Source organism: Pantoea sp. AG702 (assembly GCF_003182295.1).
GTDB lineage: Bacteria > Pseudomonadota > Gammaproteobacteria > Enterobacterales > Enterobacteriaceae > Pantoea > Pantoea ananatis.
The window spans coordinates 57,348-115,018 of sequence record NZ_QGTU01000007.1 but is presented as its reverse complement, the minus strand read 5'-3'; the positions used below and the strand labels follow the sequence as shown (position 1 = coordinate 115,018).

Here is a 57,671-nt window from a genome sequence, read left to right as displayed (position 1 = left end):
AATTTCATCATCAGTAAAACGGTAATCGCCCGCGTCATGATTGAGTTCTTCACGCAGCGCCAGCAGTAACTCACAGTCTTCATATTCATGCCGACTAATCACGCCAAGGCCATAGATCAGCTTGAGCCTGACGGAGAGCTCACCTAACGGACCGTCACCCAGCAGCAAGGGCTCTACGGCGTATTTCACCGCGTAGTCATCTTTACGGAATACCTGCAGCACCAGCACATTGACGGCTTCAGCTAACAACTCGACAGCGGCGAACAAAAAGCTTCTCACCGAGCGTCCAGCGTTCAGGCGTTCAAGCACCCGGTTTTCAAAAGCCTGCTTTTCTTCCATTCTTGCCTGCATCAGTGTAGTGCTGCTGTCGGGGGCCCGTTTATTGCCCCCGATCTGGGTCGCTAACATGGGGCTATTATGCCATGGCGTGCCAGGCACTCACGGCCTCTTTTATTATTTCACTCTCAGCATCCAGTCCTGAAACCTGCGCTAAGGTTGCCTGCGGACCTTTTTCCGCCAGCAGCGCGGCTAACTCCTGCGCCTGGGGATCCTGATCGCTATGATAATGCATTGCAGCAGCAATGCCCTGAACCAGGTTGGCATGCGGCAGGCCATATTCCAGCGTGCCGAGTGTCGGTTTAATCAGGCGGTCGCCTGCGCTCAGCTTGCGGATTGGCTGACGACCTACGCGTTCAACGTCATCTTTCAGATAGGGATTTTCAAAGCGGCTAATAATTTTTTGAATATAAGCAGCATGCTTGTCTGCTTCGAAGCCGTAGCGTCTAATTAGTACCGCGCCACTTTCTTCCATCGCACCCTGGACGACCGCGCGAATATTCTCATCGAGAATGGCATCGCGAATAGTCTGGTGCCCCGCCTGTTGCCCCAGATAGGCCGTAATTGCGTGGCCGGTATTCAGGGTGAAAAGTTTACGTTCCACAAAGGCCATCAGGTTATCGGTCAGTTCCATGCCCGGAATGGTGGGCAATTCGCCTTTAAACTGGGTTTTGTCCACAATCCATTCGCTGAAGGTTTCCACCGTGACTTCCAGCGGATCCTGACTGCCTGCTTCAGAAGGGGGAACAATACGGTCTACTGCTGAATCCACAAAGCCAACGTGTTGTTCGAGCCAGACATGATATTCAGAAGGCAGCGCCTGTAGCACGTGCTGCTTAAGCTGGCTGGTTCCACGCACCATATTTTCACAGGCGATAATATTTAACGGCCGAACATTGCCGTTATCACTGCGTTTGGCCAGACCTTTTGCCACGCTGGCAGCGATGCGCTCAAGGATTTGCGGACCAACGGCAGTGGTAACGAGATCGACATCCGCGATCAGTCCAGTAATGTCGTCGCTGGTGCTGTTCACGGCGCTAACGCCCTTAACCACTTCAACTTTGGCCTGTTCACCTACCACATGCACGGGATATTCATGAAGTGCATTAAGGGCATCCAGCACTGCCTGATTCACATCTGCAAAAATCAGCTCAATACCGGCATCTGCCAGCAGTTTGCCGATAAAACCACGACCGATGTTGCCTGCTCCAAAATGTAACGCTTTCATAAAATTGACCCATATCAAATAACGATGGGGCGGGCATGTCCGCCCCCAAAAAATGGGACGGGCACAACCGCCCCAGGGAAATGTCGGACCCGATTATGCTACAGCGGGTTTGCCTGATAACAGATCCAGAACATCCTGTACACTTTCTGTACGTGCCAGTTGTTCAATGACCTGCTCATCATCGAGCGCGTTCGTCAGGCTGGTAATCACCTGAATGTGCTCGTTATTGCGGGCAGCTATACCAATCACCAAACGTGCCACTTCATCAGGTTCCTCGCCAAACTGAACGCCGGCAGGGTACTGGCAGAAAACCACACCCGTTTTCAGTACACGGTCTTTCGCTTCAACGGTACCGTGCGGCACAGCAATCGACTCGCCAAGATAGGTTGGCGTCAGCTTTTCGCGCGCCAGCATGGCATCAATGTATTCGGGTTCTACGTAGCCGCCTTTGACTAACTGCTCACCGGCAAAGCGAATCGCCTGCTCTTTATTGCTGGCACTCAGCCCCAGGAAAACGTTGCTCTGGCCGAGTTTAAACAGGTTGGCATGGCTGTCATCGTAGCTGTCACCCAGCGTCTTCTGTACGGCTTCGCGGTTAGCTTCACTGCGATTAGCCGCCACCAGGCGCTCGGTCAGCGTGCTATAAAGTGCACTATCCAGGAAGTTATTTAAGGAAATGTGCTGGGCATGAGGCGCCTGACGGATGGCTCGTTCAGTAAGATCGCGATGGGTAATCACCAGATCAACGTCACCCGGTAAGGCATTAATCGCGCTGTTGGTGACCGACACGTTACTCAGACCTGCATCATGGACCTTCTTACGCAGGACACCAGCGCCCATGGCGCTTGAGCCCATACCTGCATCGCAGGCCACAATGATTTTACGCACATGGTCCAGATCTACGCTCATCGCGTCGCTCGCAACCGGCGCACCTGTCAGACTCTGACCTTTTGACTGCGCTTTCATATCACGCATACGCTGCGTCGCCGCTTCGATATCGTCATCTTCTTTCACTTTGCTGGTCTTCAACAAAATGGCAGAAATCACAAACGACACCGCAAATGCAGCAAAGATGGCGGCGATATTGGCAAAGTAAGCTCCTTTTGGCGTCATGGCTAATACGGCCAGGATAGAACCTGGTGAAGCAGGCGATACCAGACCACCGTGCAGTACGGTCAGCGTAAAGACACCGGTCATTCCGCCAAGGATGACGGCCAGCAGCAGGCGTGGTGCCATCAGCACGTAAGGGAAGTAGATCTCGTGAATGCCGCCCAGGAAGTGGATGATCGCCGCGCCCCCAGCAGACTGTTTAGCACTGCCGCGACCAAAAAACATATAGGCCATCAGCACGCCCATCCCCGGACCCGGGTTAGCTTCGATCAGGAAGAAAATTGATTTCCCTGCTTCACTTGCCTGCTGAATACCCAGAGGTGAGAAAATCCCGTGGTTAATCGCGTTGTTCAGGAACAGGATTTTTGCAGGTTCAACGAAGATTGACGTCAATGGCAGCAGGTTGTTCTGCACCATCAGGTTAACGCCCGTGGCAAGAATGTGTGAAAGACCTTCAACCAGCGGACCAATCGCCATAAAAGCCAGCATGGCCAACAGCATACCGATAATACCGGCAGAGAAGTTGTTCACCAGCATCTCAAAGCCGCTTTTGATTTTACCGTCAACCATACGGTCAAAGGATTTGATCGCCCAGCCGCCAAGTGGGCCCGCAATCATTGAGCCGAGGAACATCGGCATATCAGCACCGACAATTACCCCCATCGTAGTGATTGCGCCAACCACCCCACCGCGATCGCCACCGACCAGGCGTCCACCGGTATAACCGATCAGGAGTGGCAGCAGGTAAGTGATCATTGGGGCGACCAGTTTCGCCAGCGTTTCGTTAGGGATCCATCCTGTTGGAATAAACAGCGCGGTGATAATACCCCAGGCGATAAATGCGCCAATGTTAGGCATCACCATATTACTCAAAAAGCGACCAAAGCTTTGTACTTTGACCTTTACTGATGAGGACATAAGCCCACCCCTTGTTGAGACGCGCTGCAACAGGAGCGCGCGTTTGTTTTTGTTTAGCCACTACGGCGATTAGCCGTCAGTATTACTGTATGCAGGCGGACTTTATCACGCGAATAGTGGACTGCGTAGTGCACGAGGCTTAGTGTGATTTAGGTCACATTTATGTCGGGGGGATGGGGGGTTATTAAGTGACTTTTATCACAGAAATGAGCCATTACGGCGATAAGACGACGGATTTTTAGCCATCGAAATCGATTTATAGTGATTGCGATCACATTTATGGCGTTGAGCTTTGTTTGATAAATGAGACTAAGATCACAATTTAATTTAATGAAAAACGGGCCGGATCACATTTTGATCAGGCCCGTTTGAATGCGGAATCATGATTTCACGTGGCTCAGGTTAGGCGGTGAATGATCCGTCCCCTGCACGCCGATTATTGCAAATTACCCTGTACTGCATTTTTAGCCTGGCTCAGCGCTTGCACATTAGCTGATAAGCTCGTCATTAAGTCATTATATTGCGTCGCCTGTTCCTGAGTTGGGAACTGAACGCCACCGTTATTGAAACTGACGCGTGTTCCCTGAGCCTGCAAAAACTCACCTGTCTTTACAGCATCCTGGCTAAGTGCCTGCAGTTTGGGTAGCAATGGGATCAACTGGCCAGCAGGCTGCGTCACCACTTTGTCATACGCGGTATCGAAGACTTTTTTCAGGTCGTCGTTTTGCTTAAGCGCGCTTTTACTTTTATCTGCCTGCATTTTTGCGGTTTCCAGTTGCTGGGTAGCCACCGTCAACGCGCTGTTGGCCTGGGCCAGTGAGTCGTGGCGGCTCAGATAGTCCTGCGGCACATGAATAGCAGAAAGTTCATCCACCACCGGACGCATCCCCTGATCCACAGCTTTGTTCGCCTGCTGCGAGAAGCCATAAAGAATGGCGTAATCACCGGTGAAAGGACCAAAACTTTGTTTCTGATTTTCACTCAGGCTGGGTAGATGTTCACCGCTACGCATAACGGTATTTTGCAGAAAATCGATAAACGCTTTGCGCTGTTCGCCCTCTTTATCACCACATGCGGTAAGTTGCAGCACAAGAAGCACGCCAGTCAGCAAAATGCCGCTGCGTGCCAGGATACGGGAAATGCCTGAAGCCATGGGTTCAACTCCTGTCGGTAAAACTGGCTGATGTCCGGATAAGCAGTGGCCTAAAGAATAGAACAAAGGATAACGGCCACACAATGCGAAAGCGCGATGTAAGGCCATAACCTGTAAGAAAGTTTGCCTTAAGCGTGTTTAAGATGATGTTACAGGCTTATGGTGTCAGAAAAGAAGGCCAGCGCATCCGCGACTCAGGCTTTTTTGCACCGATAACGAGCCCGCGCGAAGGGAAGCTAACGGATCCGTAAGTATAGGTCATAAATAATTAATTCCATCTTATGTTTCGAGCGACACAGATGTTCCATCTGAATCGTTAACGTTAAACGTCCATTAACGAGTTGCCCTAAAATTGTTCGTCTGCATTAAAGTGGTGCAAACGCCTGCATGAACGCAATCACTGGCACGAATCGCACAAATTATCGTGTTCACTATAATTAAAATGTCATGTTGTCCTTCGATGATAAAGCTGACTCCCTTTTTAGCGCTTCCGGCGCCACCTACGTCAGGGCTGGCAAGTGTTTTTTTATTTTGGCAGCAAGAAAGGCGTGATGGCTGACAGCACTCTCCAGCCAGTATGTGTTCAAAAAATGAAAGTCTGGCGCATATTTTGCAATCAACTCACAGAGCCGGTGCGGTTATCCTGGCCAGTTCATCACCTGATTGCCGGCCATAAAGAAAACGCGACCAGCGCTGTTGACAGACGCTGTGGTAACAAAACCAATCGCTTCAAAAGGTTAAGTTGCTTAACCATTTTTCAGAATTGTAAAGTTAAAAAAAATGTCTAATTTGCGCTGCAAATTGTCAGGTATCTATCCATACTTAGTCTCCCGGCATTTGTGGCATTGTGTTGACATGTTTAACAGCAATGCAGGTCAGGCTGTGTCCCATAAGGGTTTTCTTACAATAAAAACAAACTCTTAAGGGATGCAGCTTGCTTAATCCGGTTTCTGAGCCTGATTTCAGGTTCTTGTACCTTCTTTCACGTGATTCATAGTGAGTTTTAAGGAGTTCTCTATGGAGTTAAAAGACCCAATGTTTGAATTGCTCAGCAGCCTTGAGCAGATTGTTTTGACACGTGATAACAGCCCTGTAGCGCTGCAAACTCAGCGTCAGCCAGCCGTGCCAGAGCCACAGCGTTTACGCGAAATGGCAGGAATGCAGGTAGATGAGTTTGCCAGGATTATGGGCGTTAGCGTTTCTTCGGTTAAAAGCTGGGAAGCCCAGCGTACGCGTCCTTCCGCAACTGCACAAAAATTGATGAAATTACTTCACGCCAATCCTTACCTTGGGCGTCAGTTACTCGATTAAGTCACTAAGTCGTATCCCGGCTTTTGTTGGCGCCGGTCACGTGAGTGACCGGCCGTTCAATACCTCTCCCTGTTGACAGGCTTCGTTAAACCCGTTTCCAGTCCGTCCTGTCGGTCAGCTAAACTTTGGCAAGATGTTAAGCACATTGCCAAACCAGCAGATGATGACGATAACACCAAATAAAATGACCACAGCCGGAATAACCTTTCCGCCCCAGACAGTGAATGTTTTATCGGGAAAGCGTTTTCTCGATTTTAATGCCAGCAGGGCAGGGACGATAACTGCCCAGATTGTTGCGCACAATCCTGCGCCACCGATACCGTAAATAAAACCATTCGGGAAGAGCAAATATAAGATGCCGGGAGGTAGAAAGGTTAACAGCACTGTTTTAAATCGTCCAAAGTGGGAATTATCGATTTTAAACAGATCCGCCAGATAGTCGAACAACCCCAACGTGACCCCAAAGAAAGAGCTGGCCACGGCGAGATTAGAAAAAACCAGTAAGAAAAATTCAATGACGCCGCCAGGATGCGTTCCCATAAAAGACTTCACCAGCGCGTCAACATTTCCGCCCGAAGAAATGATTTCTTTGAATTTTTCACGCGGGATATTCCCCATGGTGCAATACAGCCAAAAAAGATAGATAAACAGCGCCAGCAGTGAACCAAGAACAATGCTTTTAACCAGCTTATCTTTTCGTTTTCCATAACAAATAATCAGACTGGGGATATTACCGTGAAAGCCAAAAGAGGCAAGGCAAACCGGAACGGCCATAAATATATAGGGAAAATAACGATTGCTTTCACTGATACCGCTAACATCGCTGAGGATTGAAAAATCAACTTTGAAAAATAAAGAGCCAAAAACAATGACGAAGGCTAAGATTTTAATACCCAAAAAGAGCGAGGTGATTCTGCTGGCTGCCAGAGAGCTAATCCATAACACGCTGGCAACGAAAACCGCTGTACCGATGCCGATAACACGTGAAGGTATCGTCGTGCTGGAATGCATGGACAGGGTTTCGCTAATAATCGCGCCGTTAGCGGAGATATAAGCGTAAGTCAGTATATACAACACAAAAGCAACGGTAATACCGCTTATTACATTCCATCTTTTGCCCAGCAGATCTTTGGTCAATGTATTGAAGCTTGAGCCTGTTGGATAGTTCAGGTTAGCTTCCAGTAACAGCAGACCGGAATGAAGCATGGAAAACCAGGCGATGATCAAAATGAAAGCGCCCCAGAAGAACCACGCGCCCGCAAGATCGACAGGGAGTGCAAACATCCCCCCACCGATTACGGTTCCAGCGATAACCATCACGCCCCAAAAGGCGGAGTGTTTCTGATCTGTATTTTCTTCCATGGTGTCCTCTCAACAATATTCTTCGCTTTTATCGTTGTTATAATTTTTATGCCTGACAGGCAGGGTAATGGAGCAGCCGTGGCCAAAACAGCTGCTCACTGTACAGGTATGACTATGAAATCTCTTTAAGTTTTGCGGTGAAATGGCGCAAAACCTTAGGCTCATAGGTAAAGGCTAAGCCTTTTATGTTGCTCGCATTCTCTTTCACATGCTCAAAAGCTTCGATGATGAAGTCCATATGCGTTTGTGTGTAGGTGGCTCTGGGAACGGTTAACCGCAACAGTTCGGCCGGACAGGGCAGTTGTTCTCCTGATTTAGGATCGCGGCCCAGCAAAAACGAGCCGATCTCCACTGCCCGGATACCGGCCACTTTATATAACTCGCAGGCGAGGGCCTGAGCCGGGAACTGATGCGCCGGAATGTGCGGCAATAATTTTCCGGCATCCACAAAGGCAGCATGGCCACCGGCTTGCTGGCAGGTCACACCAATCGATTCAAGGCCATCAACCAGGTATTGAATTTGACTGATACGATAAGCCAGCCAGTCTTGATTCATGCCGTCATAAAGGCCTACCGCCAGGCGTTCCATTGCGCCGCCTTCTAACCCACCATAGGTGGGGAATCCTTCCTGAACAACGCAAAGTGTTCTGCAGTCGGTGTACACATCAAAGAAGCTGTCATCTTTGAAAGACAACAAGCCACCCATGGGGACCATCGCATCTTTTTTTGCCGACATGGCCAGCATGTCAGCATATTTATAGCTTTCCCGGGTAATCGCTTCGATTGTCCAGTTTTTGTACGCTTTTTCCCGCTGCTGAATAAAGTACGCGTTTTCAGCAAAGCGGGCTGAATCCATGACCACCGGAATGTCATATTTTTTTGCAATCTGGTACATGGCTTTTAAGTTTGCCAGTGACACGGGCTGCCCGCCGGCGGAATTGCAGGTAATAGTGGCAACAATATAGGGCACATTCTCCGCGCCGACATCCTGGATGCCTTTCTCCAGGCGCTCAAGATCAAAGTCGCCCTTGAAGTCGTGGCGAACCGCCGTATCGAAAGCCTCTTTGATATAAACATTCCGCACGGTACAGCCATTTATCTGGCTGTGGCCCTGTGTGGTATCAAAAAAGTAGTTCGAGAAGGCCACCATTTTTGTTCTGTCCAGACCTTTTTCTTGCTCCCGTTTTTTTATTAATACCGGAATATAAATTTGTTCTGCGCCACGGCCCTGATGTGTTGGAATAGTATAGGCATAACCAAAAATAGCTTTTACCGCTTCCGCTAACGCGTAATAACTGCGGCTGCCACTGTAAGATTCATCGCCTCGCATCATAGCAGCCTGCATATTTTGCGTAACGGCGCCGGTTCCGCTATCGGTGAGAAGATCAATAAAAACGTCTTCGCTATCCAGCAAGAATGGATTCATTCCGGCTTTTATCATCGCTGCATTACGATGCTCTCGTGTAGTGCGTTTGACGGGTTCAATAACACGAATACGGAATGGCTCAGGTAAGTGTCTAAAGTTATTCATCATCATGTCCTTTTATTCAGACGTGCCGATGCCGTAGGTTTTTTAATGAATGAATTAAAAACCCGGGCAAATGTTTTTATCCTGTTTCAGCCGATAAGAAACGTGACTGCATTGTATGTTGCATCGCGTTTTCAATAGCCAGTTTTGGGCAAGTAAACGGATCGCACCCATAATGCAGGGTTTTTAAAGTCTGAATGAGTGAAAATGCGCCCGATAAATTACGACCCTGTCAGTCGAAAGAGATGGGCGATTGTAAAAAGAAGACGTTAAGGCAGGTGATTGACAATAACATTATCAATATTAAACCATTTGGATATTACACTGCTGCTGTTTAAGATGATCATAATATTTCAACTCTCATTAAACATAGTGCCACCCTATTATATTAATTATTTATGTCTAGCATTACGTTTAGTTATCGTGACTGATATCACATGAAACCTTCTTTCTGTCTTAATAGTTATTTATTTTTTATTTTAAAAATACATTTTTTTGACAGTTTCCCTGCTTGCTAATTACTTTTTAAAAACCCGATTTTTTCTACACATTCATATGCCCTCTCTGATCGCTGTAAAAGAGAAAGCCGTGCTGATCGTAATCGATTGGGGATCCCCAGGTCGGGCTTATCGTTGCCTGTAAGCCTGTAAGCCTGTAAGCCTGTAAGCCTGTAAGCCTGTAAGCCTATAAACCTGTAAACCTGTAAACCTGTAAACCTGTAAACCTGTAAACCATATAATCGGTTCCTGATGACTGGCTTACCCTGTGCAGTTTACTTCAAAGGCGACCACATGCAGCGGCGGGTTTTAGCTCAACCCACCGTATTTCGCGGCTTGCTTCACAAACCACTTTTCGGGCACGTTATAGGGAGCCTCAGCCAGTTGCGCAATGCCATTTTCAATATTGGCAGAAGCCTGACGCCAGAGTTCTGTGTTGCCCTGTCTGAGTAATTGAATTTGCACCCTTTTTTCAATCAGATAAACACGGGCGAAATGGGGATCGAAACGAACAATTGAACGTGTATTGTCAATAATGTCAGCCAGCTTTATCGTTTGTGCCTCTGGGCTGGCCTGAGCCGTATGGCGAAAATCGGCCACTTTACGTGCCGCACGGTTCTTTGCACTCTGTGGTGCCGTGTTGGTCAGCATCTCAACCAGCTTCGCGACCTCGTCACCAAAATGCGTCTGGATATCATTGAGGGTGGTCGCCGTATCTTCCACGGTATCATGCAGCCAGGCGGCGGCCAGCATCACAGGATTATCGGTAATGCTTCTGACCAGTTCCACAACGGCAGCGGGATGCACGATGTAGGGCTCATCGGTATATTTGCGTCGTTGACCCGTTTCGGCATGGGCTTGTGTGGCATAGCGACGCGCCCGTTCTTCCAGAGAATCCTGCATGCACTACCTCATTTCATAAATTGCTTGCAATTAACTAGCGCGCTATTTATATTGCGTCTATGAACAGTAATCAAAATGACAAAAAAGTGAAAGCTGCGCCACTGTTGCTCGATCAGCAACTTTGTTTTGCACTTTATTCCGCCAACCTGGCGATGCATAAAGTATACCGTAAGTTGCTCACGCAGATGGATATTACCTATCCGCAATATCTGGTGATGCTGGTACTGTGGCAACAGGATTCACTGACCGTATCAGAAATTGGTGAACGCCTCTTTCTGGATTCTGCAACGCTGACGCCGCTGCTGAAACGGCTGGAAAATGCGGGCTTACTTAATCGCCAGCGTTCCCGTCAGGATGAACGTCAGGTCGTCGTGAGTTTAACGGATGCAGGGCGTTCGCTGCGCCAGCAGGCTGAAAGCATTCCTGATGAGATTCAGTGTGCATCTGACTGCAGCGAAGATGAAATGAATTCGCTCAAACTGCAGTTGAACCAGTTACGTGACAAACTCATGGTGCCGCGCTAAATTTTTAATCTGGATGTAGAAACGAGTCAAACTTCGCAGCTCGGTGCTTATTGATAAGTCGCGAGCGATTAAATAGTGTAATGGAGAGCAGATATGTCTTTAGAACAAGTGGTTTATCGTGCAAAAGCTAAGGCTACCGGTGGTCGTGATGGTCGTGCAACCTCATCTGACGGCGTTCTGGATGTGAAACTGGGTGTACCGAAAGAGATGGGCGGTGCAGGTGGCGAAGTCACTAACCCGGAGCAGCTTTTTGCCGCGGGATACTCAGCTTGCTTCCTGGGGGCAATGAAGTTCGTTGCTGGCCGTGACAAAATTGCGATGCCAAAAGATGCATGGATTGAAGGTGAAGTGGGTATTGGCCCTATCCCCAATGGTTTCGGTATTGAAGCAACGCTGAATATTCACCTGCCTGAAATGGACGAAGCCGAAGCGCAGAAACTGGTTGATGCGGCTCATATCGTTTGTCCCTATTCAAATGCCACACGCAACAACATTGATGTCACGCTGAATATCATTCGCTAAACGCTTAAGGGCCTGAATACAGGCCCTTTTTTCTCTCTGCGCCTTTCTGAGTGACGTTTTTGAAACGTCCTGTCCGGGAATATTTTCTGGTCTAATTTGTTGCCGCATGGTTAACTGTGCCACTTCGCATTATGACGTCTAAAAACGTTCAGAATACTCTTCTTATTTATCCGGCCCGCTTAATTCGCGAACTCTGCCGAAATATGGCAGTCAGATTAACGTTTAGTTAAGCGCTTCGCTCCGGGGAAACACCATTTTTCATGAATTACATAAAATCATTAACACAGCAAAAGCTGTCGCTCTTGCTGGCTCTGTATCTCGGTATCTTTTTGAATTTACCAATCTTTTATCGCCGATTTGATGGCTTTCTGACCCGATCAACCGTGACAAACTGGCTGACCGCGTTTACCGAGGTCGTCGCTATCGTGCTGCTGACGTTTTTCCTGATGCGGTTGTTATCGCTAGGCGGAAAATGGTTCTACCGGATTCTGGCCACCCTGATTGTCCTGATCTCTGTTGCTGCTGGCTATTATATGGCCTTTTTCAATGTGGTCATTGGCTACGGAATCGTCGCCTCAGTCATGACGACAGATACCGATTTGTCAAAAGAGGTGGTGGGTTATCACTTTATCCTGTGGATGGTGCTGGTCAGCGCGCTGCCACTGTTCATGATTTGGCGCAACAACCTCAGTATGACGCTCAATGAGCAGTTACGTACGCCAGGACAGCGCCTGAAACCCACTTTGATTATGCTGGCCTGCGTTGCGCTCGTGTGGTTACCCATCCGTTACTTCGACAAGTTGCAAAAGGCGAATGAGGAAGTGACCAACGTCGATCTGCCAAGCTATGGCGGAATTGTCGCGCACTCATATCTCCCCTCTAACTGGCTGGCCGCGCTGGGTTTGTTTACCTGGACCAAGATTGACGAGACGCTGGAAAATCAGGAACTCCTGGATCCTGCCCAGAAATATACTTATGTTGCTCCTCCGGGGTTAGATGATACCTATGTGGTGTTTGTTATTGGCGAAACCACTCGCTGGGATCATATGGGCTTGCTGGGCTATGAGCGAAACACCACCCCTAAACTCTCTAAAGAGAAAAATCTGGTCGCATTTCGTGGCGAATCTTGTGATACCGCGACCAAGTTGTCTTTGCGTTGTATGTTTGTGCGCGAAGGCGGCACTATGGACAATCCCGGGCGAACACTGAAAGAGCAAAATGTGTTCGCAGTGATGAAAGAACTGGGCTTCACTTCTGAGCTGTTTGCGATGCAAAGTGAGGTTTGGTTCTACGATAACATCAACGCCAATAATTTCTCTTTCCGCGAGCAGATTGGTTCTGAGCCACGTAACCAGGGTAAATCAGTAGATGATATGCTGCTGGTGCCTGAGTTACAGGCCTCACTGCAGCGCTACCCGAAGGGTAAGCATCTGGTTGTCCTGCACACGAAGGGCTCACATTATCTCTACTCACAGCGCTATCCGCGCAGTTTTGCACGCTATCAGCCAGAATGCATGGGCGTGGATGAAACCTGTAGCAAAGCGCAACTGATCAACGCTTACGATAATTCCGTCCTTTATGTGGACAGCATGCTGGACAGCGTTCTGGATCAGCTGCGTGATAAAAAAGCGATCGTGTTTTATGCATCGGACCATGGCGAATCGATCAGCGACAATATGCATCTGCATGGTACGCCGCGTGAAATGGCACCGCCGGAGCAGTTCCGTGTTCCTATGATGGTCTGGGCGTCAGATAAATATCTGGCTGACCCGACAAACCGTGGAAACTTCGAACGCCTGCAGGCGCAACAGCGCGTCGGCAAAACCCATCGTCATGTCGAGCTGTTTGATACCATTATGGGCTGCCTGGGTTACACCTCGCCAGATGGCGGGATTAAGCAGGCTAATAACTGGTGTCAGGCACCTGCCGGGACAGCGTCAAAAGCGCTATAGCGGTAAGGCAATTTTTCGCGACAAGGCATAAAACTCGCTGGCCGCCTGCTTTCCAGGCGATTGGGCGGGAAAGCGCAAAAAGCGGTTGACGCTTCCTGGGGGGAGCAGTAACATGCGCCCCCATCGGCGAGTAGCGCAGCTTGGTAGCGCAACTGGTTTGGGACCAGTGGGTCGGAGGTTCGAATCCTCTCTCGCCGACCATATTTAAGAAACCTGTCTGCAAAGACAGGTTTTTTTTCGCCTGAATAAAAGAGGATGAGAACCTCCGAAGGAGGGTTGCGCCGAGCGCAGCGAGACAACGTTGCGAATGCAACGGCCCGAAGGGGGCTTACGCAGTAAGCCTAATCCTCTCTCGCCGACCATATTTAAGAAACCTGTCTGCAAAGACAGGTTTTTTTTCGCCTGAATAAAAGAGGATGAGAACCTCCGAAGGCGGTTTGCGCCGGGCGTCAGCGAGACAACGTTGCGAATGCAACGGCCCAAAGGGGGCTTACGCAGTAAGCCTAATCCTCTCTCGCCGACCATATTTAAGAAACCTGTCTGCAAAGGCAGGTTTTTTTTCGCCTGAATGAAAGAGGATGAGCACCGCCGAAGGAGGTTCGCGCCGGGCGTCAGCGAGACAACGTTGCGAACGCAACGGTCCAAGGAGAGCTGGGCCTGTCGCAATCGATTCAGGCAGACAATTTGACCGGCGCAATTCGTATAAAAGGAGGCCGTTTCTCACAGGCATAAATAACACCTCTGCCAGACGCTATTGCCCCGCCTCGGTTATTAGAATATCTCATGTCACACTTTTTTCGGGACCGCCATAATTCCTCCTTGAAATCAATTTCTGCTCCAGACAGCCTGTTTTATTGTCTCATCGCTATGCAGGCCTTCTCATCAGAGGGTTACAGAGGGATAAAAGATAAGTTTTGGTTATGCCACAAAATGGCAAATTGGTCATTTTCAACCCAAAGTTAACAGCATTTTTCGCTGTGTGAACGTCATAACGCACAGTAAATCGTTCAGATATCCAACATTTGGCGCTAAATGATGTCTGTTTTTTTTTAGCGCAAATCACTGCTCATTTATGACCTGTGTAGCAGAATACATGGCATATAAACCCATGCCGCTGTGCATTATATGGCATTGCGTCTGTATGGGTTTTTTTTATCGTTGCTTGCTATTCCTCACACTCTGTGTAAATAAGTAACCGTTGTATTGACGTTCTTTGCAACTGTTGACAAATTGATGCGTCAATAACAGTGCAGATACAGATTTTTCTGATGGGTGCTTATCAATTAGGATTATCCAAACAAACTATCTCACTCTTATCACACCCGCAGGGTGGACCGCCTGAACCGCATAAAAAAACCAGAGGTCGGGCAATGCACACAACAACACATCACAATGGAGCAAAAGCATGATCAACTCCCTGGCCAAATCCAGGATGCTGAAGGTCGGTCTGAGCCTCGTCGCCATGACCGTAGCCGCAGGTGTTCAGGCAAAAACCCTGGTTTATTGTTCGGAAGGTTCTCCGGAAGGGTTTAACCCGCAGCTCTTTACCTCGGGTACAACCTATGATGCCAGTTCTGTACCTATCTATAATCGCCTGGTTGAGTTCAAAACCGGTACGACCGAACTGGTGCCGGGCCTGGCCGAAAAGTGGGACGTCAGTGCTGATGGTAAAACCTATACCTTCCATTTACGCAACGGCGTGAAATGGCAGACGACGAAAGATTTCAAACCTACGCGTGAGTTAAACGCTGATGACGTGGTGTTCTCTTTTGAGCGTCAGTTAGATAAAAACAACAAGTACCACAACGTCTCTGGCGGCAGCTATGAGTACTTTGAAGGTATGGATATGCCAAAGCTGATCAGCAAAATCGAAAAAGTGGACGATCATACCGTACGCTTCGTGCTGACGCGTCCTGAAGCGCCTTTCCTGGCTGACCTGGGGATGGATTTTGCTTCCATCATGTCTAAAGAATATGCCGACAACATGCTGAAAGCCGGTACGCCAGAGAAAGTTGACCTGAACCCGGTTGGCACGGGCCCATTTGTGCTCCAGCAGTACCAGAAAGACTCGCGTATTCTGTATAAAGCTAACCCGGATTACTGGGGAACCAAGCCAAAAATCGATCGGCTGGTTTTCTCAATCACTCCAGATGCCTCAGTGCGCTACGCCAAGTTGCAGAAAGGCGAATGTCAGATCATGCCTTATCCGAACCCGGCTGATATCGCCAGCATGAAAAAAGACAGCAAAATTAATCTGATGGAACAGCCTGGTCTGAACGTCGGTTATCTGTCGTTTAATACTGAGAAGAAGCCGCTGGATAACGTGAAAGTGCGTCAGGCACTGACTATGGCGGTTAACAAACAAGCCATCATTGATGCGGTATATCAGGGCGCGGGCCAGCCAGCGAAAAACCTGATCCCACCGACAATGTGGGGCTACAACAACGACGTTAAAGATTACGCCTACGATCCGGAGAAAGCCAAAGCCCTGCTGAAAGAAGCTGGTATGGCTGACGGTTTCTCAATCGACCTGTGGGCGATGCCGGTTCAGCGTCCTTATAACCCGAACGCACGCCGCATGGCTGAGATGATTCAGTCTGACTGGGCCAAAATCGGCGTTAAAGCCAAAATCGTGACCTATGAGTGGGGCGAGTACCTGAAACGCGCCAAAGCGGGCGAACACCAAACTGTGATGATGGGCTGGACCGGTGATAATGGGGATCCAGATAACTTCTTCGCGACGTTGTTCAGCTGTGCGGCGGCCAAAGACGGTTCTAACTACTCCCGCTGGTGTTACAAGCCGTTTGAAGATCTGATCCAGCCAGCCCGTGCAGAATCCGATCACAACAAGCGTATTGAATATTACAAGCAAGCTCAGGTAGTGATGCACGATCAGGCGCCTGCACTGATCATTGCGCACTCAACCGTTTATGAGCCTGTGAGTAAGAAAGTCACCGGCTATGTGGTTGATCCATTAGGTAAACATCACTTCGAAACCGTCGATATTCAGGAATAACCTTTCGGATTATTGCAGTAAGGGCCGGTTTTTCCGGCCCTCAGGCGATCGCCACCGATCGCCTGTTGCCTGCTCTTTTTTTCCGGCTAATTACTTTTATTAAAGAAGCGCTTCTTGCGTCGCGTCCGGCTGTCGCCGGGTGCGGTTAATGAGCAATGTTATCTCTGGCCAGGGCCAGGGGAAAACGACTGAGAATTACGCCTATGCTGCAGTTCATACTCCGGCGTCTGGGGCTTGTCATCCCAACGTTCATCGGTATTACATTATTGACCTTCGCGTTTGTGCACATGATTCCGGGCGATCCGGTGCTTATCATGGCAGGCGAGCGCGGTATTTCCCCTGAACGCCATGCTGAATTGATGGCGATGATGGGGCTCGATCAACCGCTGTGGAAGCAGTATCTGCACTATATCTATGGCGTTCTGCATGGGGATTTAGGCATTTCACTGAAAAGCCGCATTCCTGTGTGGACCGAATTTGTTCCGCGCTTTAAAGCTACGCTGGAACTGGGCATCTGCGCCATGATGTTTGCCGTATGCGTAGGGATCCCGGTCGGCGTCATGGCTGCGGTGAAACGTGGCTCGGTGTTTGATCATACCGCGGTGGGCATTTCACTGACCGGCTACTCAATGCCGATTTTCTGGTGGGGCATCATGCTGATTATGCTGGTATCTGTTCAGCTTAATCTCACGCCCGTTTCCGGACGTGTTGCAGATACCGTGTTCCTGGATGACAGCCATCCGCTCACCGGTTTCATGCTGATCGATACGTTAATCTGGGGTGAGCCTGGCGACTTCAAAGATGCGGTCATGCACATGATTCTGCCCGCTATCGTGCTGGGTACGATTCCGCTGGCGGTCATCGTACGTATGACGCGTTCTTCCATGCTGGAAGTGCTGGGGGAAGACTATATCCGTACGGCGCGTGCGAAAGGCCTGACGCGTATGCGCGTCATTGTCATTCACGCGCTGCGTAATGCGATGTTGCCGGTTGTCACCGTTATCGGCCTGCAGGTCGGTACGCTGCTGGCAGGCGCAATCCTGACTGAAACCATTTTTTCCTGGCCGGGCCTTGGCCGTTGGTTAATCGAAGCGCTGCAACGCCGTGACTATCCCGTTGTGCAGGGCGGTGTGTTACTGACGGCTATTCTGATCATCCTGGTCAACCTGCTGGTTGATCTGCTGTATGGCGTGGTGAATCCGCGCATACGCCACAAGAAATAAGGGGGCATCATGTCTGTTGTTGATCCCGCAAGCGTAAATGTTGCACCCAAGCCGATGACCCCGATTCAGGAATTCTGGCACTATTTTAAACGTAATAAAGGCGCAGTAACGGGCCTGGTTTATATCGTGTTAATGCTGTTGATCGCCATCTTTGCTGACGTCCTGGCGCCGCACGGGCCGGCGGAGCAGTTCCGTGACGCTCTGCTGCATCCGCCTGTCTGGCAGGAAGGCGGAAGCTGGAGCTATATCCTTGGCACTGACGACGTGGGTCGCGATATTTTGTCGCGTCTGATGTATGGCGCCCGCCTGTCATTGCTGGTTGGCTGTATGGTGGTCGTACTGTCGCTGATTTTTGGTGTCATTTTTGGTTTGCTGGCCGGGTATATCGGCGGGGCGGTCGATGCCACCATTATGCGCCTGGTCGATATTATGCTGGCTTTGCCCAGCCTGCTGTTGGCGCTGGTGCTGGTCGCCATTTTTGGCCCGTCGATTGTTAATGCGTCCATTGCGCTAACGTTTGTCGCGCTTCCCCACTATATCCGTCTGACGCGCGCAGCGGTGCTGGTTGAAGTGAACCGGGACTATGTGACGGCTTCCGGTGTAGCGGGGGCAGGCATGTTGCGTCAGATGTTCGTCAACATTTTACCTAACTGTCTGGCACCGTTGATCGTTCAGGCTTCATTAGGCTTTTCCAACGCCATTCTCGATATGGCGGCGTTGGGCTTTCTCGGAATGGGTGCGCAGCCGCCAACGCCGGAGTGGGGCACCATGCTCTCCGACGTCTTACAGTATGCGCAAAGTGCCTGGTGGGTGGTGACTTTCCCTGGATTAGTCATTCTGCTTACCGTGCTGGCATTTAACCTGATGGGCGATGGTTTGCGTGATGCCCTCGACCCGAAACTCAAGCAGTAAAGAGGCACCGAGATGGCATTATTAAATGTAGATAAATTATCGGTGCATTTCGGCGACGATAAGGCACCTTTCCGCGCAGTTGATCGCATTAGCTACCAGGTTGAGCAAGGCCAGGTTGTGGGCATTGTTGGCGAATCCGGCTCGGGCAAATCCGTGAGTTCTCTGGCCATCATGGGATTGATCGATTTTCCCGGCAAAGTCATGGCGGAAAAACTCGAGTTCAATCAACGCGATCTGAAGCGGATTTCTGAAAAAGAACGTCGTCAGTTAGTGGGCGCCGAAGTTGCAATGATTTTTCAGGACCCGATGACCAGCCTGAATCCATGCTATACCGTGGGCTACCAGATCATGGAAGCCATCAAGGTGCATCAGGGCGGTAATAAAAGCACTCGCCGCCAGCGAGCAATTGACCTCCTGAATCAGGTGGGGATTCCCGACCCCGCTTCGCGTCTGGATGTTTATCCTCATCAGCTTTCGGGCGGGATGAGCCAGCGCGTGATGATCGCCATGGCTATCGCCTGTCGTCCAAAGCTGCTGATTGCTGACGAACCCACAACCGCGCTGGACGTCACAATTCAGGCACAGATCATTGAGTTGTTGCTGGATCTGCAAAGGCAGGAAAACATGGCGCTGATCCTGATTACTCACGATCTGGCGCTGGTAGCGGAAGCCGCACACCACATTATTGTGATGTACGCCGGGCAGGTTGTGGAAAGTGGCAAAGCGACGGATATCTTTAAAGCGCCGCGTCATCCTTACACCCAGGCACTGCTCAGGGCGTTACCGGAATTCGCGGCGGACAAAGCACGGCTGGCCTCGTTACCCGGTGTCGTGCCTGGAAAATACGATCGTCCGTCAGGCTGCCTGCTTAATCCGCGCTGCCCTTATGCCAATGACCGCTGCCGTAAAGAAGAACCTGAACTGCGGACGATTCCGGGACGTCAGTCCAAATGTCACTATCCGCTGGACGATGCCGGGAGACCAACTTATGAGTCCTGATAATACAAAGCACGAGTATCTGCTGCAGGCTATCGACCTGAAAAAACACTATCCGGTGAAGAAAGGATTGTTTGGTCAGGAGCGCCTGGTTAAAGCGCTGGATGGCGTCTCTTTTAATCTGGAGCGCGGTAAAACGCTGGCGGTTGTCGGAGAGTCTGGCTGCGGTAAATCCACACTGGGCCGTTTACTCACCATGATTGAAACGCCAACAGAAGGACAGCTTTACTGGCACGGTCAGGATTTGTTAAAACACGATCCCCACGCCCAGAAGCTGCGTCGGCAGAAAATTCAGATCGTCTTTCAGAATCCGTATGGTTCTCTGAATCCACGCAAAAAAGTCAGCCAGATCCTGGAAGAGCCGCTGGTTATCAATACTTCACTCAGTAAAGCGGAACGTCGCGAGAAAACGCTGGAGATGATGGCCAAGGTAGGATTGAAAACCGAGCATTACGATCGTTATCCCCATATGTTTTCGGGTGGCCAACGTCAGCGTATTGCCATTGCCCGTGGCCTGATGCTTGAGCCAGACGTGCTGATTGCTGACGAGCCGGTTTCAGCACTGGACGTGTCCGTACGGGCACAGGTGCTTAATCTGATGATGGATCTGCAGCAAGAGATGGGGCTGTCCTATGTGTTCATTTCTCACGATTTATCCGTGGTCGAGCATATCGCAGATGACGTGATGGTGATGTACCTGGGGCGCTGCGTGGAAAAGGGCAGCAAAGAGGCGATTTTTGCCAATCCACGTCATCCTTACACCCAGGCGCTACTTTCTGCCACGCCGCGGCTCAATCCTGATGAGCGTCGTGAACGTATTAAGCTGACCGGGGAACTCCCCAGCCCGCTGAATCCACCGCCCGGTTGCGCATTCAATGCCCGCTGCCGGCGTCGTTTTGGCACCTGTGTCCAGCTGCAGCCCCAACTCAAGCAGTATGGCGACCAACAGATAGCCTGCTTCGCGGTTGACCAGGATGAAAACCAGCTAACGGCATCAGTTGAGTCTGCCAGCCAGCCTTAATCAGTGACAGGCGGAATCCTCGTGGGGTTAACCACAGGGATTCCGCCATCACCGCCGTACGTTCATTTCGTTATTCTGTCTGTTTAACAACACAACGTTTTCATTCGCCTTCGCCTGTGAAAGTCCAGCAACGTGCGATGTGCGTTCCAGATTCCGTGCCACATCCTGCCGGTGAAACGTCCTGCCTGGGCTCTGCTGCTGCGCGTCCGAAGCCTGTTCATCAGCGTTCGCACCGGCACAATCATTAGCGGGTCGTCATAAGGGAAAACGAGAGGTCTTCACCCTAATTGATACATTAGCGACATGAACAGGGGCGTTTTCAGTGCCAGCGTTCTACTGTAGCAGGATGAAGTCGCTTTATTTTTTTACCCCGTGGATGGATTAAACAAACCGACCCCTGAGATAAATGTCCTAAAAGATAATGATTTCAACAGCGATCGGTTTTTTAATTAGCGATAATTAGCAGGGTAATACTTTACCAGCCGTAATTTGAAAACACGGAATCTGTCCAGGGAAAAGGCACACCAGCCGGTAAAATGCCGAACCGAACGAAATTTTTTTTGCCTAAAAATACAAAGGGTTGGAACAGCGGCTATCCTGATGTAAGCGATCGCTAAGATGTTAATCACCTGTGAAAATATTTAACTTAAGATGGTCTCAACAATTTTTACGGATATATGTGAAATAGTACTCATTTTTTGCTAAAGAGTAGTGATTAGTATTAAGCTTTCTTATTGAATTCGTCGGTTTTGTAATCAGAATTATCTCACTGTGTTTAAATTATTATGATATATTCCTGGAAAAATCCCCCCTTAGTTGTAGGCCAGGGTCTATGAAAAATTACGACGACTTGCAGCGTTTTAAGGAAAAGACAAAAACGCTCGACATCGCCTTTCAGGATATGTCAGGCCAATCGCAGGAAGCGGCGGATAAAAGCAAATGGTCTCTCATTCGTCAACTGGCGAGCGAAGACCAGCACATGCCTTTTAGTGGGGGACAACGTATTGATCTGCCTCAGCCCCAGCCGATTCAGGGTGACGAATTCAGCATGCCTGAGGTGACGGAGCGTTCTCAGCCTGTCACGCAGCCTGCTGCTGTGTCTTCGCATTCTATTATGGATAGCCTGACCAATAGCGAACCCGATGTTGACGTTGTGGCGCCCGTTGCCCCTTCTTCTGCCTCACCTCTCTTCCCGGCTCCCTCCGCGCAGTCTGTTGCACAGGATGCGGTGAGGGTTTCGCCCGTAACTGAGAAAGAAACGCGGATACCACAGGTAACGGCGCAGCCGAATACTGACGTTCCTGCCACAGATCATAGCCGTTTTAGCGGGCTCTTCCGCGCGCGCAGCAGTGGGTCAGAAAATTTACCAAAAGAAACGTTATTAAAACCGCTACTGGAGAAGATTGCCTTATGCCGTTAGTTTGTGTGTGCTCGCCCAAAGGTGGGGTGGGGAAAACGACGTTGGCAGCGAATCTGGCCTGGAGTCTGGCCCGTTCAGGTAGCAAAGTGTTAGCAATCGATTTTGATGTTCAGAACGCCCTGCGCCTTCATTTTGGCGTGCCGCTGCATGATGGACGCGGCTTTGTTGCGCGCTCGGAGGAACAGGCGGACTGGAGCCAGTCTATTCTGACTACCGGCGGAAATATTTTTGTCCTGCCCTACGGCAACGTGACCGAATCCCAGCGCGAACGGTTTGAAGAAAACCTGACCAAAGATCCTCACTTCATTAAGCGCGGCCTCGACACGTTACTGAACTATCCCGGTCTGGTCATGGTCGCGGATTTTCCGCCGGGCCCCGGCCCTGCGCTTAAAGCGATAAAGACCTTAGCCGATATGCATCTGGTCGTGATGTTGGCCGATACCGCCTCAGTATCGTTATTACCGCATATTGAAGAAAATCGCCTGATTGGTCAGCCGCTGAACAGTAAACACGGACATTATTTTGTTCTGAATCAGTGCGACAATCGCCGGAATATTAATCGTGACGTGACGGCTTTTATTCAGCAACGTCTCGGCGATAATCTTTTGGGCCAGATTCATCGCGATGAAAGTGTGGGTGAAGCGAATGCCTCACAGCAATCTGTTTATGATTTCAGCCCGTCATCCGCCGCTGCCTTTGATATTGAACTGATCGCTAAACGCGTCGCCAGTATTCTGAATGTCAATGTAGGGAATGGCGAAGTTCAGGCACAGATTCACACCAGCAACTATTAAATGTAATGACCTGGCCAGGCCAGGTTTAAAAAAACAGCTCTTTCAGGGTGGAACATGGGTAAAATCGGGTTTTACCTGCTGCTGCTGGTGCTTGCACCTGTTGCTGCGGTGATCATTATCACGCCAATGGATAGCCAAAAGCAGTATATTTTTGGCTTGATAAGCATCGGTATGGTGTTTTTATTGGGGGTCAGTAAAAGCCGTAAAATAACGGTCGTAATGGTTATTCTTTCCGCCCTGATGTCGTCCCGATATATATGGTGGCGAACAACGGAAACCCTGTATTTTAATTCTGAAATCGAAGCGATACTTGGCATCGGCTTATATATTGCTGAGCTGTACGTCTGGCTGATTTTAATCCTGGGTTTCCTGCAAACCACATGGCCATTAAAACGTACTATTGAACCCTTGCCAGAAGACACCCACTTATGGCCAACGGTCGATGTCTATATCCCGACATATAATGAAAGCCTCGACGTGGTGCGCGACACGGTTCTGGCTGCCCAGTGCATCGACTATCCACGCGATAAAATTAAGGTTTACCTGCTTGATGATGGTAAACGCAGAGAATTTGCCGTTTTCGCTGCCGATGTGGGAGTGGGCTATATCACTCGTGATGATAACAGCCATGCTAAAGCGGGTAATCTTAATCACGCGATGAAGATTACCAAAGGGGAGCTGATTTGCGTCTTTGACTGTGACCACGTCGCCACCCGGACTTTCCTGCAGGCAACGGTGGGGCCGTTTTTGAAAGATCCTAAGCTGGCACTGTTGCAGACGCCACACTACTTTTACTCGCCGGATCCGTTTGAGCGTAACCTGAGTGCCGCTCGCAGTATTCCTAATGAGGGATCGCTGTTCTATGGCCCGGTTCAGCAGGGTAACGACAACTGGAACGCGACCTTCTTCTGTGGTTCCTGTGCTGTAATTCGTCGTTCAGCTCTGGAAGAGATCGGCGGCTTCGCAGTAGAAACGGTTACCGAAGATGCGCACACCGCGCTGAAAATGCAGCGTCTGGGTTGGGGATCCGCGTTTCTGGCGATTCCGCTGGCTGCTGGCCTGGCGACCGAGCGCCTCGGGCTGCACGTTATTCAACGTACACGCTGGGCCCGTGGTATGACGCAGATTTTTCGCGTGGATAACCCGCTGTTCGGCCGTGGCTTAAAATGGCAACAGCGGCTGTGCTACCTGAATGCCATGTTGCATTTCCAGTTTGGTCTGCCGCGAGTGGTCTTCCTGACCGCGCCGCTTGCCTATCTGCTGTTTAATCTGAATATCATCCATTCGTCGGCGTCGCTGATTTTCGCCTACGTTTTGCCGCATCTTGTCCTCTCCTTGTATGTTAACTCACGCATGAATGGCCGTTTCCGTTACACCTTCTGGGGTGAAATCTATGAAACGGTCATGTGCTTTCATCTGGTCATCCCGACTATCCTCACGTTGCTTTCACCCAAACACGGAAAATTTAACGTGACGGATAAGGGCGGCGTACTGGATCAGGGATTCTTTGATTTCCATATCGTTCGTCCTCACGTCATCGTTGCATTTCTGCTCAGCATCGGCATTGTGGCGGGCATCGTGCGCGCCACCATGCATGACTATTTTGGCGTGGATCCCTACGTGATTGCGCTCAACGTCGGGTGGGCAGTCTTTAGCTTAATCATTTTGATGGCAGCCATTGCCGTGGCACGCGAAACCAAGCAGGTACGAAAAACGATTCGTATCGAGGTACAGATTCCGGCCATTATCCACTATGCCAGCGGCATCTCATCCCGCACGATGACCAGCGATCTGTCGATGGGCGGCGCGAATCTGGATGCGCCAGATAATCGTCATGAGCACGATACGATTGAAGAGATCGATCTGATACTGAAATCAGGCACCATTACTATTCCGGCGACCAAAATATCGGGCGATGAAGAAAGCATTCGTCTGAGCTTTGGTGCCATGCCGTTGGCACGTCGCCGCGAACTGGTGCGCGTGGTACTGGCGCGTGCCGATGCGTGGATCCAGCCTGAATATAAGCAGGACAATCCGTTAACCTCTCTGGGCACCATCATTCGAACGGTTTTTGAACTGTTCTGGCTGACCTGGCGAGATCGTCGTGAGAAGCGTAAGAGCGGCCCAGACGTTGCGGCGAAAGAGGACAGCGCAGTATGAGGATCTTGATACAGTCGATGCTGGCCGGTTCTCTCTCGGCGGTGCTGTGGGTCATTCCGGCCTCGGCTGAAACGCCCCTTGCAGACAACAGTGTGATGCCAAACAGCAGTGCGGCACCAAATAACAGCGCGGCTCCGACCGACAGTGCGGTACCGCATAACAGTGCGGCTCCGACCGACAGTGCAGTACCGAATAACAGTGCGGCTCCGACCGACAGTGCGGTGCCAAATAACAGTTCGGTACCGAATAACAGTGTGGCGCCAAATAACAGCGCGGCCCCGGGCAGCGACCCTGCACTTAGCAGCCAGATCACGCCTGCGGACAGCAGTGCGGCGGATAACCGCTCGGCATCGAGTGTTGCGACTGGCGCGCCTGAGAACAGTACGGTATCTGCCAGCCCGACGGCGCCCGTTAAGGGTGCCGCCGTTGCCGATTCGGCCACACAGATCGGAGAAAAGGTTCCCGCAACGTCGGATGCACAGCCTGCCGGCAGCGCTTCGCCCGTCACTCAGGACAGCAGCGCGTTATCCAGCGTGCCACCGCCAGCCGGCCTCGGTAATGCGGAAACGGGTCTGGAGGCCGCCGCAGGCGAAACGCCCTACAGACCAGGCCAGGCCGCTTCCTCCGTCGACACAACCTCAATGGTCAGCAGCATGCTCAACCAGCCGGTGAGCAGCACGCTAAACGTGGCACAGATGGGACAACGTCAGGGCATTACGCTGACTGGCGGACAACTGCAGTCAGGCATCATTTTTACCCTACCGGGCGACGAGGTGGTGACCAACGCGCGTCTCAACCTGTCCCTGCGCGTTTCCCAGGCGCTCGCCGCGCGCAATACCTCATTGCAGCTGATGTTAAACGGACAGCCGCTTGGCACGCTGCCGCTGGGGTCGGGTGACAGCGATGAAAGCGATTATCAGCTGGACATTCCGGCAGCGATGATTGTGTCCAGTAACAATTTGAGTTTCAAAATTAACGACGCGGACAAGCTGCTGTGTGAAAAAGACAGCGCAGAGCAGTACCAGGTCACTATTCTGCCTAAAACGATGCTGAGCCTTGAAGGCCAGCAGTTAAATATTGGCACCAGCCTGCGTAATTTCCCGCGTCCATTTATCGATCCTCAGCGTATGACTGCGGCTGACGTGACGTTTAGCTTTGCCGACAATGTCACGCCGGATACGGTGACTGCGGCGGTGCTGGTGGCCTCCTGGTTGGGTATTCAGAGTGATTATCGTGGCATCCATTTTCCTGTCGTGCGCGGTAATCTGCCGGAAAAAAACGGCATCCTGTTTGGTCATCCTGGTGACAGGATCGGTACGCTAACCTTCCCAGCCAGTCGTGGTCCATCCCTGCAGATGGTCGATAATCCGGGTAATCCGGTTTATAAGCTCCTGCTGGTCAGTGGCGAAGATGAAAGTCAGCTGCGCCAGGCCGCTTATCGTCTGACCACCCAGCCACTGGCGACCGATAGCAACAGCATGCAGGTCAAACCGCAGTCCATTGTCCTGCGCAGTCCTTACGATGCGCCGCACTGGATCAATACGACGCATCCCGTGCGACTGAGTGAACTGCTGCGTAAAGATCAAAGCCTGACGGCGACCGGCATCTGGCACGATGCTATGCGGGTGAATTTCCGCGCTGCACCCGACCTGTTCCTCTGGGATGGCGATACGGTCCCACTCTATTTGCACTACCGTTTCCCGTCGGAAAACTGGATTGACGAGAAAAACTCGCTGCTTAACGTCACGTTGAACGGCACGTTTTTGCGCAATCTGACGGTGAATAAAGTGGGCTTACTTGAAAGCGCCTGGCATCGCTTAGGGGGAGATGCGCGTCAGGAACATTACCAGATTAACCTTGATCCCTATTTGATTTATGGCGACAACCAGTTGGCGCTTTATTTTAACATCAAGCCTAAAGCCGATGCGCCCTGCGGCGTTTTGCTGAACAACAATATCAAAAGTCGAATCGAAGACGATTCCTGGATTGATCTCAGCCACACGCGGCATTTCAGTATGCTGCCCAATCTCTCCTATTTTGTGGGTGCCTCTTTCCCGTTTTCCCGGCTGGCTGACTTTTCGCAAACCACGCTGCTGTTGCCTGAAAATCCAAGCGATGCGGAGATCTCAACACTGTTAAACCTGTCTGCCAGGGCAGGAAATGCTACCGGCGTGGCGCTGGCACAAAATCAGGTTCTGTTTGGTCTGCCAGTCGGCGGCAATAACCTGGCTCGCGTTCAGCAAAGTGACATACTGGCAGTGAGCACGACAGGCAACAGTGCGTTTAACCAGGCGATGCTGGCGAACTCCCCGTACGAGGCCAACGGCAGTGCGTTAGGGGTTAAAGAGCCGTCTGCGCTCGAAAAATTACGTAGCTGGCTGGTGGGCGACTGGTATCGCCAGCCGCTGGATGCCGATCGCTACTTCTCTTCGAATGAGTCCTGGCGTGGGTTTCTGAGCTACCGCTCAATGTGGAATCCGGATCGTCTGGTGGTCATGGCAGTGGCGACCAGCGACGATCAACTGCTGCGCCTGCACGGTGATTTAGGCTCGGCCCGCATCAACGCGGCGGTACGCGGTGATACGGCGATTATCACCGATGAGAACGGTATCCGGAGTTTCCGGGTGGGGCCACAGTTCCCTAGCGGCGAGATGCCGTGGTACATGATGGTGGTGTGGTACGCGAATCAGCATTCGGTATTAATGGCGCTGGCTGCACTGCTGTTCTCCGCCATCGTGGGGAGTGCCGCGTGGGTGATGCTGAAACGACATGCGTCGCGGCGTCTACAGTCAAAACACAATCGCGATGCCGGTAAGAAGTAAGGGTCATCATAATGAATAAAAACCAAATCAGTGCCGGTATCTGTCGTGCGTTGTTACTGGGCGGGGCGCTCTCGCTGTCTTTGCCATTGCAGGCGGCGGAGAGCAGCAACCCGGCCTTGCAGGCGCTCTTTGATCAGGCGGCCTACTGGCATCAAAAGGCTCATGACGACCTGGCGAAAGCGTCACTGCAAAAAGTGCTCATGGTTGAGCCGAACAATACTCAGGCGCTTTATCTGCTGGCGCTCTATTCGCAACAAAGCGGTGACAACGCAGGAGCGATGCAGTATCGCACGCGTCTCAGTCAGGTTTCACCTGACAATCCGCACCTTGCTGAACTGGATAATGCCCGTCAGTTGCAGACGATTCCCCAGGCGCAACTCTCGCTGGCCCGTCAGCAGGCCAGAAGCGGAAATATTGCGGCGGCCTTGCAGACCTGGCGCAATACCTTTAGCGGCAACGAACCGCCCGCCAGCGTGGCTGCCGAATATTATCTGACCATGGCCGGCGATCGCACGTTGCTGCCACAGGCGATTGAAGCGTTGCGCGAGTTTTCAGCCCAGCATCCTCAGGATACGGGGGCCAAACTGGCGTTGGGCAAGGCGCTGACTTATCAGGACTCGACCCGACGTGAAGGCATTGACTTGCTGAGTACGCTGGCAAGTGGCAATCAGGATGCCGATCGTTCTCTTCGTCAGGCGCTGTTGTGGCTGGGTCCACAGGCATCGGATGCCTCGCTTTACCAGACCTGGCAGCAGCGACATCCCCAGGATAATGCGGTAATGGACTATTACCGCAAGAACGTGGGCGGAGCCGAAAAAGGCGCGGGATTTAGCGCGCTTAACAGCGGCGACGTGAACACGGCAGAAAGCAATTTCGGCAAAGTGTTACAGGCTAACCCGCAGGATGCGGATGCGCTGGCCGGGATGGGATACGTCGCGCAGCGAGAAGGCCGTTATCAGGACGCAGCGGATTATCTGCAGCGCGCGGCGCAACTGGGTGGCGATCAAAGCGCCGATCGCCAGAAGCAGGCTGCTGATGCGCGTTTTTATGCGCAGTTAGCCAGCGCCCAGCAGGCCTTTAAAAATGGCGACAGCGCGCAGGCACTGGCGCTGAGCGAACCGCTGACGCATGCCGAAGGTGAGAAGGGCGTTGCGGCCGGCTTATTCCGTGCCGATATTTTGCGCCGCAGTAATCAGCCCGATCAGGCAGAGCAGGCTTACCGCGCGATTCTGAAAACCGATCCCGATAACCGGAGCGCACGCGAAGGATTGTTCTACGTGCTGCGTCAGCAGAACCGCAGCGCTGAAGCCAATACGTTACTGGCCTCATTGCCGGAAAGCGTCAGGCAAAGTGTGGCGCCGCGAGGCAGCAGCGTTGATCCGATTCGCCAGCAGGCGAAACGTCAGGTCGCGGCAGGCAATATCAATGCCGCGATTGCCACCCTGCAGCAAGGTATCCAGCGTTATCCGCAGGATGGCTGGTTACGCCTCGACCTCGCCCGCCTTTATCGCCAGCAAGGGAATACCCTGCTGGCGGCAGGCGTCATGCAGCCGGTGATGCGGAGTGGTGCCAGCACCACGGAACGCTATGCGGGCGCTATCAACGCCAGTGAAAGTGGAGCCTGGCAGCAGGCAAGTTCCCTGTTGGCGGGTATCCCTGCCCGCGAGCAAAACCGTGATATGCGGGAACTGGCGCAGCGTGTGAATTTCAATTTGCAAATGGCCACGGCCGACCAGTATCTGGCGCAAGGATCGAATGCCGCAGCGGCAAACACGCTGAAAGCGCTGGCGGTGAATCCGCCTGATAATCCTGTTGATGCCGGGAACCTGGCACAAAAGCTGGCCAAGGCCGGCGATATCAACAGTGCGGTGGCGGTGGTTCGCGGAAATATGCAGCGCGGTGTTCAGGGGAATGCCGGAGATTATGCCGCTCAGATAGCCGTACTGAATCAGGCCGGGCTGGACAATGAGGCACAACGTTTTCTTAGCCTGCCCGAACTGCAGACACGCAGTACACCAAAGCAGCTGGCAGAGATACGTGAAGGTTACCTGATTAACGACGTTGATCGGCTGCGACAGCAGAAGCAGTATGCAGCTGCCTACGATAAGCTGATTGGTGCACTGCAGCGCGATCCGCAGAACCGTGATTTGATGTTCGCCATGGCCCGTCTGTATCAGGACGGCAAAATGAATAAAGACGCGGGCGTCGTCTACGACTATTTGATGACCCAGGATACGCCATCCCAGGATGCGCGCGTTGGCGCAATCAATGTCGCGCTGGCACAAAATAACGTGCAGCGTGCCAATGAGCTGGCAAAAGGACTGACGTCTAGCCAGACGCCACAGCGTCAGTTGCTCCTGGCGCAGGTCGCCGAGGCCAATGGCGATCACATGCAGGCCATGCGCTATCTACGCTCGGCGCGCGGTCAGATTATTGGTTTGCAAGGCGCACAGCCGGGTGCCACGCCGACCATTGGCGGACTGGCCCTGGCCGACAATCCCTTTATCAATCGCAGTACCTCGCCCGTGGGGCGCACGCCGTCCAGCTATGGCACCGTGCTGCCGTGGCAGGTTGCGCCGGTATCCGCAGAGGGCGCGCAGGAGGGCACCCTGGCCAGTGCCAACACGGTTTCCTCTCAGCAGGCTCAGACGCTGCACGATGTTGACGCCATGATGGAGAGGTTGCAGGAAAAGACCGGCACCTGGGCGCAGGGCACCGTGCAGGTGCGCGGGCGTGACGGTGAGTCAGGGTTGAGTCAGTTAACGGAAGCCAAAGCACCGCTGACCTTCTCTACCGTGCCCTTTGGCGATGCGCGTTTCAACTTTACCATGACACCCGTTTCACTCACGGCGGGTAGCGGTGCAGGCGATGCCTGGCGTCGCTTTGGCACGAATGCGCTGGAGCAGGGCAAAGTGGTCGCGGCCGGTCTTGCCAAAGTTGACGATGTCCCGACTGCCACAACTGATTCGCAAAGCGCATCCGGTGTGGAGCTGAATCTTGCCCTTCAGGGCGACAGCTATAAAGTCGATCTGGGCAGCACGCCACTGGGCCAGGATCTCAATACGCTGGTGGGAGGGGTGCAATGGTCGCCGAAACTCACGGATTTCCTGACGCTGATTCTGACCGGTGAGCGCCGGGCTATTACCGACAGCCTGCTGTCTTACGTTGGCGCGGAAGACAAATCCAGCGGCAAACGTTGGGGTAATGTCACCAAAAACGGCGGCAATGCGCTTCTGAGTTATGACAACGGCGATGCCGGATTATTTGTCGGGGCAGGCGCTTACAGCTACGTGGGGAATAACGTGGCCAGTAACAATAACCTGCAAGCCAATGCGGGTGTTTATGTCCGTCCTTTCTATGCTGACGATCGTGAACTAAAGGTCGGCATGAGCCTGTCCTGGATGAATTTCTCGAAAAACCTCAGCTACTTTAGCTATGGTCAGGGCGGTTATTTCAGCCCGCAGGACTATGCGTCGATTTCTTTCCCAGTCGACTTCTCACGCACGTTTGACGATCTTAAAGTTAACATTGGCGGCGCAGTGGGTTACCAGAGCTACAGTCAGGATAAGAGTGCTTATTTCCCGGGCGATGCGGGCCGTCAGGCGCAGCTGGAGCAGCTGGCTGCCAATGGCAATGTGAAAAGCGCCTTCTATGAAGGCAACAGTAAAAACGGTGTAGGTTATAACCTGCATGCGGGCGCGGATTACAAAATTGATAAAGATGTCACGATTGGCGGACAGCTGGGTTATGACACCTTTGGTGACTATAACGAGAGCACGGCGCAGCTCTATTTCCGTTATTTATTCGGAGAGAAGTAATGAGTGAAGCATTTAGCGGGATGACCCACCCGTATCAGCCTGGCTGGTTTGATCTGGTCAGCGTTATGGTCGAAGGAATGATCGCCAACGCAGGCCAGGAGCAGGCGGAGGCGTTTCTGCACAGCATGGGCGAATCGCTGGCGACACGCTATCCTTTACCTGAATCGCGTACGGTGCAGGATTTCGAACGAGAAGTGAACCTGCAGCTGGCCCGGTTCAGTTGGGGATTTGTGCAGTTACAGCCGCAGGAAAACGCCCTGTTGATTAAGCATCATGCTCTGCCTGTCGGCGACAGCACACAGTCGGTCGCTCACTGGCAGGCGGCATTGAGCGCCATCCTGGCGGGGATGTTTTCTGGCTGGCTTCAGGGCCAAGGCGGCAGTAAAACCGTACCGGTTGTGCTGGAGCTGAACGATGGTCATACCATGCATTTTCGATATCAATAAGGTGCTCTGATGAGAGTTAAGCCAGTGTGGTCCGGTATTCTGGTCTTGTTTATGATGTTTTTCAGCACCCAGGCGATGGCAAGTGGTTGGGATACCTATAAAAGCCGCTTTCTTCAGTTAGACGGACGCATTATTGATACGGCAAATAATAATGTCAGTCACACGGAAGGCCAGGGTTACGGCATGTTGCTGGCGGTTGCTTATAACGATCGCGCGACCTTCGATAAACTCTGGAAGTGGACGCGCACGAACCTGCGCAATCCGCAAAACGATCTGTTCTACTGGCGCTACATTCCTGATGCACAGGATCCTGTCGCGGATAAAAATAACGCGTCCGATGGCGATGTGCTGATTGCATGGGCGTTGCAACGGGCTGCGCAAAAATGGAATGCAAGCGATTATCAGCAGGAATCGGACCGCATTCAGCGTGCGATAGTCAAACTCGATGTGACGAACTTCGGTGGCTACACCGTAATGATGCCGGGCGCGCAGGGATTCAATAAGAACAGCTATGTGGTTTTGAATCCCTCTTATTTCCTGTTTGTCGCCTGGCAGGAGTTCGGCCAGCGCAGCCATTTGCAGGTCTGGAACAAGCTGATTGACGGCGGGATGGCGCTGCTGGGCAAGATGCATTTTGGCAACAGCGATCTGCCGCTTGACTGGGTCGCGCTGAACGCCGACGGCTCCGTCGCGCCCGCGGTGGGTTATTCAAATCGCTTTAGTTACGATGCCATCCGCGTGCCGCTGAATATCTGGTGGTACGATCCGCAAAGCCTGGCGCTGGGGCCTTTCCAGCGACTCTGGCAGGGCTATGGTCGTATGAATACGCCGGCCTGGTTTGATGTGCTGGCCAATACGGCGGCGCCTTACCATCTGGAAGGCGGCTTGCTGGCGGTACGTGATTTGGTGCTCAACGAAACAGGCTACCTGAGTGACAAACTGTCTCCTGAGCAGAACTACTTTTCTGCCAGCCTGCAGTTACTGACCTGGATGGCTTATCAGGAAAAGCGTTGATCGTGGCCTGAACACAGACGGCAGCATTCCTTCACGGTTCCACATTGAGGGGATGCTGCTGAGGCAACTCTCTTTTTGTTACTTCCTCCTTTCTGAATCGTCTGCTTCAGCCCCCTTAAGCCACAAAATAACACTGCAATAGGATATACTTGACGCGCTTTTCCAGACGGATATCTACGCTCTTAGCGAGCCGGGAGTAAAATTTTTGCGCGTAAGCCGATCACTGACGATAAAACAGATGGCAGCCGTTTCTCTGATTGCGACGGTCACCATCAGCATTTTTATCGTTATTCAACTGTTCCATTTTGTGCAGCAGCGCAGGATCGACTACGCCCAGCAAATGGAGAATATCGCGCATACCGTGCGTCAGCCGCTGTCTGAAGCCGTCCTGAAAGCCGATATTCCCCAGGCCGAACGCATTCTTCACTCTCTTAAGCCGGCAGGCATCTTATCGCGCGCGGATGTGGTGTTGCCCAATGCTTTTCAGGCGCTCCACGCGAATTTTGAAAACGAAAAGCCGATTCCCAGGCTGGTGGCCCGTCTGTTTGAGCTGCCGGTGCAAATCACGCTACCGCTCTATTCGGTGGAACATACTGGCTTACCTAAGCCGCTGGCCTATCTGGTGTTACAGGCCAATTCAACGCGTGTTTATCAGTTTATCCTGAGCACGCTCTCGACGATGATCATCACCTACCTACTGCTGGCGCTGATACTGTCGGTCTCGATCAGCTGGTGCATCAACCGGTTAGTGGTGCATCCACTGCGGCGAATTTCGCGTGAGATCCAGGAGTTGCCGCCCCAGTCAATCCTGACGCACAAACTCACCCTGCCTGCCGATCATCGCGACGATGAAATTGGTATGTTGATTCGCAGTTATAACCGCAATCAACACGTGCTGGAGTCCATCCACGATGAGATGAGCCGGTTAACGACGCACTTTGCCGTTACCGATCTGCCTAACCGGGCATTGTTTTTAGCACTGTTGGACCAGTTTATCTCTTCCCGGAGACAGCCTTTTAGTTTGATGGTCATTCGCATTGAAACGCTGCAGGAAGCCAATGGCGTATTAAGCGACGAGCAGCGCGATACGCTGATGTTGACGCTGGTCGAGAAAATTCGCAGCACCATTGATGACCACACTGTCTTAGCGCAGACCACAACCAGCGATTTCGTTCTGTTGATGAAATCGGCCAATAACCCGTTTCGCGCCCTGCGTCTGGCCCGTAACCTGATGATTCGCCTAAACCAGCCCGTCAATCTGCATCAATTGCAGCTACGGCCTAACGCCAGCATCGGCCTGGCATTAGGTGAAGAGGGCGAGTCGATGGGCGCCGGTGAGATGCTGGACAGAGCGACCTCGGCCATGATGTCAGCACGCCGTCAGGGCAAAAATCAGATCCTGTTTTTTGATGCCGCGTTAACCGAGCGTGCGCAAAAACGCTTGACCCAGGAACATGATATTTTACAAGGCCTGCACGACGAACAGTTTGCCCTTTATCTGCAGCCTCAAATCGATATGCAGACCGGCAGGTTAGCCGGTGCGGAAGCGCTGTTACGCATGCGTCAGGGCGACGGCAGCTATGGCTTACCCGAAGAATTCATTGCCAGTGCTGAAGAGATCGGGGTGATTTCCGCCATTGGCCGTTGGGTCGTTGAGGAAGCCTGTCGCATTCTGGCGGGCTGGCAGCGTCACGGCGTAACGGTGCCGCTGAGTATCAATATTTCTGCCGTACAGTTACGCGATGCCAGCATCGTCAGCCATCTGCACGCTCTGCTTGAGCGGCATCGCATTGCGCCCGGTTCTTTGGTGCTGGAGATTACCGAAACCGCGCAGATTGGCGATGCCGAGCAGGCTATTTCTCTGCTGAGAATGTTGCAAAAAACCGGTGTTGCCGTCGCGCTTGATGACTTTGGGATGGGCTATTCCAACCTGAACTACCTGCACCAGTTTAAGTCATTGCCAGTCAATAAGCTTAAAATGGACCGCAGCTTTGTGGCCGCCTTACCTGAAGATGACACCATGGTGCGCATCGTTGCGGCCATTGCGGATATTATCGATCTGGATGTGATTGCTGAAGGGGTGGAAACCTGTGAGCAGCGTGACTGGCTGCTTGCGCGTGGTATCACGATTGGTCAGGGTTATCTCTACTCTGAAGCCCTGCCGCTGGCTCAGTTCAATGCGCAATGGGTTCCCTCACCTCAACCGGAGGATTAACCCTCTGATTCCTTGATTTTGCAAGAATTTTAGTTACAAAACCCCTTGCTGAAGCGTTTCAGTTCAGAATTACGCTTGTATCATTTCCCCTGACTTTGCAGCCCTGTATTAATCACGTAAACAGAGTGTTATTTTCTGTCCACTGTCTGGCCCGGCCTGCCTCGCCAGCCAGTCACAATAAAAAATCCGACAACATTACCCTATTCGTTAGTGGATACCTGTTTATGAAACTATTTAAAAGCCTTTATTTCCAGGTTCTGGTCGCCATTGCTATCGGCGTACTTATGGGCCATTTCTATCCAGATTTAGGTACCCAAATGAAGCCGTTAGGGGATGGCTTCGTTAAATTGATCAAAATGATCATCGCGCCTGTGATTTTCTGTACGGTGGTGACCGGTATCGCCGGGATGGAAAGCATGAAAGCCGTCGGCCGCACGGGTGCGGTTGCGCTGCTCTATTTTGAAATCGTCAGTACTATTGCGCTGATTATCGGTCTGATCGTGGTTAACGTTGTACAGCCTGGTGTGGGCATGAACGTTGATCCCGCGACGCTGGATGCGAAAGCTGTGGCCATTTATGCCCAGCAGGCCGAGCAGCAAGGCATCGTTGCCTTCCTACTGGATGTGATTCCGGGCAGCGTGATTGGTGCTTTTGCCAGCGGTAACATTTTGCAGGTCCTGTTATTTGCCGTCCTGTTCGGTTTTGCACTGCATCGTCTGGGCAACACGGGCACGTTAATTTTCAACGTGATCGAAAGCTTCTCCAAAGTGATTTTTGGCATCATCAACATGATCATGCGCCTTGCGCCTATCGGGGCATTTGGTGCCATGGCCTTTACCATCGGTAAATATGGTGTAGGTTCACTGGTCCAGCTTGGACAGCTGATTATCTGCTTCTATATCACCTGTATTCTGTTTGTGGTGGTGGTGCTGGGACTCATCGCTCGCGTCTTCGGTGGCTTCAGCATCTTTAAATTCATTGCCTATATCAAAGAAGAGCTGCTGATTGTACTGGGCACCTCTTCATCGGAATCTGCACTGCCACGTATGCTGGATAAGATGGAACGGCTGGGTTGTAAGAAGTCCGTGGTGGGGTTGGTGATTCCAACAGGATATTCCTTTAACCTGGACGGAACCTCAATCTACCTGACGATGGCGGCTGTCTTTATCGCCCAGGCCACCAATGCCCACATGGATATCTTCCATCAAATTACGCTGCTGGTCGTGCTACTGCTGTCTTCCAAGGGCGCAGCCGGGGTAACGGGCAGTGGGTTTATTGTGCTGGCGGCAACGCTTTCAGCAGTAGGACATTTACCGGTTGCTGGCCTGGCGCTGATTTTAGGTATTGACCGCTTTATGTCCGAAGCGCGTGCGCTGACCAATCTGGTCGGTAACGGCGTCGCCACGGTGGTGGTGGCAAAATGGGTTGATCAGCTGGATAAAAAACAGCTGGGTGACACGCTGGCGGGCAAAAATAAGGCAGAAAATCCCTCAGAATCTGCGATTTAACCTTTGAATGTGATTTAATCCTCTCAAATGCCCGCTGTCACTTGCCCTGACAGCGGGCATTTGGATAATAAACCCCACTTGTTTTTTTCAACGTTTTTCACTTCGTTGCGTGACATCCCGGTCTTCCTGTGGTCAAACCTGTTGTTAATGATCGGCAGCGCGAATCGGCCATGTCCGGTTTGCTTATAAACGCGGCTAAACGCGCCAGTGATAACGATTTTTGAATTGTTTGAGTAGGGGTTCACATGCAGGGCACCAGAATTCGGCTTTTGGTTGGTGGATTAGTACTGGCAGCGACCAGTTACGGTGCGCCGGCAGAAACGCTGCAACCTGATCCAGCCTGGCAACAGGGAAGACTGGACAACGGATTTAACTGGCAACTGTTGGCAACACCGCAACGGCCAAGCGATCGCATTGAGTTACGCATGGTGGTTAATACCGGTTCACTGGTGGAAAGCGCCCAGCAAACCGGTTTTAGCCACCTTTTGTCACGCCTGGCGCTGGTACACAATACCGCCCTGGATACGAATCAGCAGCGCGCATTATGGCAGCAGAGTATCGATCCACAGCGGCCTCTGCCGCCGGTTATTTCATCGTATGATTACACGCAATACAATTTAAGCCTGCCCAATAACCGCCCTGAGTTACTGAAAGAAGCCCTGAACTGGCTGGCGGCCACGGCGGGTGATATGGCGATTACCAATCAGGTTGTCGATACAGCCCTGTCCGCTTCCGATCCGGTAAGAACCTGGCCTGCGGATACTCAGGATGTCTGGTGGCGCTATCGGCTGAAAGGATCGGCGTTGCTAGCGCACGATCCGGCTGAGAAGCCGCGTGCCCCCGTTGACGTCGCGCAGCTGAAAAGTTTCTACCAGCAGTGGTATACACCAGATGCCATGACACTTTATGTCGTCGGCAATGTCGACAGCCGTAACCTTTCCGAACAAATCAACAAAGCGTTTTCACCGCTGGAAGGCAAGCGCAGCGCCCCTGCATCCATGCCCACCTTGTCTCCTTTACCGCATGATCCGGTTAATCTGGTCAGCGGCACGTTAGCGCAGGATCGCCTGTCCCTTGTCTGGGATACGCCGTGGCAGCCCATCCGGGACTCACAGAACTTGCAGCGTTACTGGCGTAGCGATCTGGCGCGCGAAGCGCTGTTCTGGCACGTGCAGCGCGCGATGAGCAATAAAAAAGTTCAGGGTGTGCAGGTGGGATTTGACTGTCGGGTGCTTTACCAGCGCGCGCAGTGTTCCATTAATATGGATACGCGCAATGACAGCCTGGAACAGAATATGAACCTGGTTGCCCGCGAGCTGGCTGCCGTGCGCGATAACGGTTTGCCACAGGAAGAGTTTGATGCCCTGATGGCCCAAAAACTTCTGGAGCTGAATAAGCTGTTCACAACCTACGCGCGCACAGATACTGACGTGCTGATTAGCCAGCGTTTACGATCGCAGCGCAATTCAGTGGTAGATATTGCCCCGGAGCAGTATCAAAAGCTGCGGCAGGATTTTCTCTCCGGCCTGACGCGCGATCAGCTCAATCAGGAGTTGCGGCAGCAACTTAGTCAGGAGTTAATGATGGTACTGATTCAACCGGAAGGTGAATCAGAAACCAACGTTAAGAGCCTTAAAACGGGCTGGGATAAGCTGATGACGTTGCCTGCGACAGCATCTGCACCAGCGGCCGGCGGGGACGTCAGCCAGCCGGACAGTAACGCTGCCGGTGATGCAGCGCCACCGACCTCCTGATCCATCAGGTTTTTGCCCTGAGCCATTCGGTCACTAACATTGGCCAACTGGCGAGGGGCAAATCCGCGACGCCACGGATGCCAAAACCGTGCCCGCCTTTCTGGTAAAAATGCACTTCGACGGGAACATTGTGTTCCCGTAATGCGCTGAAAAACACCATGCTGTTATTCACCGGGACGGCATCATCATCGGCGGCATGAATCAGCAAGGTCGGCGGCACCTGGTTGTGCACCCGGGTTTCGAGTGAATAGGCATCAATCGCTTTCTGGTCAGGCCATGCGCCTAATAAACGGGTGCGCGAGCCTTCATGGGCCAGGCCATCACGCATACTGATCACAGGATAAACCAGCACCATGGCGTCCGGACGAGGCGAAAAATTCTCTGCGTTGTCCTGAACGGGATAAATCTTCTCCGCAAACCGCGTGCCGAGACTTGCGGCAACGTGGCCGCCAGCCGAAAAACCCATCATAACAATGTATTTGCCGTTCAGCCCACGCTGCGCCCGCTCACGCAGGACGCGCACGGCTCGCTGCGCATCGGCGAGCGGAGCATCTGGTCCTTCATGATGTCCGTCATAGGGCAGGCGATAGGTCATGACGGCCAGGGTGTAACCCATAGAGGTGAAAAAGGTTGCCAGCGCGCTGCCTTCACGGTCAATCATGATGCGATGGTAGCCTCCGCCGGGCGCGACCAGGAGCGTAATCCCGTTGGATTCCACAGGATGCCAGATAGCCATTTCCGGGCAGCGAACGCCGGTTGCCACGCGATCGTAGGGTTCGTACTCTTTTGCCGTATCGACTATTTGTGGCTGAGCGCGAGAATCGCTGGCACCGGGCGCATCACCATTAGGCCAGATATTAATGATTTCAGTATTCATAGCTGTGTCCTGATGCGAGAGATGTTGTCGTTGTTTTGTTCGCGGCCGTGAAAACAGCATCCTGCTGTCGCTGTTTAAAAGATGGCCTCTTTTGGCCTAATCGTCCAACTCAAAACCGCTAAAATGCCGAGATTCAGACTATGCCTGGCATGCTGGGTATGGTGCTAAGCCGATAATTTTAAAGGAATAAAAATGAATTAAGATTAGCCAGCATTAACGGACGAGGGCAGGATAAAGCAGGAAGGAAACGGGTTGGCTGACTTAAGTAAAATGAATGGATTTTCCTTTTGCCCTGACGGAAACGGAGGACATATTTATCGTGTTTTTATTTAAAGAAAGTGATGTGTTGCTGCGCGGTTAACTGTTGTGCATGCGGGAAGTCTGGCACGGGCTGCGCCGCGCCAGAGCGCGATGGCTATGGCTATGGGCTTTCATCGATAATGAGCATATCCCGATCGTCAAACTTCCAGAATGATGCCCAGGCAATCTCCCAGTAATAGCCGTCGGGATCGCGGAAATAGCCGCTATAGCCACCCCAGTGAACGGTTTGCGGCGGTTTTACCTGGGTTCCACCTTGGCTTTGTACCAACTCCATGAGATCGTCGACCTCGTGTTTCGACTTAACATTAATGGCAAAAGTAATGCCGTTGAATCCGTCGTCGGCTAGCCTGGGTGGATGGGTTTCATTGATATCTTTTGCCAAATTATCGAGAGGAAAGAGTTCGAGTTTGGTGCCGGAATTATTGAAAAATACGATGGGCGGATTCTGCTCAGTCACCTGCGTTTTAAAACCGATGCCTTTATAAAAGGCCAGGGATTTTTCCATATCACGCACGCCCAGGCAGACCAGATTGATGCGATTCATACTGACTCCGTTTACAGTCAGGCATGGCCAGGATACTCGTCTCATCCTGGCCACGCGACAGAGCAATTATGCAGGCATATCTTCCTGCGGAATAATCGCCCCACGAAACTGAATAACCGTGCTGGCAGTGAGATGACCACGCTGGGCGGCCTCCTCGACCGAGGCGCCAACCAGACGCTTAGCCAGATAGCCCGCACTGAACGAATCGCCCGCCGCCGTGGTGTCAATGATCTTTTCTTTAGCCAGCATGATTGACGGAACCTCTCTAACAGGCTGGTCTTCCGCGGCAATCAGGCAGGATTCCGCACCGCGCTTGATGACGATCTCGCTAACGCCTGCCTGACGTGCCCGGGCAATGACGTCTTCGACAGGCTGCACGCCCCATAACAGATGCTCGTCATCCAGCGTCAGGAAGGCAATATCCGTGTTATCGAGCATCTTTTGATAGGCCTGGCGAGTACTGGCATTGTCTTTCCACAGGCGAGGCCGGTAATTATTATCGAAAATCACCTTGCCTCCGTTTTTGCGGCAGTTTGCCAGCACCTGCATGAGCTTTGCACGGCTGGCGTCAGTCAGGATAGCAAGACTGATACCGCTGAGATAAAGGTAGTCGTAATGTTCCAGCTGCTGGCAAATGTCTTCTGCCAGAGGGCCATTAAGCCAGTAGCGTGCCGCCGCGTCATTGCGCCAGTACCAGAATGTGCGCTCGCCCTGGTCGTCTGTCTGGATCATGTACAGACCGGGCATTTTATCCTCAAGGCGTTGGATCAGGTCGGTATGCACGTTTTCCTGCTGCCAGCGGGCGATCATCTGTGCGCTAAAGGGATCGTTTCCCAGCGCCGTCACGTAATCCACCCGGATTTTGTGTTGATCGACCTGTCTGGCAAGGTAAACGGCCGTATTGAGCGTATCACCGCCAAAGCCGCGTTTAATGTTGTCGCCTTTTTCGGACAGTTCAATCATGCATTCACCGATAACGGCGATTTTTTTATGCGTCATGGTTTAAGGCCTGTAGTTTACATTTGCTTCAGTCTCGCGTTTGTTAGCGTCATCGTCAACTTTTTAAAACAGCGTTTTAATTTAATTTAGGGTGAGGTAAAGCGATAATTAACCCGATAAAGCGGCTTGTTTCGGCGATTGTCGCACTAAAAGAGGCGTAGACTCGTTGCTTCAACGTGGCCGGGTTTTCACTAAGTTGTCGAATGTTAAACGATAAACGCTGCCAGGCCGCCAGATGAAGGCGCTTACTATCAACCAGGAAAAGACCATGGTTATGGAGAATTTTAGTCAATGGCTACCTTCTTCAATTGACATCAACCCGCAGCAAAAAAAACGTCTCATCTGGCAACAGTGTCAACGCAGCTATACCTTTCAGCCCATCTATAAGGTTTCGGGGCAACTGCTGGCGATTGAACTGCTGACGGCCATCACACATCCGTCTGAACCAGAGAAGAAACTGTCTCCTGAAGCCTATTTTTCTGAGCTGGAAATAGCACAACGCCTTAATATTGTTCAGGAGCAGTTAGAATTACTCACCCAGTGGGAATCGTTCTTTGGTCGCAATAACGTCATGGCATCAGTGAATATTGACGGCCCTTCGTTGTCGTTGATACAAAACCATGTACCGATTCGCAGTCTGATTACCCGTTTACCCTGGGTTCGCTTTGAGCTGACCGAGCACCATGTCCTGCCTCAGGAGGAGATGGTCGCGCAAATGCCTGAACTGGGGCCGTTGTGGCTGGATGATTTCGGTTCGGGCATGGCGAACTTCTCTGCACTGACCGAGCTTAAATACGACTACATTAAGCTGTCACGTGAACTTTTTATTCTCTTACGTGCGTCAGATGAAGGCCGGATACTTTTTCCCATGCTGTTGTCGCTGATAAATCGTTACTGCAACGGCGTGATTGTTGAAGGCGTTGAGACGCAACAGGAGTGGGATCAGGTTAAATCGTCCCCGGCGATGGCGGCTCAAGGGTATTTTTTTTCTCGTCCTGCTCCCTTTTCCGAACTGGAAAGCCTTCCTGTGCAGCTTGATTGATCCCTTCCCGCGCGCTCTCGACTATCTTTAACGGAGACCGTGAAAGAGCAGGGAGGAAGCCTAATGTCACGCGCCGGAAAAATTGTAAGCTGGATTGGCGGGATTGTTGTATTGCTGATCGTCGTTGTAGTGATAGTCATTGCAACATTCGACTGGAATCGCCTGAAACCCACTATTAATCAGAAAGTGTCTGCGGAACTTAACCGTCCCTTTGCCATTCGGGGGGATTTGGGCGTCGCATGGCAGCGTAATCCTGAAGAACCCGGATGGCGCGGCTGGTTACCCTGGCCTCATCTGCACGCCGAAGACATTATGTTGGGCAATCCCCCTGATATTCCTGACGTGACCATGATCCACCTGCAACGCGTGGACGCCACACTTGCCCCTCTGGCCCTACTGCACAAAGAAGTCTTTATCCCGTGGATAAAACTGCAGCAGCCTGATGCCCGCCTGATTCAGACCGCCGATAAGAAAAACAACTGGACCTTTACCCTCGCTGACAGCGACAGCAAAGATGATAATGCGCCACCTTCAGCCTGGTCATTTCGTCTCGATAATATTCTGTTCGATCAGGGCACCATTCTCTACCGCGATGCCGTTAACCAGGCCGATGTCACGCTGAAGGTTAACCCGCTCGGCAAGCCTGTGCCCTATTCACAAATCGCGGGCGGAGACGATAAACAACAAGGCGCGGGTGATTTTGTCTTTGGCTGGCAGGCAAGCGGCAGCTATCACAATGAAAAACTCACGGGTCAGGGCAAGATTGGCGGCATGTTATCCCTGCGTAGTCAGACCACAGCGTTCCCGATTCAGGCAGACGTCCGGAACGGTAGCACGCGCGTACAGCTGACCGGCGGCGTTCAGGATCCCCTGAATCTGGGCGGGCTGGACGTGCGTCTACGTTTTTCTGGCGATACGTTGGCAAACCTCTATGGTCTGACCGGCGTTCTGTTACCGGATACCCCGCCTTATGAAACTGATGGCCGCCTGATTGCCAAATTTACCGGCAAAGACGGTGCCGTTTTTCGTTACCAGGGATTTAATGGTCATATTGGCGACAGCGATATTCATGGCTCTCTGACCTACAGCCAGGGCAAGCCACGGCCAAAACTGGTCGGTGAACTCAGATCGGATCAGTTACGTATGGCGGATCTGGGCCCGTTGATCGGCGTTAACTCGGGCAAGGGCAGCGAGAAAACCGAACAGGCCAAGGCAAAACGCGGTGAAAAAACCGTACAGCCTGCGGATCGCGTTCTGCCTCACGACAGGTTCGACACCAAAAGCTGGGACGTTATGGATGCGGATGTGAAGTTTAGCGGCAAGCGCATCGAACACAGCAGTTCACTACCGTTGAGCGATCTTTATACCCATTTGCAGCTCGATAACGGAAACCTGCTGCTTGATCCACTGCGTTTCGGTATGGCGGGCGGTAATCTGAACAGCACCATCCGCCTGGAAGGGAATCGCTCACCGATGCGGGGCCGGGCCGATATTCATGCCCGTAAACTTCGCCTGCGCCAGCTGTTCCCCGACGTACAGGCAATGCAAAACAGCCTTGGGCAGCTGAACGGCGATGCCAGCCTGACCGGCACCGGCAACTCCGTTGCTGACCTGCTGGCAACCAGCAACGGTCAGTTGAAACTGCTGATGAACGACGGACTGATCAGCCGCAACCTGATGGAAATTGCCGGACTCAACGTCGGCAACTATCTGGTCGGTAAGCTGTTTGGTGATGATGAAGTTCGTATTAACTGTGCGGCCACCGATCTTAAACTGCAAAACGGTCTGGCCACGCCAAACCTGTTCGTGTTCGATACGGAAAATGCCGTCATTAACGTGTCAGGCAACGCGAACTTTGCCAACGAGCGGCTGGATCTTTCAGTCAATCCAGAAAGTAAAGGCATCCGAATCGTGACCCTGCGCTCGCCCTTGTATGTTCGGGGCACCTTCAAGCATCCGGACGCTGGCGTGAAAACCGGTCCCTTACTGGCACGCGGGGCGGCGGCGGTGGCATTAGGTGCTGTGGTCGGGCCTGCGGCAGCGCTGTTGGCGCTGATTTCACCCAGTGATACTGACGAGAATCAGTGCAGCCGGGTCCTGCAGCAAATGAAGAAGAAGTGATCAGTTGCGATAGAGCACTTTGATAATGTGATAACCAAAAGCGGTTTTCACCGGCCCGAAAGGTTGTAGCAACGGGCAGGTGAATACCGCTTTATCAAAAGCCGCGACCATTTTTCCCCGACGAAACTCGCCTAAATCTCCCCCGTTCCGACCAGAAGGGCACACAGAATGCTTGCGGGCAAGCTGCTGGAAGTTTTCGCCTTTTTGCAGTTTTTCCAGCAGGGCGATAGCCTGCGCCTCGTGTTTCACCAGAATATGTAAAGCTGCGGCAGTTTTCGCCATGATAATGTCTCTGTTGTGTATAATCGTCCCCCATTATAAACCTGTCTTTTCAAATCGCAGATGCGTTTACCGCACCTGTTCACTGAGCCTGTACATGCCGGCTTGCGGTTTGAAATCGGTATCTTATTTCAACAGAGCGATGTCCCGATGCGTTTAAACTCCAGCCAACAACGAGCCGTCGAATTTGTTACCGGTCCCTGTCTGGTGCTGGCAGGCGCTGGCTCGGGAAAAACCCGCGTAATCACCAACAAAATCGCGCATCTGATTCGTGAGTGTGGCTATCAGGCCCGCCATATCGCCGCCGTGACCTTCACCAATAAAGCCTCACGCGAAATGAAAGAGCGCGTGGCGCAAACGCTGGGGCGCAAAGAGGCGCGCGGCCTGATGATCTCCACGTTTCACACGCTGGGTCTGGAAATCATCAAGCGCGAATATGTGGCGCTGGGCATGAAGTCCAACTTTTCCCTGTTCGACGATCAGGATCAGTTGGCGTTACTCAAAGACCTCACCAGCGAGTGGCTGGAAGAGGACAAGACGTTACTGCAGCAGCTCATTTCTACCATTTCGAACTGGAAAAACGATCTGGTCGATCCGCCGCAGGCGGCCGCGCTGGCCCGCTCGGAGCGGGATAACGTGTTTGCCCATTGCTATGCCCTGTATGACCGGCATCTCAAATCCTGTAACGTGCTGGATTTTGACGACCTCATTCTGTTGCCTACGCTTCTGCTACAGCGTAATCAGGACGTCCGCGAGCGCTGGCAACAACGTATTCGCTACCTGCTGGTGGATGAATATCAGGACACAAACACCAGTCAGTACGAACTGGTGAAGCTGTTGGTCGGCACCCGTGCGCGTTTTACCGTGGTAGGAGATGACGATCAGTCGATTTACTCCTGGCGCGGTGCCCGGCCACAGAATCTGGTCCTGCTTAATGAGGATTTTCCGGCGCTGGAGGTGGTCAAGCTTGAGCAAAACTACCGCTCTTCACAGCGTATTCTCAAAGCCGCGAATATTTTGATCGCCAATAATCCCCATGTGTTTGAGAAGCGTCTTTTTTCTGAACTGGGTCTGGGCAGTGAACTCAAGGTGCTGAGTGCCAATAGCGAAGAACATGAGGCCGAACGGGTAACGGGCGAACTCATTGCCCATCACTTTATTAATAAAACGCAGTATAAAGATTACGCGATCCTGTACCGCGGTAATCATCAGTCCCGCGTGTTCGAAAAATTCTTGATGCAGAACCGCATTCCCTATCGCATTTCAGGCGGGACCTCGTTTTTCTCTCGTCCTGAGATCAAAGACCTGCTGGCTTATCTGCGGGTGCTGACCAATCCCGATGATGACAGCGCTTTCTTGCGTATTGTGAATACGCCACGGCGCGAGATTGGTCCGGCAACGCTGCAAAAACTCGGTGAGTGGGCCAATATCCGCAATAAAAGCCTGTTTAACGCCAGCTTTGATGTGGGCCTTGGGCAAACGCTGACGGGGCGCGGCCTTGAACATCTGCAGCGCTTCACCCACTGGCTCAACGACATTATCCAGCTCAGTGAGCGTGAACCGGTTAATGCCGTGCGCGATCTGATTCGCGGCATCGATTACGAAAGCTGGCTGTTTGAGACATCGGGCAGCCCCAAAGCCGCTGAAATGCGGATGAAAAACGTCAATACGCTGTTTCAGTGGATGACGGAAATGCTGGAGGGTAGCGATCTGGATGAGCCGATGACGCTGGCGCAGGTTGTCACCCGCTTTACGCTGCGCGACATGATGGAGCGCGGTGAGAGCGACGAAGAGCTTGATCAGGTACAGCTGATGACGCTTCATGCCTCAAAAGGGCTGGAGTTCCCCTACGTGTTTCTGGTCGGCATGGAAGAAGGGCTGTTGCCGCATCAGAGCAGTATCGATGAGAACAACATTGAGGAAGAGCGCCGTCTGGCCTACGTTGGCATTACCCGCGCGCAGAAAGAGCTGACGTTTACCTTGTGTCGGGAGCGCCGTCAGTATGGTGAGCTCATCCGCCCTGAACCCAGCCGCTTTCTGCTGGAGCTGCCGCAGGACGACGTAGTGTGGGAAACCGAGCGCAAAGTGGTTAGTGCAGAGGAGCGCATGAAAACCGGCCAGAGTCGGGTGGCCGGGTTGCGTGCAATGCTGGAAAAGGCGAAAAAGAGCTAATCCGTCGCAGACGGGATCAGGAAAGCGTTAACGACCAGTGAACATAGGACTGATAGTGGCTTTCCTGTTCGAGCAGCTCGGCCCGCAGAGGATGTGCTTCCAGCCAGCCCGCCGGTAACGTAACGTGCAGTGCTTCATCATCCGCCTGCATACGAACGGCGGGTAACGTGTCATCACGACGCCGAGTCGAGAAGATAATGGACAGCCGTAGCAGACGGCACAAACGCTCGGCCAGCCGCGGCGGCAGGGCGTTTTGTTGCGTGAGTAGCGCAAGGTCGATGCTGCCACTTTGATTTTGCAGTAAACAGGCCAGCAATTTTTTCTGCGCTGGGGTGAAACCCGGAAGATCAAGGTGGCGGACCAGATAGGCCGCGTGCTGCGGTGCCTGACGGAAATCGACGCTCAGCCCGATTTCATGAATCGCACAGGCGCTTAGCAGAAGCTCCCGACAGCGCTGATCCAGTTTCCAGTGAACACTGACCTGGCGAAAAAAACTTTCCGCTAGCTGCCGGACCCTGTCTGCCTGGCAGACATCAATATTGAACCGGCGCTGCACATTTTGCAGCGTGCGGCTGCGAATATCGCGATCGACAGGCAGGTGCAGCATTCCGTACACCAGCCCTTCGCGCAGCGCGCCGCCGGCCAGCGTCATGCTGTCAATATTGAGTTCCTGAAAGATGGCAATAAGAATGGACAAACCGCTTGGAAACACTAACGCCCGCTCCAGCGTCAGGCCTTCGATTTCAAGCTCTTCAAGTTTGCCGCACTGAATGGCCCGCTGTTTTAACTGCTGTAGCTTACTCAGGGTGATGCGCTCATCCATGCCTTGGGCGACCATGATTTCCTGCAGGGCCTGAACGGTTCCGGACGCACCAACGCACACCTGCCAGCTCTGTTTGCGCAGTTCTCCGGCAACAGGTTTCAGCATCGCTTTGGCAGCCTCTTCAGCCTGGTCAAAATTCTCTTTAGCCAGGTGGCGATCGCCAAAGAATCGCTCCAGCCAGGTGACACAGCCCATCTGCAGGCTAAACAACACGTTGGCATGGGAGCCATCGCCGGTGGCTAACTCTGTGCTGCCACCGCCGATATCCACGACCAGGCGTTGATCGGAACCCCCGGTAGTATGTGCTACGCCTTGATAAATCAGACGCGCTTCTTCTTCGCCGCTAATCACATTGATGGTGCAACCCAGAATCTGTTGCGCCTTATCAAGAAACGCTTGCGCATTAGCGGCAATGCGTAACGTGGCGGTTGCCACTACCCGAATTTGATCGGGAGGAATATCCTGAAGCTGTTCAGAGAAAAGCCGCAGACATTGCCAGCCCCGGGCCATGGCTTCGGCGGACAGGCAATTGGATTTATCCAGGCCTGCTGCCAGGCGCACCTTGCGCTTGATTTTGGCGATGGTCTGGATACTTCCTGACACTTCGCTGACGACCAGCATATGAAAGCTGTTAGAGCCTAAATCAATTGCAGCATAGAGAGTCGATGCGCTTAGCATGGTCAACTTAACCCGAACGTTTACGGTTGCTATGACGGGGTGCACCGCGACGGCCGGTATTGTTGCCTCCGCGACGCTGACCGTTGCCTGAGCGATTGCGCGTCAGACGTTTCGGTGGCGGTAATTCAGTTAACAGCGCGTCGCTGTTGTATTTACTCACCGGAATGCTGTGACCAATGTACTCTTCAATACCGGGCAGGTTTAATGCGTACTCTTCACAGGCCAGGCTGATGGAGTGACCGCTTGCGCCTGCACGTCCCGTACGGCCAATGCGGTGAACATAGTCTTCGCGATCGTCCGGCAGGTCATAGTTAAATACGTGCGTCACCGCAGGAATATGCAGGCCACGAGCCGCAACGTCGGTCGCGACCAGAATATCAATATCGCCTTTGGTAAAGTCATCCAGGATACGTAAACGCTTCTTCTGTGCCACGTCACCCGTCAGCAGGCCGACCCGGTGACCGTCTGCAGCCAGATGGCCCCAAATGTCTTCACAGCGATGCTTGGTATTCGCAAAAATGATTGCTCTGTCAGGCCACTCTTCTTCTACCAGCGTCTGTAACAGGCGCATTTTCTCTTCATTCGAAGGGTAGAAAAGCTCTTCTTTAATGCGATGACCGGTTTTTTGCTCAGGTTCAACTTCAACGTATTCGGCGCTGTTCATGTGCTCGAATGCCAGCTCACGCACGCGGTAAGAGAGCGTGGCGGAGAACAGCATGCTCAGGCGTTGCGTGGCAGCAGGCATGCGACGGAACAACCAGCGGATATCTTTTATAAAGCCGAGATCGAACATGCGATCGGCTTCGTCCAGTACCATGACCTGAATGGCACCGAGATTGACGTGATTCTGCTTGGCGTAATCGATTAAACGGCCGGTGGTACCCACCAGAATGTCGACACCGTTTTCCAGTACTTTTAACTGTTTGTCGTAGCCATCGCCACCGTAAGCCAGACCTAATTTAAGGCCGGTTGATGCCGCCAGTGGTTCAGCATCGGCGTGAATTTGCACCGCAAGTTCACGGGTTGGGGCCAGAATTAAAGCGCGAGGTTGGTTAACCTGGCGGCCCTCTGGAGCAGGGTGAGAGAGAAGATGATGAAACGTTGACGTTAAAAACGCCATCGTTTTGCCGGTACCGGTTTGCGCCTGACCTGCGACATCACGCCCTGAAAGCGTAAACGGCAGTGCTAACGCCTGGATAGGCGTGCAGTTATGAAACCCTTTTTTATCAAGGGCTTCCACCACCAGAGGGTGCAGGGCGAAGTCGGAAAACTTCTGTTCAGTTAAGTGTGTTTTGCTCATAGTGTGGTAGAATATCAGCTTACTATCGCTTTACGAAAGCGTATCCGATGAAATAAAGTCAACCAACATTGGTTTATATTACGCCAATTCGCCAGGCACAATCTTGTGGAGTAAAACATGAGCAGCGATAAAATCGTTCATCTGACCGATGACAGTTTCGACACCGACGTGCTAAAAGCCGACGGCGTTATACTGGTAGATTTCTGGGCTGAATGGTGTGGTCCTTGTAAAATGATCGCGCCAATCCTTGATGAAGTTGCAGAAGAGTATGATGGCAAACTGACCATCGCTAAGCTGAATATTGACGATAACCCAGGCACTGCGCCTAAATACGGCATTCGCGGCATCCCGACGCTGCTGCTGTTCAAAAACGGTGAAGTCGCTGCGACAAAAGTGGGCGCATTGTCCAAAGGTCAGTTAAAAGAGTTCCTGAACGCCAACCTGGCGTAATCGGGCCGGGCGTCCGGCAGTGGTTAAATTTTTGCCTGCTGCTGGACGTTCGCTTTTAAGCGTGCTAACTTATTTTCACTGCACTATGAACATACCTTGTAGTTAGCATTCAAAGTTTTCTCTTGTTAGACCCTGTCATACTGTACCTACCAGCGGTTTAGCAATCTAACGACTAGCTCTACTCTGACTAAGTCGACCGTCTCCTCGCTCCCAGTCATTATTCAAGACGATGATCGTTGAGAAGAGTTGAAAAAGTCATTAACAGAACAGGCATGGACTAACTGCCATACCATTCACGACAAACATTTCGAGTATTACCCCGAGTTTAAGAACCCATCAATATGAATCTTACCGAATTAAAGAATACGCCGGTTTCTGAGCTGATTACCCTCGGCGAGAATATGGGGCTGGAAAATCAGGCTCGTATGCGCAAGCAGGACATTATTTTCTCAATCCTGAAGCAGCACGCGAAAAGCGGCGAGGACATCTTCGGTGATGGTGTGCTGGAGATATTGCAGGATGGATTTGGATTCCTCCGCTCTGGAGACAGCTCCTACCTCGCCGGTCCTGATGACATCTACGTTTCTCCCAGCCAAATTCGCCGCTTTAACCTCCGCACTGGTGACACCATCGCCGGCAAAATCCGTCCACCAAAAGAAGGTGAGCGCTACTTTGCCCTGCTGAAAGTTAACGAAGTTAACTACGACAAACCAGAAAACTCGCGTAACAAGATTCTGTTCGAAAACCTCACGCCGCTGCACGCTAACAGCCGTCTGCGTATGGAGCGGGGTAATGGCTCAACTGAAGACTTAACCGCTCGCGTACTGGACCTGGCGTCACCGATTGGTCGTGGTCAGCGTGGTCTGATTGTGGCACCGCCGAAAGCCGGTAAAACGATGCTGCTGCAGAATATCGCGCAGAGCATTGCTTACAACCATCCAGACTGTGTGCTGATGGTGCTGCTAATCGATGAGCGTCCGGAAGAAGTGACAGAGATGCAACGCCTGGTGAAAGGTGAAGTGATCGCGTCCACCTTCGATGAACCGGCTTCGCGTCACGTTCAGGTGGCCGAGATGGTGATCGAAAAGGCCAAGCGCCTGGTCGAGCACAAAAAAGACGTCATCATTTTACTCGACTCCATCACGCGTCTGGCCCGTGCCTACAACACCGTCGTTCCGGCCTCCGGTAAAGTACTGACCGGTGGTGTGGACGCCAACGCCCTGCATCGTCCTAAGCGTTTCTTCGGTGCGGCACGTAATGTGGAAGAGGGCGGGAGCCTGACCATCATTGCGACGGCACTGGTGGATACCGGTTCGAAGATGGATGAAGTGATTTACGAAGAGTTTAAAGGCACCGGTAACATGGAGCTGCATCTCTCGCGTAAAATTGCCGAAAAACGTGTCTTCCCGGCGATTGACTACAACCGTTCAGGTACCCGTAAAGAAGAGCTGTTAACCTCTCAGGAAGAGCTGCAGAAAATGTGGATCCTGCGTAAGATTATCCATCCAATGGGTGAAATCGACGCGATGGAATTCCTGATTAACAAGTTGGCCATGACCAAAACCAACGACGAATTCTTCGATATGATGAAGCGTTCTTGATCCTTTAGAGCGTCATCTGACTATGATGGCGTTTTTTTCTTTAAATGGTCATAAAATAGCCCCGACGCCACGTTCTGACGTGGCGTTTTTTATTTTCGGGCTATAGGATTGAATGCTGGCAGACGTAATAATAATGACGGTGGCAGTGGTGGACGATTAACCGTTCGTGCACCTCTTCATGCCGAATTCGGAATCTGGAACGGTAACAGGCGCGATTTTTGACGTAATGTGAGTTCCAGGATGATAGCTGAGAGCGTTTAACGTGAATTTACTCACTATGAGTACTGAGCTTGGTTTAGTTTTTATCTTTTCCTTGGTATTTCTTTTCCTTGCTCGCAAAGTAGCAGAAAAAATTGGATTGGTAGACAAGCCAAACATGCGCAAGCGCCATCTTGGCGTTATTCCACTGGTTGGCGGAATATCCGTGTATGCAGGAATTTGCTTCGCCTTCTTCATCACTGACTACTACTTGCCGCACGCTAAGCTTTACCTGGGTTGTGCAGGCGTACTGGTGTTGGTTGGTGCACTTGACGATCGCTTTGATATCAGCGTGAAGATTCGGGCAACAGTACAGGGTATTGTGGCGCTGGTAATGATGTTTTGCGCCAAACTGTACCTGTTGAGTCTGGGATTCATCATTGGCCCGGTAGAACTGATAGTTGGGCCCTTTGGTTATGTGTTGACGCTTTTTGCCGTCTGGGCAGCGATTAATGCTTTTAACATGGTTGACGGTATTGATGGTCTGCTGGGTGGCCTTTCCATGGTGACGTTTGGCGCCATGGGGATCATTCTTTATCTTGATGGGCAGCACAGTCTCGCAATGTGGTGCTTTGCCATGATAGCTGCCACGATCCCCTATATTTTACTTAATCTTGGTTTTCTGGGACGCCGTTTTAAAGTATTCATGGGCGATGCAGGCAGTACCATGATTGGTTTTACGATTATCTGGATTTTGCTTGAAACCACGCAAGGCTTAAGCCATCCCATCACACCAGTCACAGCATTATGGCTGATTGCAATTCCTCTGATGGATATGGTCGCGATTATGTACCGTCGGTTACGCAAAGGAATGAGCCCTTTTTCTGCCGATCGCCAACATATACATCACTTAATCATGCGAGCGGGTTTTACTCCTCGTCAGGCTTTTGTACTGATTACCGCTGCTGCTGCTCTGCTCGCGGGCATAGGCGTGCTGGGTGAATACCTGGCCTTTATCCCTGAATGGGTGATGTTAGCCCTGTTCTTGATTGCCTTCATGGGCTACGGCTATTGTTTGAAACATGCATGGCGCGTCGCGAGAAAGATCCGACGCTTCAAACGACGCCTTAATAATCTCAGCAATGCCAGAAAAAATGTACCCTGATAAGACTTAACAAAGGATAACGCTCTGATGCGCGCTAACGTTGTGGAGAACGAACTGGATATTCGCGGCCTGGGCTGCAGCCTATGGCGTGGAAAGCGCTGGATAGTCGGCTGTGCAGTCGTGTTTGCATTGGTAGCCTGGATAGCAACGCTGCTGATGAAACAGGTGTGGAGCACGACCGCGATAACAGGGCGGCCTACGGTGAATATGCTGGGATCCTACTATTCCCAGCAACAGTTCCTGAACAATCTGGATATGCGCAATAACGCTTTGACGTTAAATACGGCGTCACCTACCGTGATGGACGAGGTGTATCAGGAGTTCCTGATGCAGCTCTCATCCTGGGATACCCGCCGGGAGTTTTGGCAGCAAACCGATTATTATAAAACGCGAAAAAGCGGCAATGCCCACAATGATGCTGCCTTGTTGGACGATATGATTGATAACATTCAGTTTACGCCAGCGGATAGCGCACGAAATATTTTCGACAGCGTCAAACTTAAGGCAGAAACTGCTGCGGATGCGAACAATTTGCTGCGCCAGTATATTGCCTATGCCAGTGAACGCGCTGCACGCCATCTCAATGCAGAGTTAACGGGGGCGTGGCAGGCACGGACCAGCCAGCTTAAGGCGCAGGTCAAACGTCAGGAAGACGTAGCGAATGCGGTATTCCTGCGACGGCAACATCGGCTGGAACAGGCGCTGAAAATTGCCAGCCAGCAGGGCATTAATGAGAAGCAGACGCGTGAGGTGAGCGAAAACCTGGCTGACAGCGATCTGTTTCTAATGGGCCAGCCTTTATTGCAGGGGCAGTTAGAAACCCTGAGAGCGACCGGGCCGAGCTTTGATATCAGCTACGACCAAAATAAAGCGATGCTGACCACACTGGATGCAGGCCCGACGCTTAACAGCAAATTCCAGACCTACCGTTATTTGCGTACGCCGGAAGAGCCGGTTTCACGCGACAGTCCCCGCCGGGCATTTATGATGGTGATGTGGGGCGCGATAGGTGCGCTGGTTGGTGCGGGCGTGGCGCTAGCGCGTCGTCAGCGTACTATGTCAGATACACAAGATTGAGAGAAACAGTGTGAAAGTTCTGACAGTTTTTGGCACCCGACCTGAAGCCATTAAGATGGCACCACTCGTGCAGGCACTGGCACAGGACCCTGCTTTTGAATCACGGCTGTGCGTCACTGCGCAACACCGTGAAATGCTTGATCAGGTGCTGAGCTTGTTTCAGCTGCAACCTGACTACGACCTCAACGTTATGCGACCCGAACAGGGATTAACGGAGATAACCTGCCGTATTTTACAAGGCATGCATACCGTACTGCTCGATTTCAAACCCGATATTGTGCTGGTCCACGGGGATACGACGACCACGCTGGCGGCCAGCCTGGCGGCTTTCTATCAGCAAATCCCCGTCGGGCATGTTGAAGCAGGTTTACGCACGGGCGATCTGGCTTCGCCGTGGCCTGAAGAGGGGAATCGTAAGCTGACGGGACATCTTGCCCGTTTACACTTTACGCCCACACTGCGTTCCCGACAGAACCTGCTGGATGAAAATCTCGCCGACGACAGTATTGTTGTCACCGGTAATACGGTAATTGATGCCTTGCTATGGGTGCGAGATCGGGTGCTGGACGATAATGAGATAAACGCGCAGCTGGCTTCACGCTATCCCTTTCTTGACGACAGTAAAAAGCTGGTACTGGTGACGGGTCATCGTCGTGAAAGCTTCGGCGAAGGTTTTGAGCGCATCTGTAGCGCTCTGGCCCAGATTGCGCGCCAGCATCCTCATGCGCAAATCGTTTATCCGGTCCATCTCAATCCTAACGTACATGAACCCGTTAACCGCATTCTGCGCGGCATTGATAACATTGTGTTGATTGAACCTCAGGAGTATCTGCCGTTTGTCTGGTTGATGAACCGGGCGTGGCTGATTCTCACCGATTCTGGCGGTATTCAGGAAGAAGCGCCTTCACTGGGTAAACCCGTTTTGGTGATGCGTGAAACCACCGAGCGTCCAGAGGCCGTCGAAGCTGGAACGGTGAAGCTGGTTGGTACGGACACGGCAAGAATTGTTAATGAGGTCAGTACATTACTTAACGATGATGAGGCCTGGCAGACCATGAGCCGTGCCCATAACCCTTATGGGAATGGCGAAGCCTGCGGGCGAATATTGCAAGCCTTAAAAGATAACAGAGCCAACTTATGAGTTTTGAAACCATTTCCGTTATTGGACTGGGTTACATTGGGCTGCCAACCGCAGCCGTTTTTGCCTCAAAGGGAAAGAAAGTGGTGGGCGTCGATATCAATGCCCACGCGGTTGACACCATCAATCGTGGTGCCATTCATATTGTCGAACCCGATTTGGATCGGGTGGTTCAGGCTGCGGTCGAGCGTGGAGATTTACGTGCTACGACGCAACCCGAAGCCGCTGACGCTTTTTTGATCGCCGTGCCCACGCCCTTTATGGCGGAGCGCCAACCGGACTTACGCTTTGTGCGTGCGGCTGCGCTGTCGATTGCGCCGGTACTGAAAAAAGGCGATCTGGTGATTCTGGAATCGACTTCTCCGGTTGGCAGTACAGAGCAGATGGCCGACTGGCTGGCCGCGGCGCGACCTGATTTGCGTTTCCCACAGCACGACGGGGATCCTGACGTCTTTGTCGCCTACTGTCCCGAACGCGTTTTACCCGGTCAGATCATGACTGAGCTGATCAGCAACGATCGCGTGATTGGCGGCATGACGCCAGCCTGTTCTGCCCGAGCGAGTGATTTGTATCGTATTTTTTTACAGGGCGAGTGCGTCGAGACAACTGCACGCACCGCTGAAATGTGCAAGCTGACAGAAAACAGCTTCCGCGACGTAAACATCGCCTTTGCCAATGAGCTGTCACTAATTTGTGCTGCGCAGCAGATTAACGTCTGGGAGCTTATTGCACTGGCGAATCGTCATCCGCGCGTCAATATCCTGCAGCCTGGGCCAGGCGTCGGCGGGCACTGCATTGCGGTCGATCCCTGGTTTATCGTGGCGCAGAATCCGGACTTAGCACGCCTGATTCGTACCGCTCGCGAAGTGAATGATGCCAAGCCGCACTGGGTGCTGGACCAGGTAAAAAAAGCGCTGGCAGACTGCCTGATGCAGACCGGAAAACGTGCCAGCGATCTGACCATTGCCTGCTTTGGCCTGGCGTTTAAACCGAACATTGATGACCTGCGTGAAAGCCCAGCCATGGAAGTGGCGCACCTGATTGCCGACTGGCATCAGGGCCGCACGTGGGTAACCGAACCGCATATTCAGCAGATTCCCGACATCCTGGCGACACAGGCCACCCTGGTTTCAACCGAGCAGGCGCTGCAGGAGGCGGATATTTTGGTGATGCTGGTCGATCACCATGCATTCCGCCGTGTTGATGCAGCGCACATTACTCAGCAATGGGTTGTTGATACGAAAGGTGTCTGGCGCTAAAAACCTCTGGTTAACAAGGACCCGATTAACTTATGTCTGTCCACGTTAAGGTTAATCCACTCACCTGGGAGAGCCAGTTCTTCGGCTTTGACGCCGTGAGGCTGGAAACCGGGGGGGATCTGTCGCTCGAAAACGCGCTTCGGCACGCCTGCGCGCTGTTTCAAATCAAAGTGTCAGCGGAACAAACCGACATCATCGATGCGTTAAATCAGCATCAGTTTCACCTGGTGGAAGGTGAAGTGGATTTGTCGTTGACGATCAAACGCACCGAACGCCAGACTGGCATTCGTATTGCGCGGGAAACACAAATCCCAGCATTACGCGAAGCCGCATCTCTGGCCTTCCGTCAAAGTCGTTTTCGCACGCCGTGGTTTGCGCCTGATGACAGTGCCCGCTTCTATGCGCAGTGGATCGAAAATGCGGTCCGCGGCACCTTCGATCACCAGTGCCTTGTCGCCAGTGATGAACGCGGCGCGCTTCAGGGCTTTGTCTCTTTACGTGAGGTCGAAGGCGATGCGCGTATTGGCCTGCTGGCGGTGGTGCCTGAGGCGCAGGGACAAAGTATCGGTCAGCGCCTGATGCTGGCTGCAGCGGACTGGGGCCGTGCGCGTCAGCTCGAACGTCTGCGGGTTGCCACGCAAATCAGTAATCTTACGGCGATGCGTCTTTATCTACGCAGTGGCGCGCGTCTTGAAAGCACGGCGTACTGGTTTTACAGGAGAGGTCATGATTCCCTTTAATGCGCCCCCGGTTGTGGGAAGCGAAATCGAGTATATGCAGTCTGCCATGAGCAGCGGCAAGCTGTGTGGCGACGGCGGTTATACTCGCCGCTGTCAGCAGTGGATGGAGCAGCGCTTCGGTAGTGCGAAAGTGTTACTGACGCCTTCCTGTACCGCCTCGCTGGAGATGGCCGCGCTGCTGATCGATATCCAGCCAGGTGATGAAGTGATCATGCCGAGCTACACCTTTGTTTCAACCGCCAACGCCTTTGTATTACGTGGCGCGAAAATTGTGTTCGTGGATGTGCGCCCCGACACCATGAACATGGATGAAACGCTGATTGAAGCGGCGATAACCGATAAAACCCGCGCTATCGTGCCGGTCCACTATGCGGGCGTTGCCTGTGAGATGGATACGATTATGGCGCTGGCGGCACAGTATAAG

44 protein-coding genes, 1 tRNA gene and 2 other RNA genes (2 of these 47 cut by a window edge) are annotated in these 57,671 nt (G+C 52.2%); 33 read left to right on the top strand and 14 right to left on the bottom strand.

The genetic code is table 11. The features are described 5' to 3' along the window. The 4 genes from mtlR to DFO57_RS17570 form a co-directional block, all read right to left on the bottom strand. A protein-coding gene (gene mtlR, locus DFO57_RS17585; protein WP_014594981.1) for a mannitol operon repressor MtlR crosses the window boundary here: on the bottom strand, positions 1 to 408 show its 5' portion. The gene continues 195 nt to the left of window position 1, outside the view; the window shows 408 of its 603 coding nt (coding positions 1–408); its start codon is at positions 406 to 408; the stop codon falls past the left edge of the window. Between the two features lie 7 nt (positions 409 to 415). Beyond that, positions 416 to 1,564 carry a mannitol-1-phosphate 5-dehydrogenase gene (mtlD, locus tag DFO57_RS17580; protein WP_110015552.1) on the bottom strand — a complete coding sequence of 383 codons (1,149 nt, stop codon included), beginning with the start codon at positions 1,562 to 1,564 and terminating at the stop codon, positions 416 to 418. Positions 1,565 to 1,657: 93 nt separating this feature from the next. Then, a complete protein-coding gene (locus DFO57_RS17575; RefSeq protein ID WP_014607019.1) occupies positions 1,658 to 3,592 on the bottom strand; it encodes a PTS mannitol transporter subunit IICBA in 1,935 nt (644 codons plus the stop codon). A 436-nt stretch (positions 3,593 to 4,028) separates the two neighbouring features. Continuing rightward, positions 4,029 to 4,745 (bottom strand): DUF3053 domain-containing protein, encoded by a 717-nt coding sequence (locus DFO57_RS17570; RefSeq protein ID WP_019106243.1) that lies wholly within the window; start codon positions 4,743 to 4,745, stop codon positions 4,029 to 4,031. 1,017 nt (positions 4,746 to 5,762) lie between these two features. On the opposite strand from DFO57_RS17570, the gene DFO57_RS17560 reads away from it, so the two are divergent. Then, complete coding sequence (locus tag DFO57_RS17560; protein WP_014607017.1) at positions 5,763 to 6,056, top strand: HTH-type transcriptional regulator; 294 nt, start codon at positions 5,763 to 5,765, stop codon at positions 6,054 to 6,056. 114 nt (positions 6,057 to 6,170) lie between these two features. Here the strand turns inward: DFO57_RS17560 and tnaB are convergent, their stop codons facing one another. The 4 genes from tnaB to DFO57_RS17540 form a co-directional block, all read right to left on the bottom strand. After that, positions 6,171 to 7,418 carry a low affinity tryptophan permease TnaB gene (gene tnaB / locus DFO57_RS17555; protein ID WP_110015551.1) on the bottom strand — a complete coding sequence of 416 codons (1,248 nt, stop codon included), beginning with the start codon at positions 7,416 to 7,418 and terminating at the stop codon, positions 6,171 to 6,173. Positions 7,419 to 7,530: 112 nt separating this feature from the next. Further along, entirely contained in the window at positions 7,531 to 8,949 is a 1,419-nt protein-coding gene (gene tnaA, locus DFO57_RS17550) for a tryptophanase (protein ID WP_022623757.1), read from the bottom strand. Positions 8,950 to 9,215: 266 nt separating this feature from the next. Beyond that, positions 9,216 to 9,293, bottom strand: a complete 78-nt coding sequence (gene tnaC / locus DFO57_RS23105) for a tryptophanase leader peptide (RefSeq protein WP_104933743.1) — start codon at positions 9,291 to 9,293, stop codon at positions 9,216 to 9,218. Positions 9,294 to 9,752: 459 nt separating this feature from the next. Beyond that, complete coding sequence (locus tag DFO57_RS17540; RefSeq protein WP_013024024.1) at positions 9,753 to 10,346, bottom strand: HD domain-containing protein; 594 nt, start codon at positions 10,344 to 10,346, stop codon at positions 9,753 to 9,755. Positions 10,347 to 10,405: 59 nt separating this feature from the next. On the opposite strand from DFO57_RS17540, the gene DFO57_RS17535 reads away from it, so the two are divergent. From DFO57_RS17535 to DFO57_RS17430, 21 genes are all read left to right on the top strand, one after another. Further along, positions 10,406 to 10,870, top strand: coding sequence for a MarR family winged helix-turn-helix transcriptional regulator (locus DFO57_RS17535; RefSeq protein ID WP_013024025.1), 465 nt, complete (start codon positions 10,406 to 10,408; stop codon positions 10,868 to 10,870). A gap of 93 nt (positions 10,871 to 10,963) precedes the next feature. Next, positions 10,964 to 11,392 (top strand): organic hydroperoxide resistance protein, encoded by a 429-nt coding sequence (locus tag DFO57_RS17530; protein ID WP_013024026.1) that lies wholly within the window; start codon positions 10,964 to 10,966, stop codon positions 11,390 to 11,392. 260 nt (positions 11,393 to 11,652) lie between these two features. Further along, positions 11,653 to 13,344 carry a kdo(2)-lipid A phosphoethanolamine 7''-transferase gene (gene eptB / locus DFO57_RS17525; protein WP_110015550.1) on the top strand — a complete coding sequence of 564 codons (1,692 nt, stop codon included), beginning with the start codon at positions 11,653 to 11,655 and terminating at the stop codon, positions 13,342 to 13,344. A 124-nt stretch (positions 13,345 to 13,468) separates the two neighbouring features. Next, positions 13,469 to 13,545: transfer RNA gene (locus DFO57_RS17520), tRNA-Pro, on the top strand. Between the two features lie 33 nt (positions 13,546 to 13,578). Next, a non-coding RNA gene (locus DFO57_RS17515) (RtT sRNA) lies at positions 13,579 to 13,706 on the top strand. A gap of 33 nt (positions 13,707 to 13,739) precedes the next feature. After that, positions 13,740 to 13,868, top strand: a non-coding RNA gene (locus DFO57_RS17510) — RtT sRNA. 881 nt (positions 13,869 to 14,749) lie between these two features. After that, a complete protein-coding gene (dppA, locus tag DFO57_RS17505) occupies positions 14,750 to 16,360 on the top strand; it encodes a dipeptide ABC transporter periplasmic-binding protein DppA (protein ID WP_014594987.1) in 1,611 nt (536 codons plus the stop codon). A gap of 203 nt (positions 16,361 to 16,563) precedes the next feature. Next, a complete protein-coding gene (gene dppB / locus DFO57_RS17500) occupies positions 16,564 to 17,583 on the top strand; it encodes a dipeptide ABC transporter permease DppB (protein WP_014607013.1) in 1,020 nt (339 codons plus the stop codon). A gap of 9 nt (positions 17,584 to 17,592) precedes the next feature. Then, positions 17,593 to 18,495, top strand: a complete 903-nt coding sequence (dppC, locus tag DFO57_RS17495; protein ID WP_013024030.1) for a dipeptide ABC transporter permease DppC — start codon at positions 17,593 to 17,595, stop codon at positions 18,493 to 18,495. A 12-nt stretch (positions 18,496 to 18,507) separates the two neighbouring features. Next, a complete protein-coding gene (gene dppD, locus DFO57_RS17490) occupies positions 18,508 to 19,494 on the top strand; it encodes a dipeptide ABC transporter ATP-binding protein (RefSeq protein ID WP_013024031.1) in 987 nt (328 codons plus the stop codon). Further along, positions 19,484 to 20,512: a dipeptide ABC transporter ATP-binding subunit DppF gene (gene dppF, locus DFO57_RS17485; RefSeq protein ID WP_014607012.1), complete on the top strand. Its 1,029-nt coding sequence runs from the start codon at positions 19,484 to 19,486 to the stop codon at positions 20,510 to 20,512. The genes dppD and dppF overlap by 11 nt, the downstream gene beginning before the upstream one ends. An 832-nt stretch (positions 20,513 to 21,344) precedes the next feature. After that, a complete protein-coding gene (bcsO, locus tag DFO57_RS17480) occupies positions 21,345 to 21,932 on the top strand; it encodes a cellulose biosynthesis protein BcsO (RefSeq protein WP_029569324.1) in 588 nt (195 codons plus the stop codon). Then, the gene (gene bcsQ, locus DFO57_RS17475) at positions 21,923 to 22,726 is read left to right on the top strand and encodes a cellulose biosynthesis protein BcsQ (protein WP_013024034.1); all 804 of its coding nucleotides are present in this window, start codon (positions 21,923 to 21,925) and stop codon (positions 22,724 to 22,726) included. Before bcsO ends, bcsQ begins: the two co-directional genes overlap by 10 nt. Positions 22,727 to 22,780: 54 nt before the next feature. Beyond that, entirely contained in the window at positions 22,781 to 24,886 is a 2,106-nt protein-coding gene (bcsA, locus tag DFO57_RS17470) for a UDP-forming cellulose synthase catalytic subunit (protein ID WP_013024035.1), read from the top strand. Next, positions 24,883 to 27,708, top strand: a complete 2,826-nt coding sequence (gene bcsB / locus DFO57_RS17465; protein WP_110015549.1) for a cellulose biosynthesis cyclic di-GMP-binding regulatory protein BcsB — start codon at positions 24,883 to 24,885, stop codon at positions 27,706 to 27,708. The genes bcsA and bcsB overlap by 4 nt, the downstream gene beginning before the upstream one ends. A gap of 11 nt (positions 27,709 to 27,719) precedes the next feature. Continuing rightward, the gene (locus DFO57_RS17460) at positions 27,720 to 31,526 is read left to right on the top strand and encodes a cellulose biosynthesis protein BcsC (protein ID WP_072138484.1); all 3,807 of its coding nucleotides are present in this window, start codon (positions 27,720 to 27,722) and stop codon (positions 31,524 to 31,526) included. Then, on the top strand, positions 31,526 to 31,972 hold the full coding sequence (gene bcsD / locus DFO57_RS17455) for a cellulose biosynthesis protein BcsD (RefSeq protein WP_013024038.1): 447 nt from the start codon (positions 31,526 to 31,528) through the stop codon (positions 31,970 to 31,972). Before DFO57_RS17460 ends, bcsD begins: the two co-directional genes overlap by 1 nt. Before the next feature lie 9 nt (positions 31,973 to 31,981). Then, on the top strand, positions 31,982 to 32,986 hold the full coding sequence (locus DFO57_RS17450; protein WP_110015548.1) for a glycosyl hydrolase family 8: 1,005 nt from the start codon (positions 31,982 to 31,984) through the stop codon (positions 32,984 to 32,986). Positions 32,987 to 33,191: 205 nt separating this feature from the next. Beyond that, entirely contained in the window at positions 33,192 to 35,201 is a 2,010-nt protein-coding gene (gene hmsP, locus DFO57_RS17445; RefSeq protein ID WP_015701304.1) for a biofilm formation regulator HmsP, read from the top strand. A 218-nt stretch (positions 35,202 to 35,419) separates the two neighbouring features. Beyond that, complete coding sequence (locus DFO57_RS17440) at positions 35,420 to 36,709, top strand: dicarboxylate/amino acid:cation symporter (protein ID WP_170934936.1); 1,290 nt, start codon at positions 35,420 to 35,422, stop codon at positions 36,707 to 36,709. Between the two features lie 245 nt (positions 36,710 to 36,954). Next, positions 36,955 to 38,463, top strand: a complete 1,509-nt coding sequence (locus DFO57_RS17430) for a pitrilysin family protein (RefSeq protein ID WP_013024042.1) — start codon at positions 36,955 to 36,957, stop codon at positions 38,461 to 38,463. A 4-nt stretch (positions 38,464 to 38,467) separates the two neighbouring features. Here DFO57_RS17430 and DFO57_RS17425 read toward each other — a convergent pair whose 3' ends face one another. From DFO57_RS17425 to DFO57_RS17415, 3 genes are all read right to left on the bottom strand, one after another. Then, a complete protein-coding gene (locus DFO57_RS17425; RefSeq protein WP_014607005.1) occupies positions 38,468 to 39,340 on the bottom strand; it encodes an alpha/beta hydrolase in 873 nt (290 codons plus the stop codon). 421 nt (positions 39,341 to 39,761) lie between these two features. Continuing rightward, positions 39,762 to 40,205 carry a VOC family protein gene (locus DFO57_RS17420; RefSeq protein WP_015701302.1) on the bottom strand — a complete coding sequence of 148 codons (444 nt, stop codon included), beginning with the start codon at positions 40,203 to 40,205 and terminating at the stop codon, positions 39,762 to 39,764. A 66-nt stretch (positions 40,206 to 40,271) separates the two neighbouring features. Continuing rightward, positions 40,272 to 41,204, bottom strand: coding sequence for a sugar kinase (locus tag DFO57_RS17415; protein WP_110015547.1), 933 nt, complete (start codon positions 41,202 to 41,204; stop codon positions 40,272 to 40,274). 268 nt (positions 41,205 to 41,472) lie between these two features. Between DFO57_RS17415 and pdeH the strand changes: the two genes are divergently transcribed. Together pdeH and DFO57_RS17405 are read left to right on the top strand one after the other, a co-directional pair. Then, positions 41,473 to 42,246 (top strand): cyclic-guanylate-specific phosphodiesterase, encoded by a 774-nt coding sequence (gene pdeH, locus DFO57_RS17410; protein ID WP_110015546.1) that lies wholly within the window; start codon positions 41,473 to 41,475, stop codon positions 42,244 to 42,246. Between the two features lie 63 nt (positions 42,247 to 42,309). Continuing rightward, the gene (locus tag DFO57_RS17405) at positions 42,310 to 44,367 is read left to right on the top strand and encodes an AsmA family protein (RefSeq protein WP_014594998.1); all 2,058 of its coding nucleotides are present in this window, start codon (positions 42,310 to 42,312) and stop codon (positions 44,365 to 44,367) included. Here DFO57_RS17405 and ppiC read toward each other — a convergent pair whose 3' ends face one another. Then, entirely contained in the window at positions 44,368 to 44,649 is a 282-nt protein-coding gene (gene ppiC / locus DFO57_RS17400) for a peptidylprolyl isomerase PpiC (RefSeq protein WP_013024048.1), read from the bottom strand. It abuts the gene before it with no gap. A gap of 147 nt (positions 44,650 to 44,796) precedes the next feature. On the opposite strand from ppiC, the gene rep reads away from it, so the two are divergent. Further along, positions 44,797 to 46,818, top strand: a complete 2,022-nt coding sequence (rep, locus tag DFO57_RS17395) for a DNA helicase Rep (RefSeq protein WP_029569329.1) — start codon at positions 44,797 to 44,799, stop codon at positions 46,816 to 46,818. A 16-nt stretch (positions 46,819 to 46,834) separates the two neighbouring features. Here rep and gppA read toward each other — a convergent pair whose 3' ends face one another. Together gppA and rhlB are read right to left on the bottom strand one after the other, a co-directional pair. Beyond that, the gene (gene gppA, locus DFO57_RS17390) at positions 46,835 to 48,319 is read right to left on the bottom strand and encodes a guanosine-5'-triphosphate,3'-diphosphate diphosphatase (RefSeq protein ID WP_014594999.1); all 1,485 of its coding nucleotides are present in this window, start codon (positions 48,317 to 48,319) and stop codon (positions 46,835 to 46,837) included. Between the two features lie 7 nt (positions 48,320 to 48,326). After that, positions 48,327 to 49,619, bottom strand: coding sequence for an ATP-dependent RNA helicase RhlB (gene rhlB / locus DFO57_RS17385; protein ID WP_013024051.1), 1,293 nt, complete (start codon positions 49,617 to 49,619; stop codon positions 48,327 to 48,329). Positions 49,620 to 49,736: 117 nt separating this feature from the next. On the opposite strand from rhlB, the gene trxA reads away from it, so the two are divergent. The 8 genes from trxA to rffA form a co-directional block, all read left to right on the top strand. Then, positions 49,737 to 50,069 carry a thioredoxin TrxA gene (gene trxA, locus DFO57_RS17380; protein ID WP_006121430.1) on the top strand — a complete coding sequence of 111 codons (333 nt, stop codon included), beginning with the start codon at positions 49,737 to 49,739 and terminating at the stop codon, positions 50,067 to 50,069. A 341-nt stretch (positions 50,070 to 50,410) separates the two neighbouring features. Beyond that, positions 50,411 to 51,670, top strand: coding sequence for a transcription termination factor Rho (gene rho, locus DFO57_RS17375; RefSeq protein ID WP_006121431.1), 1,260 nt, complete (start codon positions 50,411 to 50,413; stop codon positions 51,668 to 51,670). A gap of 277 nt (positions 51,671 to 51,947) precedes the next feature. Further along, complete coding sequence (wecA, locus tag DFO57_RS17370; protein WP_014607002.1) at positions 51,948 to 53,033, top strand: UDP-N-acetylglucosamine--undecaprenyl-phosphate N-acetylglucosaminephosphotransferase; 1,086 nt, start codon at positions 51,948 to 51,950, stop codon at positions 53,031 to 53,033. Between the two features lie 27 nt (positions 53,034 to 53,060). Continuing rightward, positions 53,061 to 54,110, top strand: coding sequence for an ECA polysaccharide chain length modulation protein (wzzE, locus tag DFO57_RS17365; RefSeq protein WP_014607001.1), 1,050 nt, complete (start codon positions 53,061 to 53,063; stop codon positions 54,108 to 54,110). A 10-nt stretch (positions 54,111 to 54,120) separates the two neighbouring features. Beyond that, positions 54,121 to 55,251 (top strand): non-hydrolyzing UDP-N-acetylglucosamine 2-epimerase, encoded by a 1,131-nt coding sequence (gene wecB / locus DFO57_RS17360; protein ID WP_014607000.1) that lies wholly within the window; start codon positions 54,121 to 54,123, stop codon positions 55,249 to 55,251. Beyond that, the gene (gene wecC / locus DFO57_RS17355; RefSeq protein WP_014606999.1) at positions 55,248 to 56,507 is read left to right on the top strand and encodes a UDP-N-acetyl-D-mannosamine dehydrogenase; all 1,260 of its coding nucleotides are present in this window, start codon (positions 55,248 to 55,250) and stop codon (positions 56,505 to 56,507) included. Before wecB ends, wecC begins: the two co-directional genes overlap by 4 nt. Before the next feature lie 32 nt (positions 56,508 to 56,539). After that, positions 56,540 to 57,247 (top strand): dTDP-4-amino-4,6-dideoxy-D-galactose acyltransferase, encoded by a 708-nt coding sequence (rffC, locus tag DFO57_RS17350; protein WP_014606998.1) that lies wholly within the window; start codon positions 56,540 to 56,542, stop codon positions 57,245 to 57,247. Continuing rightward, positions 57,234 to 57,671: the 5' portion of a dTDP-4-amino-4,6-dideoxygalactose transaminase gene (rffA, locus tag DFO57_RS17345; RefSeq protein ID WP_015701298.1), read on the top strand. The gene runs 693 nt beyond the window's last position; only the first 438 of its 1,131 coding nucleotides appear in the window; it begins with the start codon at positions 57,234 to 57,236; its stop codon lies off the right edge, out of view. Before rffC ends, rffA begins: the two co-directional genes overlap by 14 nt.

Coding starts and splice junctions, on each gene's coding strand:
- mtlD (WP_110015552.1), bottom strand. CDS start 1,564: ATGAAAGCGTTACATTTTGGAGCAGGCAACATCGGTCGTGGTTTTATC.
- DFO57_RS17575 (WP_014607019.1), bottom strand. CDS start 3,592: ATGTCCTCATCAGTAAAGGTCAAAGTACAAAGCTTTGGTCGCTTTTTG.
- DFO57_RS17570 (WP_019106243.1), bottom strand. CDS start 4,745: ATGGCTTCAGGCATTTCCCGTATCCTGGCACGCAGCGGCATTTTGCTG.
- DFO57_RS17560 (WP_014607017.1), top strand. CDS start 5,763: ATGGAGTTAAAAGACCCAATGTTTGAATTGCTCAGCAGCCTTGAGCAG.
- tnaB (WP_110015551.1), bottom strand. CDS start 7,418: ATGGAAGAAAATACAGATCAGAAACACTCCGCCTTTTGGGGCGTGATG.
- tnaA (WP_022623757.1), bottom strand. CDS start 8,949: ATGAATAACTTTAGACACTTACCTGAGCCATTCCGTATTCGTGTTATT.
- tnaC (WP_104933743.1), bottom strand. CDS start 9,293: ATGATCATCTTAAACAGCAGCAGTGTAATATCCAAATGGTTTAATATT.
- DFO57_RS17540 (WP_013024024.1), bottom strand. CDS start 10,346: ATGCAGGATTCTCTGGAAGAACGGGCGCGTCGCTATGCCACACAAGCC.
- DFO57_RS17535 (WP_013024025.1), top strand. CDS start 10,406: ATGAACAGTAATCAAAATGACAAAAAAGTGAAAGCTGCGCCACTGTTG.
- DFO57_RS17530 (WP_013024026.1), top strand. CDS start 10,964: ATGTCTTTAGAACAAGTGGTTTATCGTGCAAAAGCTAAGGCTACCGGT.
- eptB (WP_110015550.1), top strand. CDS start 11,653: ATGAATTACATAAAATCATTAACACAGCAAAAGCTGTCGCTCTTGCTG.
- dppA (WP_014594987.1), top strand. CDS start 14,750: ATGATCAACTCCCTGGCCAAATCCAGGATGCTGAAGGTCGGTCTGAGC.
- dppB (WP_014607013.1), top strand. CDS start 16,564: ATGCTGCAGTTCATACTCCGGCGTCTGGGGCTTGTCATCCCAACGTTC.
- dppC (WP_013024030.1), top strand. CDS start 17,593: ATGTCTGTTGTTGATCCCGCAAGCGTAAATGTTGCACCCAAGCCGATG.
- dppD (WP_013024031.1), top strand. CDS start 18,508: ATGGCATTATTAAATGTAGATAAATTATCGGTGCATTTCGGCGACGAT.
- dppF (WP_014607012.1), top strand. CDS start 19,484: ATGAGTCCTGATAATACAAAGCACGAGTATCTGCTGCAGGCTATCGAC.
- bcsO (WP_029569324.1), top strand. CDS start 21,345: ATGAAAAATTACGACGACTTGCAGCGTTTTAAGGAAAAGACAAAAACG.
- bcsQ (WP_013024034.1), top strand. CDS start 21,923: ATGCCGTTAGTTTGTGTGTGCTCGCCCAAAGGTGGGGTGGGGAAAACG.
- bcsA (WP_013024035.1), top strand. CDS start 22,781: ATGGGTAAAATCGGGTTTTACCTGCTGCTGCTGGTGCTTGCACCTGTT.
- bcsB (WP_110015549.1), top strand. CDS start 24,883: ATGAGGATCTTGATACAGTCGATGCTGGCCGGTTCTCTCTCGGCGGTG.
- DFO57_RS17460 (WP_072138484.1), top strand. CDS start 27,720: ATGAATAAAAACCAAATCAGTGCCGGTATCTGTCGTGCGTTGTTACTG.
- bcsD (WP_013024038.1), top strand. CDS start 31,526: ATGAGTGAAGCATTTAGCGGGATGACCCACCCGTATCAGCCTGGCTGG.
- DFO57_RS17450 (WP_110015548.1), top strand. CDS start 31,982: ATGAGAGTTAAGCCAGTGTGGTCCGGTATTCTGGTCTTGTTTATGATG.
- DFO57_RS17430 (WP_013024042.1), top strand. CDS start 36,955: ATGCAGGGCACCAGAATTCGGCTTTTGGTTGGTGGATTAGTACTGGCA.
- DFO57_RS17425 (WP_014607005.1), bottom strand. CDS start 39,340: ATGAATACTGAAATCATTAATATCTGGCCTAATGGTGATGCGCCCGGT.
- DFO57_RS17420 (WP_015701302.1), bottom strand. CDS start 40,205: ATGAATCGCATCAATCTGGTCTGCCTGGGCGTGCGTGATATGGAAAAA.
- DFO57_RS17415 (WP_110015547.1), bottom strand. CDS start 41,204: ATGACGCATAAAAAAATCGCCGTTATCGGTGAATGCATGATTGAACTG.
- pdeH (WP_110015546.1), top strand. CDS start 41,473: ATGGTTATGGAGAATTTTAGTCAATGGCTACCTTCTTCAATTGACATC.
- DFO57_RS17405 (WP_014594998.1), top strand. CDS start 42,310: ATGTCACGCGCCGGAAAAATTGTAAGCTGGATTGGCGGGATTGTTGTA.
- ppiC (WP_013024048.1), bottom strand. CDS start 44,649: ATGGCGAAAACTGCCGCAGCTTTACATATTCTGGTGAAACACGAGGCG.
- rep (WP_029569329.1), top strand. CDS start 44,797: ATGCGTTTAAACTCCAGCCAACAACGAGCCGTCGAATTTGTTACCGGT.
- gppA (WP_014594999.1), bottom strand. CDS start 48,319: ATGCTAAGCGCATCGACTCTCTATGCTGCAATTGATTTAGGCTCTAAC.
- rhlB (WP_013024051.1), bottom strand. CDS start 49,619: ATGAGCAAAACACACTTAACTGAACAGAAGTTTTCCGACTTCGCCCTG.
- trxA (WP_006121430.1), top strand. CDS start 49,737: ATGAGCAGCGATAAAATCGTTCATCTGACCGATGACAGTTTCGACACC.
- rho (WP_006121431.1), top strand. CDS start 50,411: ATGAATCTTACCGAATTAAAGAATACGCCGGTTTCTGAGCTGATTACC.
- wecA (WP_014607002.1), top strand. CDS start 51,948: ATGAGTACTGAGCTTGGTTTAGTTTTTATCTTTTCCTTGGTATTTCTT.
- wzzE (WP_014607001.1), top strand. CDS start 53,061: ATGCGCGCTAACGTTGTGGAGAACGAACTGGATATTCGCGGCCTGGGC.
- wecC (WP_014606999.1), top strand. CDS start 55,248: ATGAGTTTTGAAACCATTTCCGTTATTGGACTGGGTTACATTGGGCTG.
- rffC (WP_014606998.1), top strand. CDS start 56,540: ATGTCTGTCCACGTTAAGGTTAATCCACTCACCTGGGAGAGCCAGTTC.